This is a genomic window from Gemmatimonadaceae bacterium, assembly GCA_036496605.1.
Taxonomy (GTDB): domain Bacteria; phylum Gemmatimonadota; class Gemmatimonadetes; order Gemmatimonadales; family Gemmatimonadaceae; genus AG2.
Genome location: DASXKV010000035.1, coordinates 57,672 through 112,258 on the forward strand (window position 1 = coordinate 57,672; position 54,587 = coordinate 112,258).

62 protein-coding genes and 2 tRNA genes (2 of these 64 cut by a window edge) are annotated in these 54,587 nt (G+C 63.8%); 49 read left to right on the plus strand and 15 right to left on the minus strand.

Annotation, left to right across the window (positions count from 1 at the left end; all coding sequences use genetic code 11):
* From VGH98_13895 to VGH98_13980, 18 genes are all read left to right on the plus strand, one after another.
* Positions 1 to 1,082 carry the 3' portion of an acetyl-CoA C-acetyltransferase gene (locus VGH98_13895; protein ID HEY2377064.1) on the plus strand. It extends 118 nt beyond the left edge of the window, so the window shows 1,082 of its 1,200 coding nt (coding positions 119–1,200); its start codon lies off the left edge, out of view; its stop codon occupies positions 1,080 to 1,082.
* 42 nt (positions 1,083 to 1,124) lie between these two features.
* Complete coding sequence (locus VGH98_13900; GenBank protein HEY2377065.1) at positions 1,125 to 1,688, plus strand: biotin transporter BioY; 564 nt, start codon at positions 1,125 to 1,127, stop codon at positions 1,686 to 1,688.
* Positions 1,685 to 2,560 (plus strand): type II CAAX endopeptidase family protein, encoded by an 876-nt coding sequence (locus tag VGH98_13905; GenBank protein ID HEY2377066.1) that lies wholly within the window; start codon positions 1,685 to 1,687, stop codon positions 2,558 to 2,560. The genes VGH98_13900 and VGH98_13905 overlap by 4 nt, the downstream gene beginning before the upstream one ends.
* Positions 2,557 to 3,408, plus strand: a complete 852-nt coding sequence (locus VGH98_13910) for a 3-hydroxybutyryl-CoA dehydrogenase (GenBank protein HEY2377067.1) — start codon at positions 2,557 to 2,559, stop codon at positions 3,406 to 3,408. The genes VGH98_13905 and VGH98_13910 overlap by 4 nt, the downstream gene beginning before the upstream one ends.
* Positions 3,409 to 3,522: 114 nt before the next feature.
* A complete protein-coding gene (locus VGH98_13915; protein HEY2377068.1) occupies positions 3,523 to 4,689 on the plus strand; it encodes an acyl-CoA dehydrogenase family protein in 1,167 nt (388 codons plus the stop codon).
* Positions 4,690 to 4,788: 99 nt separating this feature from the next.
* Positions 4,789 to 5,859, plus strand: a complete 1,071-nt coding sequence (locus VGH98_13920) for a Glu/Leu/Phe/Val dehydrogenase (GenBank protein HEY2377069.1) — start codon at positions 4,789 to 4,791, stop codon at positions 5,857 to 5,859.
* A gap of 71 nt (positions 5,860 to 5,930) precedes the next feature.
* The gene (rpiB, locus tag VGH98_13925) at positions 5,931 to 6,422 is read left to right on the plus strand and encodes a ribose 5-phosphate isomerase B (protein ID HEY2377070.1); all 492 of its coding nucleotides are present in this window, start codon (positions 5,931 to 5,933) and stop codon (positions 6,420 to 6,422) included.
* Positions 6,422 to 7,711, plus strand: a complete 1,290-nt coding sequence (gene glyA, locus VGH98_13930; GenBank protein HEY2377071.1) for a serine hydroxymethyltransferase — start codon at positions 6,422 to 6,424, stop codon at positions 7,709 to 7,711. The genes rpiB and glyA overlap by 1 nt, the downstream gene beginning before the upstream one ends.
* On the plus strand, positions 7,708 to 8,700 hold the full coding sequence (locus VGH98_13935) for a pyridoxal-phosphate dependent enzyme (GenBank protein ID HEY2377072.1): 993 nt from the start codon (positions 7,708 to 7,710) through the stop codon (positions 8,698 to 8,700). Before glyA ends, VGH98_13935 begins: the two co-directional genes overlap by 4 nt.
* A gap of 112 nt (positions 8,701 to 8,812) precedes the next feature.
* Entirely contained in the window at positions 8,813 to 9,169 is a 357-nt protein-coding gene (locus tag VGH98_13940) for a Minf_1886 family protein (GenBank protein ID HEY2377073.1), read from the plus strand.
* Positions 9,170 to 9,271: 102 nt separating this feature from the next.
* Complete coding sequence (locus tag VGH98_13945) at positions 9,272 to 9,469, plus strand: hypothetical protein (protein ID HEY2377074.1); 198 nt, start codon at positions 9,272 to 9,274, stop codon at positions 9,467 to 9,469.
* Between the two features lie 19 nt (positions 9,470 to 9,488).
* Entirely contained in the window at positions 9,489 to 11,096 is a 1,608-nt protein-coding gene (locus VGH98_13950) for an NAD(P)H-hydrate dehydratase (GenBank protein HEY2377075.1), read from the plus strand.
* Positions 11,093 to 12,049, plus strand: coding sequence for a thiamine-phosphate kinase (gene thiL, locus VGH98_13955; protein ID HEY2377076.1), 957 nt, complete (start codon positions 11,093 to 11,095; stop codon positions 12,047 to 12,049). Before VGH98_13950 ends, thiL begins: the two co-directional genes overlap by 4 nt.
* A gap of 35 nt (positions 12,050 to 12,084) precedes the next feature.
* Complete coding sequence (locus tag VGH98_13960) at positions 12,085 to 12,810, plus strand: lysophospholipid acyltransferase family protein (protein ID HEY2377077.1); 726 nt, start codon at positions 12,085 to 12,087, stop codon at positions 12,808 to 12,810.
* Between the two features lie 86 nt (positions 12,811 to 12,896).
* Positions 12,897 to 14,177, plus strand: a complete 1,281-nt coding sequence (eno, locus tag VGH98_13965; GenBank protein HEY2377078.1) for a phosphopyruvate hydratase — start codon at positions 12,897 to 12,899, stop codon at positions 14,175 to 14,177.
* Positions 14,178 to 14,212: 35 nt separating this feature from the next.
* Positions 14,213 to 14,542 (plus strand): septum formation initiator family protein, encoded by a 330-nt coding sequence (locus tag VGH98_13970; GenBank protein HEY2377079.1) that lies wholly within the window; start codon positions 14,213 to 14,215, stop codon positions 14,540 to 14,542.
* Between the two features lie 105 nt (positions 14,543 to 14,647).
* Positions 14,648 to 14,721, plus strand: a tRNA-Met gene (locus tag VGH98_13975).
* Between the two features lie 69 nt (positions 14,722 to 14,790).
* A tRNA-Met gene (locus VGH98_13980) sits at positions 14,791 to 14,867 on the plus strand.
* Between the two features lie 175 nt (positions 14,868 to 15,042).
* Here the strand turns inward: VGH98_13980 and VGH98_13985 are convergent.
* Entirely contained in the window at positions 15,043 to 15,198 is a 156-nt protein-coding gene (locus tag VGH98_13985) for a hypothetical protein (protein HEY2377080.1), read from the minus strand.
* Between the two features lie 427 nt (positions 15,199 to 15,625).
* On the opposite strand from VGH98_13985, the gene VGH98_13990 reads away from it, so the two are divergent.
* From VGH98_13990 to VGH98_14030, 9 genes are all read left to right on the plus strand, one after another.
* Positions 15,626 to 15,883, plus strand: coding sequence for a hypothetical protein (locus VGH98_13990; GenBank protein HEY2377081.1), 258 nt, complete (start codon positions 15,626 to 15,628; stop codon positions 15,881 to 15,883).
* Positions 15,884 to 15,981: 98 nt separating this feature from the next.
* Positions 15,982 to 18,405: a TIM-barrel domain-containing protein gene (locus tag VGH98_13995; protein ID HEY2377082.1), complete on the plus strand. Its 2,424-nt coding sequence runs from the start codon at positions 15,982 to 15,984 to the stop codon at positions 18,403 to 18,405.
* Positions 18,406 to 18,488: 83 nt separating this feature from the next.
* Complete coding sequence (locus tag VGH98_14000) at positions 18,489 to 19,133, plus strand: DUF305 domain-containing protein (GenBank protein ID HEY2377083.1); 645 nt, start codon at positions 18,489 to 18,491, stop codon at positions 19,131 to 19,133.
* 22 nt (positions 19,134 to 19,155) lie between these two features.
* Entirely contained in the window at positions 19,156 to 21,057 is a 1,902-nt protein-coding gene (locus tag VGH98_14005) for a hypothetical protein (GenBank protein ID HEY2377084.1), read from the plus strand.
* A gap of 131 nt (positions 21,058 to 21,188) precedes the next feature.
* Complete coding sequence (locus VGH98_14010) at positions 21,189 to 21,827, plus strand: FMN-binding negative transcriptional regulator (GenBank protein ID HEY2377085.1); 639 nt, start codon at positions 21,189 to 21,191, stop codon at positions 21,825 to 21,827.
* Positions 21,828 to 21,913: 86 nt separating this feature from the next.
* Positions 21,914 to 22,231 carry a hypothetical protein gene (locus VGH98_14015; protein HEY2377086.1) on the plus strand — a complete coding sequence of 106 codons (318 nt, stop codon included), beginning with the start codon at positions 21,914 to 21,916 and terminating at the stop codon, positions 22,229 to 22,231.
* Between the two features lie 59 nt (positions 22,232 to 22,290).
* On the plus strand, positions 22,291 to 22,533 hold the full coding sequence (locus tag VGH98_14020) for a hypothetical protein (protein ID HEY2377087.1): 243 nt from the start codon (positions 22,291 to 22,293) through the stop codon (positions 22,531 to 22,533).
* Positions 22,534 to 22,758: 225 nt separating this feature from the next.
* The gene (locus tag VGH98_14025) at positions 22,759 to 24,201 is read left to right on the plus strand and encodes a PQQ-binding-like beta-propeller repeat protein (protein HEY2377088.1); all 1,443 of its coding nucleotides are present in this window, start codon (positions 22,759 to 22,761) and stop codon (positions 24,199 to 24,201) included.
* A 121-nt stretch (positions 24,202 to 24,322) separates the two neighbouring features.
* Positions 24,323 to 24,535: a hypothetical protein gene (locus VGH98_14030; protein ID HEY2377089.1), complete on the plus strand. Its 213-nt coding sequence runs from the start codon at positions 24,323 to 24,325 to the stop codon at positions 24,533 to 24,535.
* Between the two features lie 58 nt (positions 24,536 to 24,593).
* On the opposite strand, the gene VGH98_14035 is transcribed toward VGH98_14030, so the two are convergent.
* The 5 genes from VGH98_14035 to VGH98_14055 are packed head-to-tail and all read right to left on the minus strand — an operon-like array spanning position 24,594 to position 29,246.
* Positions 24,594 to 24,896 (minus strand): hypothetical protein, encoded by a 303-nt coding sequence (locus tag VGH98_14035; GenBank protein ID HEY2377090.1) that lies wholly within the window; start codon positions 24,894 to 24,896, stop codon positions 24,594 to 24,596.
* 21 nt (positions 24,897 to 24,917) lie between these two features.
* Complete coding sequence (locus tag VGH98_14040) at positions 24,918 to 25,583, minus strand: hypothetical protein (protein HEY2377091.1); 666 nt, start codon at positions 25,581 to 25,583, stop codon at positions 24,918 to 24,920.
* Positions 25,576 to 26,613: a hypothetical protein gene (locus VGH98_14045; protein HEY2377092.1), complete on the minus strand. Its 1,038-nt coding sequence runs from the start codon at positions 26,611 to 26,613 to the stop codon at positions 25,576 to 25,578. The genes VGH98_14040 and VGH98_14045 overlap by 8 nt, the downstream gene beginning before the upstream one ends.
* Complete coding sequence (ligD, locus tag VGH98_14050; GenBank protein HEY2377093.1) at positions 26,610 to 28,385, minus strand: non-homologous end-joining DNA ligase; 1,776 nt, start codon at positions 28,383 to 28,385, stop codon at positions 26,610 to 26,612. Before ligD ends, VGH98_14045 begins: the two co-directional genes overlap by 4 nt.
* A 9-nt stretch (positions 28,386 to 28,394) precedes the next feature.
* Positions 28,395 to 29,246: a Ku protein gene (locus VGH98_14055; protein ID HEY2377094.1), complete on the minus strand. Its 852-nt coding sequence runs from the start codon at positions 29,244 to 29,246 to the stop codon at positions 28,395 to 28,397.
* Between the two features lie 492 nt (positions 29,247 to 29,738).
* On the opposite strand from VGH98_14055, the gene VGH98_14060 reads away from it, so the two are divergent.
* Positions 29,739 to 30,113 carry a hypothetical protein gene (locus VGH98_14060; protein ID HEY2377095.1) on the plus strand — a complete coding sequence of 125 codons (375 nt, stop codon included), beginning with the start codon at positions 29,739 to 29,741 and terminating at the stop codon, positions 30,111 to 30,113.
* Here VGH98_14060 and VGH98_14065 read toward each other — a convergent pair.
* Positions 30,110 to 31,015, minus strand: a complete 906-nt coding sequence (locus VGH98_14065) for a hypothetical protein (GenBank protein ID HEY2377096.1) — start codon at positions 31,013 to 31,015, stop codon at positions 30,110 to 30,112. The genes VGH98_14060 and VGH98_14065 overlap by 4 nt on opposite strands.
* Before the next feature lie 439 nt (positions 31,016 to 31,454).
* Between VGH98_14065 and VGH98_14070 the strand changes: the two genes are divergently transcribed.
* The 8 genes from VGH98_14070 (at position 31,455) to VGH98_14105 (ending at position 38,037) form a co-directional block, all read left to right on the plus strand.
* Positions 31,455 to 31,718, plus strand: a complete 264-nt coding sequence (locus VGH98_14070; protein HEY2377097.1) for a hypothetical protein — start codon at positions 31,455 to 31,457, stop codon at positions 31,716 to 31,718.
* A gap of 44 nt (positions 31,719 to 31,762) precedes the next feature.
* Complete coding sequence (locus VGH98_14075; protein ID HEY2377098.1) at positions 31,763 to 32,749, plus strand: beta-propeller fold lactonase family protein; 987 nt, start codon at positions 31,763 to 31,765, stop codon at positions 32,747 to 32,749.
* A gap of 27 nt (positions 32,750 to 32,776) precedes the next feature.
* Entirely contained in the window at positions 32,777 to 33,862 is a 1,086-nt protein-coding gene (gene cax / locus VGH98_14080) for a calcium/proton exchanger (protein ID HEY2377099.1), read from the plus strand.
* A gap of 46 nt (positions 33,863 to 33,908) precedes the next feature.
* Positions 33,909 to 34,268: a cupin domain-containing protein gene (locus VGH98_14085; GenBank protein ID HEY2377100.1), complete on the plus strand. Its 360-nt coding sequence runs from the start codon at positions 33,909 to 33,911 to the stop codon at positions 34,266 to 34,268.
* Complete coding sequence (locus VGH98_14090) at positions 34,234 to 34,839, plus strand: GNAT family N-acetyltransferase (GenBank protein HEY2377101.1); 606 nt, start codon at positions 34,234 to 34,236, stop codon at positions 34,837 to 34,839. Before VGH98_14085 ends, VGH98_14090 begins: the two co-directional genes overlap by 35 nt.
* Complete coding sequence (locus tag VGH98_14095) at positions 34,829 to 35,464, plus strand: DNA-3-methyladenine glycosylase I (protein ID HEY2377102.1); 636 nt, start codon at positions 34,829 to 34,831, stop codon at positions 35,462 to 35,464. Before VGH98_14090 ends, VGH98_14095 begins: the two co-directional genes overlap by 11 nt.
* A 125-nt stretch (positions 35,465 to 35,589) precedes the next feature.
* Entirely contained in the window at positions 35,590 to 36,804 is a 1,215-nt protein-coding gene (locus VGH98_14100; protein HEY2377103.1) for an aminotransferase class I/II-fold pyridoxal phosphate-dependent enzyme, read from the plus strand.
* A gap of 21 nt (positions 36,805 to 36,825) precedes the next feature.
* Entirely contained in the window at positions 36,826 to 38,037 is a 1,212-nt protein-coding gene (locus tag VGH98_14105; protein HEY2377104.1) for a serine protease, read from the plus strand.
* Between the two features lie 20 nt (positions 38,038 to 38,057).
* Here the strand turns inward: VGH98_14105 and VGH98_14110 are convergent, their stop codons facing one another.
* On the minus strand, positions 38,058 to 39,245 hold the full coding sequence (locus VGH98_14110) for a hypothetical protein (protein ID HEY2377105.1): 1,188 nt from the start codon (positions 39,243 to 39,245) through the stop codon (positions 38,058 to 38,060).
* Positions 39,246 to 39,389: 144 nt separating this feature from the next.
* Here VGH98_14110 and VGH98_14115 point away from each other — a divergent pair, with 144 nt between their 5' ends.
* The gene (locus tag VGH98_14115) at positions 39,390 to 40,358 is read left to right on the plus strand and encodes a c-type cytochrome (protein ID HEY2377106.1); all 969 of its coding nucleotides are present in this window, start codon (positions 39,390 to 39,392) and stop codon (positions 40,356 to 40,358) included.
* An 11-nt stretch (positions 40,359 to 40,369) separates the two neighbouring features.
* Here the strand turns inward: VGH98_14115 and VGH98_14120 are convergent, their stop codons facing one another.
* Entirely contained in the window at positions 40,370 to 40,585 is a 216-nt protein-coding gene (locus VGH98_14120) for a hypothetical protein (GenBank protein HEY2377107.1), read from the minus strand.
* 99 nt (positions 40,586 to 40,684) lie between these two features.
* Positions 40,685 to 40,945, minus strand: a complete 261-nt coding sequence (locus VGH98_14125) for a GlsB/YeaQ/YmgE family stress response membrane protein (GenBank protein ID HEY2377108.1) — start codon at positions 40,943 to 40,945, stop codon at positions 40,685 to 40,687.
* An 86-nt stretch (positions 40,946 to 41,031) separates the two neighbouring features.
* On the opposite strand from VGH98_14125, the gene VGH98_14130 reads away from it, so the two are divergent.
* Positions 41,032 to 41,394 (plus strand): MGMT family protein, encoded by a 363-nt coding sequence (locus VGH98_14130; GenBank protein HEY2377109.1) that lies wholly within the window; start codon positions 41,032 to 41,034, stop codon positions 41,392 to 41,394.
* Positions 41,394 to 42,308 carry a DUF1259 domain-containing protein gene (locus tag VGH98_14135; GenBank protein HEY2377110.1) on the plus strand — a complete coding sequence of 305 codons (915 nt, stop codon included), beginning with the start codon at positions 41,394 to 41,396 and terminating at the stop codon, positions 42,306 to 42,308. Before VGH98_14130 ends, VGH98_14135 begins: the two co-directional genes overlap by 1 nt.
* A gap of 20 nt (positions 42,309 to 42,328) precedes the next feature.
* On the opposite strand, the gene VGH98_14140 is transcribed toward VGH98_14135, so the two are convergent.
* The gene (locus VGH98_14140) at positions 42,329 to 43,009 is read right to left on the minus strand and encodes an alpha/beta family hydrolase (GenBank protein HEY2377111.1); all 681 of its coding nucleotides are present in this window, start codon (positions 43,007 to 43,009) and stop codon (positions 42,329 to 42,331) included.
* A gap of 15 nt (positions 43,010 to 43,024) precedes the next feature.
* Positions 43,025 to 43,687, minus strand: a complete 663-nt coding sequence (locus VGH98_14145) for a phosphoribosyltransferase (protein ID HEY2377112.1) — start codon at positions 43,685 to 43,687, stop codon at positions 43,025 to 43,027.
* 219 nt (positions 43,688 to 43,906) lie between these two features.
* Here VGH98_14145 and VGH98_14150 point away from each other — a divergent pair, with 219 nt between their 5' ends.
* Both VGH98_14150 and VGH98_14155 read left to right on the plus strand, forming a co-directional pair.
* A complete protein-coding gene (locus tag VGH98_14150; protein HEY2377113.1) occupies positions 43,907 to 44,752 on the plus strand; it encodes an ABC transporter permease in 846 nt (281 codons plus the stop codon).
* The gene (locus VGH98_14155) at positions 44,749 to 45,753 is read left to right on the plus strand and encodes an MlaD family protein (GenBank protein HEY2377114.1); all 1,005 of its coding nucleotides are present in this window, start codon (positions 44,749 to 44,751) and stop codon (positions 45,751 to 45,753) included. The genes VGH98_14150 and VGH98_14155 overlap by 4 nt, the downstream gene beginning before the upstream one ends.
* 25 nt (positions 45,754 to 45,778) lie before the next feature.
* Here VGH98_14155 and VGH98_14160 read toward each other — a convergent pair whose 3' ends face one another.
* The gene (locus tag VGH98_14160) at positions 45,779 to 45,907 is read right to left on the minus strand and encodes a hypothetical protein (GenBank protein HEY2377115.1); all 129 of its coding nucleotides are present in this window, start codon (positions 45,905 to 45,907) and stop codon (positions 45,779 to 45,781) included.
* 355 nt (positions 45,908 to 46,262) lie between these two features.
* Between VGH98_14160 and VGH98_14165 the strand changes: the two genes are divergently transcribed.
* The 5 genes from VGH98_14165 to fahA all read left to right on the plus strand — a co-directional run bounded on the left by VGH98_14165 (position 46,263) and on the right by fahA (position 50,003).
* Positions 46,263 to 46,895 carry an outer membrane beta-barrel protein gene (locus VGH98_14165; protein HEY2377116.1) on the plus strand — a complete coding sequence of 211 codons (633 nt, stop codon included), beginning with the start codon at positions 46,263 to 46,265 and terminating at the stop codon, positions 46,893 to 46,895.
* A gap of 22 nt (positions 46,896 to 46,917) precedes the next feature.
* Positions 46,918 to 47,133, plus strand: a complete 216-nt coding sequence (locus VGH98_14170; GenBank protein HEY2377117.1) for a hypothetical protein — start codon at positions 46,918 to 46,920, stop codon at positions 47,131 to 47,133.
* Between the two features lie 104 nt (positions 47,134 to 47,237).
* A complete protein-coding gene (locus tag VGH98_14175; protein ID HEY2377118.1) occupies positions 47,238 to 47,732 on the plus strand; it encodes an SET domain-containing protein-lysine N-methyltransferase in 495 nt (164 codons plus the stop codon).
* A 30-nt stretch (positions 47,733 to 47,762) separates the two neighbouring features.
* On the plus strand, positions 47,763 to 48,665 hold the full coding sequence (locus tag VGH98_14180; GenBank protein HEY2377119.1) for a hypothetical protein: 903 nt from the start codon (positions 47,763 to 47,765) through the stop codon (positions 48,663 to 48,665).
* 12 nt (positions 48,666 to 48,677) lie between these two features.
* Positions 48,678 to 50,003, plus strand: coding sequence for a fumarylacetoacetase (fahA, locus tag VGH98_14185; GenBank protein ID HEY2377120.1), 1,326 nt, complete (start codon positions 48,678 to 48,680; stop codon positions 50,001 to 50,003).
* A 4-nt stretch (positions 50,004 to 50,007) separates the two neighbouring features.
* On the opposite strand, the gene VGH98_14190 is transcribed toward fahA, so the two are convergent.
* A complete protein-coding gene (locus tag VGH98_14190; protein ID HEY2377121.1) occupies positions 50,008 to 50,340 on the minus strand; it encodes a PadR family transcriptional regulator in 333 nt (110 codons plus the stop codon).
* Positions 50,341 to 50,465: 125 nt separating this feature from the next.
* Here VGH98_14190 and VGH98_14195 point away from each other — a divergent pair, with 125 nt between their 5' ends.
* Positions 50,466 to 51,863, plus strand: a complete 1,398-nt coding sequence (locus tag VGH98_14195; protein ID HEY2377122.1) for a DUF4403 family protein — start codon at positions 50,466 to 50,468, stop codon at positions 51,861 to 51,863.
* Between the two features lie 28 nt (positions 51,864 to 51,891).
* On the opposite strand, the gene VGH98_14200 is transcribed toward VGH98_14195, so the two are convergent.
* The gene (locus tag VGH98_14200) at positions 51,892 to 52,632 is read right to left on the minus strand and encodes a LysM peptidoglycan-binding domain-containing protein (protein ID HEY2377123.1); all 741 of its coding nucleotides are present in this window, start codon (positions 52,630 to 52,632) and stop codon (positions 51,892 to 51,894) included.
* A gap of 537 nt (positions 52,633 to 53,169) precedes the next feature.
* Between VGH98_14200 and VGH98_14205 the strand changes: the two genes are divergently transcribed.
* Together VGH98_14205 and VGH98_14210 are read left to right on the plus strand one after the other, a co-directional pair.
* On the plus strand, positions 53,170 to 53,880 hold the full coding sequence (locus VGH98_14205) for a lytic transglycosylase domain-containing protein (protein HEY2377124.1): 711 nt from the start codon (positions 53,170 to 53,172) through the stop codon (positions 53,878 to 53,880).
* Positions 53,881 to 53,934: 54 nt separating this feature from the next.
* Positions 53,935 to 54,587, plus strand: partial view of an ATP-binding cassette domain-containing protein gene (locus VGH98_14210; GenBank protein HEY2377125.1) — the 5' portion only. Its footprint extends 172 nt past the window's final position; only the first 653 of its 825 coding nucleotides appear in the window; its start codon is at positions 53,935 to 53,937; its stop codon lies beyond the right edge, outside the window.

Below are 54,587 nucleotides of genomic sequence, written 5' to 3' on the forward strand. Positions count from 1 at the left end.
GTTCCCGCGTTCCCGCGGACGACATCGACGAAGTCATCATGGGCAACGTCATCCAGGGCGGCGTCGGCCAGGCACCCGCGCGCCAGGCGGCCCTCAAAGCAGGTCTCCCTTCGAGCGTTTCGGCGCTCACCGTCAACAAAGTCTGCGGCTCTGGACTCAAGGCGGTGATGCTCGCCGCGCAATCGATTCGCGCCGGTGACGCCGAAGTCGTCGTCGCCGGCGGTCAGGAGTCGATGTCCAACGCGCCGTACTATGTCTATGGTTTGCGCAATGGCGTGAAGCTCGGCGATCAGCAGATGGTCGACGGCATGATCAAGGACGGCCTCTGGTGCGCCTTCTGCGACGTGCACATGGGCGGACACGCCGAGTATACGGCTCGTAAAGCACACGTCACGCGCGACATGCAGGACGACTTTGCCGTCGAGTCACATCGACGCGCTGCCGCCGCGATCGAGCGCGGCAAGTTCAAGGCGGAGATCACGCCAGTTTCGGTGCCGGGTCGCAAGGGTCCAACCGTCGTCGACACCGACGAAGGCCCGCGCAAGGACACAACGCGCGAGTCGCTTGCCAAGCTGCGTCCTGCATTTCCGCAGCAGGGCACGGCGGCCGAGCAACTCACGGTCACCGCCGGCAACGCATCGAGCCTGAACGATGGCGGCGCAGCGACCGTCGTCGCGAGTGAGGAATACGCCCGGGCTCATGGCCTTTCGATTCTTGCGCGGATCACGGGCTACGCAACTGGTGCGACGAATCCGGAAGATCTATTCTTCGCCCCGATTTACGCCGTGCGGAACCTGATGGCGAAGACAGGTACTCGTATCGGCGACTACGATCTCATCGAGGCGAATGAGGCCTTTGCCTCTCAGGCGATCGCCGACGGCCAGGAGCTTGGCTGGGACTGGAGTCGCGTCAACGTCAACGGCGGCGCGATTGCGCTCGGCCATCCGATCGGGGCGAGCGGGGCGCGGGTGTTGACGACGCTCCTCTATGCCATGCAGGATCGTGGAGCGCGCACCGGCCTCGCGACACTCTGCCTCGGCGGCGGCGACGCTGTTGCTCTGAGCGTCGAACGTGTCGATTGATGAAGCTCTAAAGCCCCCTGGCCCCTACCCCAGCGTCCGTCGATGAGTACTCTCTTAACTCCCGTCCGTTCTGCGCGCGATACCCGCGTCGCCCTCGTCGGCATCACCGGCTTCGCGATCGCGCTCGCCGCCGCGTCGCAGGTCGCGATTCCGCTGCCGTTGACGCCCGTGCCAATCACGTTGCAGCCGCTCGTGGTCGCACTCGCTGGCCTGATGCTCGGGCCAACCGCGGGCGCCGCGAGCATGGTCCTCTATCTCGCCGCGGGCGCCGCCGGATTGCCCGTGTTCGCACCGATCGGCGCGCCGGGTATCGCACGCTTTTTCGGACCCACCGGCGGTTATCTCATCGCTTATCCCGCGGCCGCCTTCGTTGCTGGAGTGCTCGCCCGCCGTGAGCCGAGTCTGGTCGGCCGCTGGCTCGCGGCCACCGCTGGCGTCGTCGTGATCCTCTTCGGCGGCGTCGCACAGCTCGCGATCGTCAGTCAGAGCGTCGGCCGAGCGATAGCTATTGGGCTCACGCCCTTTGCGCTGCTCGATATCGTCAAGGCGTTCGTCGCCGCGCTCATTGCCGGACGTCGCCTCCCGAGCATTCGTCAGGCAGATTGAACGCTCGTGCATGGCTGTTCACGGCCGAGGGCCGGCTCCGCGCCCCTTGGCGGCTTCTCTTTTTCCTCGCGGCCACGTACTGCTGCGGACTCATCGCATCGATCGTAATCGCGCCGGCAATAGCATTTCTGTATTCAGTCACGCGGCTGCGCCTCTCGTCGGAAGGGTGGATCATCGTCGCCGCGCTCGTTGGCGGACACGCCACAACCCTGCGCTTCGTCGATAATCGGCCATGGTCCGATGTATGGATGGACCGGCGCGCCGCCCACCCCGCGCTTCTTGCGCGGGGCTTCTTGTTTGGGGCCTTCGCCATCGCGCTCCCGACGCTCTTCCTCATCGCCATTGGGTGGATGACTCTGCGTTCGAGCGCCAGCGGCTCCCTCGGGGGAGCGGCGCTTCGTGTTTCGATGGTCCTGCTTCCCGCTGCCTTTTACGAGGAGCTCGCGACGCGCGGCTACATCTTCACCGTGTTGCGAGAAACATTCGGTTGGCGTACGACGCTCATCGCGACCAGCGTGATCTTTGGGCTACTGCATCTTCAGAACTCGGGGGCGAACGTCGAGTCGATCACCCTCGTCATCCTCGCTGGCGTCTTTCTCGGTGGGCTGCTCGTCGCGACGAGAAGCTTGTACGCAGCGTGGATGGCCCACTTCGCGTGGAACTGGACGATGGCGGTGGTCTTTCACACCGCCGTGAGCGGGCTGGCCCTCGAATCGCCGGACTATCGTTATGTAGATGCCGGTCCCGACTGGGCAACTGGCGGAGTGTGGGGGCCCGAAGGCGGCGCAGCGGGTGGACTCGGGATGTTGGGCGGACTCGCCTACCTTTATGCGCGACGCAATTCACGCCGACGAGAACTTCCCGACGAATGACCACGACCGAACAAATCGCCGTACTCGGCGCGGGCCAGATGGGCAACGGTATCGCCCACGTCTTCGCGCAGAGCGGCTTTGCGGTGACCATGATCGACGTCTCGAACGACGCGCTTGCCAGGGGCCGGGCGACGATCGCTTCGAACCTCGAGCGACAGATCAAGAAGGGCTCACTCGTTGCCGATCAGAGGGACTCGATTCTTAGCCGCGTGACCACCGCATCATCGACCGAGGCGGTGGCTGATGCTTCTCTGGTGATCGAAGCCGTCACCGAGAATCGTGAGCTCAAATTCAAGATCTTCGGTGATCTCGATCGACGCGCGCGCTCCGACGCGATTCTCGCGTCGAACACGAGCTCCATCTCGATTACCGAGATCGGTGCGCGCACTCGCCGCCCCGAACTCGTCATCGGCATGCATTTCATGAATCCGGTGCCCGTGATGCAGCTCGTGGAAGTGATCCGCGGTCTTGCGACTTCGCAGGAGACGACGACGCGGGTGCTCGCACTGAGCAAGGCCGTCGGAAAGACGCCCGTCGAGGTGCAGGATTATCCAGGCTTCGTGGCGAATCGCGTGCTGATGCCGATGATCAATGAGGCCGTGTATTGTCTGATGGAGGGTGTCGGCAGCGCTGAGGCGATCGACACCGTAATGAGGTTGGGTATGAATCATCCGATGGGCCCGCTCGCGCTGGCGGACCTCATCGGACTCGATACCTGCGTCGCCATCCTCGAGGTGCTGCACGAGGGTCTCGGCGATCCCAAGTATCGCCCGTGTCCGCTACTCAGGAAATACGTTGCGGCAGGGTGGCTGGGACGAAAGACGAAGCGAGGATTTTACGCGTACTGAGGTTGTTGGTGGTTGGTGATCGGTGGTTGGCGGGTAGGGACTGCCGGAACGAAGCGCTGGCAAATCCGAACGCACCAATCACCAACCACCAATCACCAATCACAAATCACGACCATGGCTTGGGCTCTAACTCCGCTAACTGAAGAACAACGCGAGATACAGCGCGTCGCGCGCGATTTTGCGCAGCGAGAGATCGCGCCCAACGTCGATCGGTGGGATCGCGACCAGCAGTTCGACCCGGCGATGGTGGGGAAGCTGGGCGAGCTTGGCTTCCTGGGGATGCTTCTCCCGGAGGAGCACGACGGCCTCGGCCTCGATATGCTCACGTATCTCGTCGCGCTCGAGGAGATCGCGACCGTGGACGCGTCGATCGCGGTGATGATGAGCGTTCACAACTCGCTTCCGACGCAGATGATTCTTCGCTGGGGAAGCGAGGAGCAGAAGAAACGGTATCTGGGTCCGATGGCGCGGGGCGAGCAGCTCGGCGCCTTTGCACTTTCGGAACCGGACGCGGGCTCGGACGCTGCGTCGCTCCGCGCTCAGGCCGTGCGCGATGGTGAGTGCTGGGTGTTGAATGGCACGAAGGCGTGGGTGACGAGCGGTACGCAGGCAGGTGTCATCCTCGCGATGGTTCGCACCGACACGCCGAAGGACCGTCGCGGTGCACGCGGCATCAGCGCGTTCATCATCACGCCGGATTTGGCGGGGTTCAGCGTCGGCAAGAAAGAAGACAAGATGGGACTTCGCTCGTCGCCCACGGTGCAGATCAGCTTCGACAATTTGCGCGTGCCGGCGGCGAATCTCCTGGGAGAGGAAGGCAGCGGTTTCATTTATGCGATGCAGTCGCTGGACAATGGCCGGCTCGGGATCGCGGCGCAGGCAATCGGGATTTCCGAAGCAGCGTTGCGCCTCTCGTCTCGCTATGCGGCAGAGCGGCGCCAGTTCGGTAAGCCGATCAAGGAATTTCAGGCAATCCAGTTCAAGCTCGCCGACATCGCGACGCGCGTGAGCGCTGGCCGAGCGCTCCTCCACGCCGCGGCGACGGCGAAGGATCGTGGAGAACACGTGAGGCAGTTCAGCGCGATGGCGAAATTGTTCGCGAGCGAGACGGCGATGGCGGCGACGTCGGAGGCGATCCAGATCTTCGGCGGCTACGGCTATGTGAAGGACTATCCTGTGGAACGCCTCTTTCGCGACGCGAAGGTTACCGAGATCTACGAAGGCACGTCCGAAATTCAGAGAATTGTCATTGCGCGCGAGTTGTACTCGCGTAGCACATAATCACTGGTGCTAGGCCCCCAAGCCCTAGCCCCTAGCCCCCTGTTTCCGATGGAAACATCAACACTTGAAGGTCCAGTTCAGTCGGCGCCGATGCCGGGCATGCAACTCTTCGAAACCATCGCCAGCATGGGGCACGAGCAGCTCGTGCTCTGCCAGGATGCAGCGTCCGGCTATCGCGGTATCATCGCCGTCCACAGCACGGTGCTCGGTCCCGCGTTAGGCGGCACGCGCTTCTGGAGCTACGCCACCGATGACGAGGCCATCGTCGACGCGCTGCGGCTCGCGCGTGGGATGACGTACAAGAACGCGGTCGCCGGGCTCAATCTCGGCGGCGGCAAGTCGGTCATCATCGGCGACAACAAGACGACGAATCGCGAGCTGCTCTTTCGCGCGCACGGGCGCTTCGTCGAGAGCTTGGGCGGCAGATACATCACCGCGGAGGATGTCGGTACGAGTACCGCCGACATGGACTTCGTCCACATGGAGACCGATTACGTCACCGGTCTCGCGGGCAGGTCGGGAGATCCATCGCCCGTCACGGCGCACGGGGTGTTCCGCGCGATCCAGGCAGCGGCGAAGGAGCGCTGGAATAGCGACGACGTCTCGGGACGCACGATCGCGCTCCAGGGCTGCGGCCACGTCGGTTACTATCTTGCTAAAGAGCTGCACGAGGCCGGTGCGCGGCTCGTCGTCACCGACATCGATGCCGAGCGCGTGAAGCGTGTGACGAACGAGTTCGGGGCGCGCGCCGTCGCGTCCGAAGATATCTACGCCGTCCAGGCGGACGTCTTCGCGCCGTGCGCGTTAGGCGCGATCATCAACGACAAGACGATTGCGCAGCTCAAGGTCGAGATCGTCGCCGGCGCGGCGAACAATCAGCTGCTCGACGAGCGCCACGGCGAAGAGCTCGAGGATCACGAGATTCTCTATACGCCCGACTACGTCGCCAACGCCGGCGGTGTGATCAACGTCTACAGCGAGCTGGCCGGCTGGACGTCGGCGCGCTCTTTCCGAAAAGCCGACGAGATCTACGACACGGTGCTGCGCGTCTTCGCGATCGCCAAGGACGAGCGCATCCCCACCTACCTCGCCGCCGACCGCCTCGCCGAGCAGCGCATTCACGCCGTGAACGCGATGGTGCGTACCTGGCCGCAGTGGCCGAACAAATAGGTGGTTGGCCGCGGGTGGTTGGTCGTTGGTGAACACCAACAACCAACTACCAACCACCAGAAAATCCATTGATGCCTCCAATTCTGATCGCCTCCGACCACGCCGGGTTCGAGCTCAAGGAAAAGCTCGAGCGATGGCTTCGCGAGACGGGCTACACGGTGAAGGATCTCGGTACCAATGGCGAGGAGTCCACCGACTATCCTGACTACGCCCATCCTCTCGCCCAACAAGTCTCCGATGGCGTTGCCGACCGGGGCGTTTTACTCTGTGGGACGGGGCTCGGTATGAGCTACGTCGCGAATCGGTATCCGCATGTTCGCGCCGCCGTCGCCTGGTCGCCGGAGGTTGCCGAGCTGGCGCGGCGGCACAACGACGCAAATGTTCTCGCGCTACCTGCCCGCTTCCTCTCCGAGGCTGAGGCGCGCCAAATTCTCCAGACGTGGCTGGACACGCCGTTCGAGGGTGGCCGGCACGAACGCCGCATCGAGAAGATCGAACGCGACGCCGCGAGCACGGCGGCTGCGCATAACGAGGGACGGTCTCAACCTACGGAGACGCGTTGATGACGAATTGGTCGAGTTGGGATCGGTGCCCGCCCGGTGACGCGCTGCGCGCCGCCGATCCGGATATTGCTGATCTCATCGAGAGGGAGATTCAGCGGCAGAACGAAGGGCTCGAGCTGATCGCGAGCGAGAACTTCGTTTCGCCGGCCGTACTCGAAGCAATGGGCTCACCGCTCACGAACAAGTACGCGGAAGGATTGCCGGGAAAACGGTACTACGGCGGCTGCGAGGTGGTCGACGAAGTCGAGCAGCTCGCGATCGACCGTGCGAAAGAGCTGTTCGGCGCCGATCATGCGAACGTGCAGCCGCACTCGGGCGCGCAGGCGAATTACGCGGCAATGATGGCTTTCATAAAACCCGGCGACACCTTCTTGGGCATGGATCTCTCTAATGGAGGTCATCTGACCCATGGCTCGCCGGTGAACTTCTCGGGAATGTTGTTTCGCGCCGTCTCCTACGGTGTTACCGACGACGGCTTTCTCGATTATGACGACGTGCGCCGCAAGGCGCGAGAGCATCACCCGCGTTTGGTGCTGGCTGGTTACAGCGCGTATTCTCGGATACTCGATTTCGCGGCCTTCGCGGAGATCGCGAAAGAGATCGGCGCCATCTTCATGGTCGACATGGCGCACTTCGCAGGACTCGTCGCCGCGGGCGTGCATCCGTCGCCTGTGCCGCACGCCGACATCGTGACGACGACGACGCACAAGACGCTCCGTGGCCCGCGCGGTGGACTCATTCTTTGCCGAGCGGCGCATGCGAAGGCGATCGACAAGTCGTTATTCCCCGGCTCGCAGGGCGGGCCGCTCGAGCACGTCATCGCCGCCAAGGCCGTCTGCTTTCGCGAAGCGCTCGACCCCGCGTTCAAACGATATGCCAGTCAGATCGTCACGAACGCGAAGGCGCTCGCCGCCGCGCTCGCCGAGCGAGGCTTCCACATCGTCTCCGGCGGGACGGATAATCACCTCATGCTCGTCGATCTGCGCAACAGAGGCCTAACGGGAAAGATCGCGCAGAACGCGCTCGACAATTCTGGAATAACCGTCAACAAAAATACCGTTCCGAAAGAAACCCAGTCGCCATTCGTGACGAGCGGCATCCGAATCGGAACCCCCGCGGTTACAACACGCGGAATGAGAGAAGGCGAGATGCGACGCATCGCGGATCTGATAGATCGGGTGCTCCGAGCGCCGGAAGATCAAAACGTGCTAAACGCGGTCCGAGGCGAGGTCCGCGAGCTCGCGAACGCATTCCCACTCTATCCGGTGTCGGCGACCGCCGGCCGGTGAGCACGCCCGACGCGCTCGCTCGCCTCGCCGCGCTGCCGGCGGAGCCGCTCTTCGCTCCGCCGTCGCCCCTCGACGAGGCGAAGCGTCTCCGAGCGGCGCTTGGTCCGAACGCGCCGCGCATTTTCGTCAAACGGGACGACGCCATTCCATTCGGCTTCGGCGGCAACAAGATTCGCAAGCTCTCCCTCGTCGCCGTCGAGGCGCGAGCGCGTGGTGCCGACACGCTGATCACCGTCGGTGGCGTGCAGTCGAATCACATGCGGGCAACGGCCTCGACGGCCGCTCGGCTCGGTATGCAATGCGTTCTCATCGCGAACGGTTCACCGCCGCCGGTGCCACGCGCCAATGCATTGCTCGACGCGCTCCTCGGCGCCGAGATCCAATACGTGGCGTCGCGTGAGCAACGTGCGACGACGATGCAAACGCTCGCCTCGCGTATGCGCGTCGACGGTCGCAAGCCATTCGAGATACCGCTCGGTGCATCGACACCAGTCGGCGCGGCCGCGTTCGTACGCGCTATTGGTGAACTGAAGTCGCAGCTTCCTGCGGGTGTGGTGCCCGACGCGATCATTCATGCAACGTCGTCAGGCGGTACGCAGGCCGGATTGACGGCTGGATGCGCGCTCCACGGCGTGTCGACTCGAGTCGTCGGCGTTAGCGCCGATGATCCGGCGTCGGCGATCGAGGCGACGGTGCGCGGCGTCATCGATGGTCTCGGAACGCTCGCCGGGGTGGACGGCCCCGCGTTGGCGCGCAGCGTGCACGTGACCGTCGACGACACGTTCGTCGGCGACGGCTACGGGATCGCGACACCTGCGTCACGGGAGGCGCAGAGCCTTGCTGCGCACACCGAGGCGCTCTTCGTCGATCACACTTATACCGCCAAGGCGCTGGCAGCTCTCATCGCGTACGTTCGCGCTGGCAGGTTCCGCGCCGAGCACACGATCGTCTTCTGGCATACAGGCGGTCAAGTCGGACTTTTCGCTTGACACGCTGAAGCAAACGAGGGAGTTGTGAACCTGGCGGACAGCCCACATCTTTTCAGTCGAACGAAGGGAGCGAGCGAGCACAGTGGCCGAGTTGGCGTTTCGAGATGGGATCATGGACCGCATCCGCATGCGGGAATCGCGCTTCGACGAGCGCGCGTATCTCTTCGTCCTCACGGCCCTCGAGTATTGTCAGCAACGCCTGCCGGAGCGACGCCACATCAATGGACGCGAGCTCGCGATCGCCTGTCGTGAGCTCGCAGTTGACCATTACGGCGTCCTCGCGCGGCTCGTGCTCGAACATTGGGGAGTTCGCACGACGGCGGACATCGGTAATGTCGTGTTCACGCTCGTCGACCTCGAGCTGCTCATGAGTCAACCGTCCGACACGCGCGAAGAATTCATCGGCGTCTACGACTTCGAGGAGTCGTTCGAGCGCGAATATCCATGGTGTGGGGTGCAGCCCGTCTAGGGCTGGCTACGACCGGCGACGAGCGCGCGTGCAGCGCGCGCGGCTCTATGAGCTTCTGCGAGCGCAGCGAGCAAGGGCGTCGCCACGGGATGGGGAGGGAGAATGGAGAAGGCGACGGAGTTGCCGAGCTGCCGCAAGTGCAAAGAAGGACTCTTACTCCCACTCAGCGACTACGGTCGCGATGGCGCGCCGATCACGTACAAGGCGTGGGCATGCAGCAATCCCGAATGCGGTTTCAACGTGCGCATCGATAACGGTGAGCTGAGCTACGGACGCACGATCGGGACGTCACACAAATAACGACGACGTAGCTGGCGACATGCGCGACGATTGGCCGCGCGTTCTCGTCGTCGATAGTGAACAATCGGCCGCACGCGATGCGGCGGCCATCGCTGGCGGTGTTCCGTCTCGCGCGCTGATGCAGCGCGCCGGTGCCGCCATGGCGGGCGAACTAATGCTGCGTGCGCCACGACGCCTCGCCGGTGGCGTGCGTGTCTTCGCCGGACCCGGCAACAATGGTGGCGACGCATGGGTCGTCGCCCGCGCGCTCGCGGCGACGGGCATTGCGGTGCGCGTCGTGGAGGCCGCGCCGCCGAAGACGCCGGACGCGATTGCCGAGCGCGCGCTCGCAGTGCCATTCGTGACGCTTGATGGTCCCGGCTCCTTTGGGACGAGCGAGCGCAGCGAAGGGGTTACAATAGACGGTTTACTCGGCACGGGCTCGTCAGGCACCCCGCGCGGAGCAATTGCCGACTGCGTGAGCGCGATCAACGAAGCGCGCACGCGTGGCGCGCTCGTCGTTGCGATCGATCTGCCGACGGGACTCGATGCGACAACCGGCGAAGCGACGCACGCCGTCCAGGCGGACCTCACGTTCACCTTTGGCGCGGTGAAGCGCGGACACCTCGTGACTCGTCAGGCGTGCGGCACCATCGTCGTGCTCGACATCGGACTCGGCGCGCATGCATCGCGCAAGGATGGTGCGCCGCCGATCGTCGACGAGGCGTGGGTTTTTCGAAACGTGCCGCCGATCGCCGCCGATGCGCATAAGGGGACACGAAAGAAGTTGGCCATCGTCGGTGGCGCGCCTGGTATGGCCGGCGCTTCCATTCTCGCCGCGCGCGCGGCGATGCGCAGCGGGATCGGCATGGTGCGGCTGGTCGTCGCTCCAGAGAGTCTGGCCGTCGTCCAAGCGGCCGAGCCGTTCGCGCTCGCGGGAAGCTGGCCCGGCGATGCGAAATCGCTCGAGCGGGAAGTCCTTTCGTGGGCGGACGGCGTCGTCATCGGACCCGGCCTGGGCCGGAGCACCGAGTCGCGTGCTCTTGTCGAGCGCGTACTCGCGAGCTGGCAGGGGCCGGTACTGCTCGATGCCGATGCACTCAACGTCTTCGATGGCGACGCCGATGCGCTCGCGCGTGCCGTTGGCCAGCGGCAGGTGCTGCTCACGCCACACCCGGCAGAATTCTCGCGGCTCGCTTCGATGAAGATCGAGCAAGTTCTCTCCGAACGCTTCGGGGTCGGTGCCGTGTTTGCGAAGCGCCTCGGTGCAACCGTCTTGTTCAAAGGCACTCCGACGACCATCTCGGGGCCTAACGGCGATCGGCTCGTCAGTGCGGCGGGAAATCCCGTTCTCGCCGCTGCGGGGAGCGGCGACATTCTCTCCGGCATCGCCGGCACGTTGCTCACGCAGATCGGTGACGCGCTGACGGCAGGCGCCGTCGGCGCCTGGATTCACGGCCGCGCTGCTGAAATTGCCGTTCTGCCCGACAAGGGTCGCGCCCCGCGCTCCGCACCCCGCACGCCGCGCGTCCGCGGCTTCACACTCGAGGACGTGCTCCTCGCCTTGCCGTCATGCTGGCCGCGCGCGGCTCCGTTGCCCCGATATCCGGTATTGCTCGAGCTCCCCGCTGTCGGAGAGGGCGCGTGAGCCCGGAGGCGAGCCAGCCAAGCCTCGCGCTCGGCGGTGGTGCTGAGTTCGATGCCATTCGCGCGATGCTCGGGCGGTGGGGCAAGCGAGCGACCGGGATCGGCGACGACGCCGCGGTCCTACATGTCCCACGAGGAGATTCGCTTGTCGTCAGCGTCGACACCACGCTCGAGGGCCGGCATTTCCGCACCGGCTGGCTCTCCGCGCGCGAGATCGGCTACCGCGCCGTCACCGCGGCGCTCAGCGATCTCGCCGCGATGGCCGCTCGCCCGTTAGGCGTCCTCGTTGCGTTCAATCTCTCGCCATCGTATCGGGACAGCCTGGCTGACCTCGCCGACGGTATCGGCGATGCCCTCGAGGCAGCCGGGACATACATACTCGGCGGAAACGTATCGGCTGCCGATACGCTCGGCCTAACGACGACCGTGCTCGGTTCCGTCTTTACTCCACTTGGGCGTGATGGGCTGCGCCCGGGCGACCGCATTTATGTCACCGGTTGTTTCGGAGGGCCGGCGGCGGCTGTTGCGGCGTGGCAGAAGGGTACGGTGCCGAAGCCGGAGCTCCGCGCACGCTTTGCGCGACCGGTCGCCCGTTTGCGAGAGGCGCGCTGGCTTGCGGACCGTGGCGCGGTTGCCGCAATTGATATCTCCGACGGTCTCGCTGCCGACCTCGAGCACCTCGTCGCCGCGAGCGACGTCGGCGCCGACATCGACCTCGCCCGACTCCCACTCGTCGACGGCTTGCGAGATGTCATTCAGGCGGCGGCCAGCGGCGAAGAATACGAATTGCTCGTTGGGGCGCGCGCGGAGTTGGACACCGCCGAATTCGAGCGGATGTTCAACCTGCCGCTCACTGCCATTGGCCGTGCGACGTCCCGCGACGAGGGCATCCTATTTCGGCGTGGCGAAGAGCGCGTTGCGAAGCCTTCAGGCTACGATCACCTTTCTCTTTGATGCGCATCGCCCTGGTCGGTATTATCGGACTTATCATGACGGCCATTCTCGCGCCCGTCGTGATCGTCGCGCGCCTTCTCGGAGCGAAGGAGGGACCGCGTAGCATCTACGCTTGGGCGACACGAGCCTGGGCGAGATCGTTGCTCACGGCGGCCGGCGTTCGGACGCGCATCCACAACCCCGAGTTGCTCTCGAGCGGCCGCGGCGTGGTGTACATCTCCAACCACGTGAGCTGGTTCGATGTGTTCGCGCTCGCTGCGGAACTGCCGCGGTACAGCTTCATCGCCAAGTCCGAGTTGAGGAGAATTCCGTTGTTCGGCTATGGCGCTGAGGCCGCCGGAATCGTCTTCCTCGATCGCGACAATCGTAAGGCGGCGTTCGAGTCGTACAAGCTCGCCGCGAAAGAGGTCGAGCGTGGTCGATCGATCGTCGTGTATCCCGAGGGCACACGCGGCCGGGACTATCATCTGCGCCCCTTCAAGAAGGGTCCGTTCGTCCTCGCCATCGCATCGCAATGCCCGATCGTTCCGACCGTCGTCCATGGCTCGCGCGAAATCATGCCCAAGGGCTCATTCCGCATTCGTCCGGGAATCATCGACGTGCACTTCCTCGATCCGATCGAAACCAAGGGACTCGACTACGATGACCGCGCCGAGTTGATGACGCGGGTCTGGACGCGCATGGCCGATACGATGCGCGACAAGTACGGCGTCGGAACCGATGAGTATCCAATTGCAGAAGTGGGTGAAAGAACGGCCTGATGCGCTGTGGAGTGACGAGTGACGCGTAGCGGAGTCCTAGCACCTAGCACCGACCACCTAGCACCTAGCCCCTAGCCCCTCCCAACGTGTCCCAGATCGTCGATATTCACGCCCGCGAGATCCTCGACAGCCGCGGCAATCCAACCGTGGAAGCCGACGTCATTCTCGATGACGGAGTCATGGGACGCGCCGCCGTCCCGAGTGGCGCGAGCACCGGCGAGCACGAAGCCATCGAATTGCGCGACGGCGAGACCGACCGTTACGGCGGCAAAGGCGTTAGGCACGCCGTGCGCAACATCGAAGAGGCAATCGCGCCCGCGCTGCGTGGTTGCGAAGCGACCGATCAGCTTGGCGTCGATACGACGATGCTCGAGCTCGACGGCACGGCTAACAAGTCCAAGCTCGGCGCCAATTCGCTGCTCGCCGTCTCCATGGCGACGTCACGCGCCGCGGCGCTTTCCGTTGGCTTGCCCCTCTACCGCTATCTCGGCGGGCCGCTCGCGCGCGTGATGCCCGTGCCGATGATGAACATTCTCAACGGCGGTGCGCACGCGAGCAACACGGTGGACTTTCAGGAGTTCATGATCGTGCCGGTCGGCGCCGAGACGTTCAGCGATGCATTGCGTATGGGCGCTGAAGTGTTTCACGCGCTCAAGAAGGTGCTCGGCAAGCGGAAGCTGAGCACGGGCGTCGGCGACGAAGGCGGCTTCGCTCCGGACCTCCGTGATGATGAGGAAGCGCTCAATGTCATCATCGAGGCGATTCAGAGCGCCGGTTATGCGCCAGGCAAGGAGATCGCGCTGGCGCTCGACGTCGCGGCGAGCGAGCTCTATCAGGACGGCGCCTACGTCTTCAAGAAGAGCGGGGCAGGGAAGAAGGACGCCGAGGGGATGATCGAGCTCTATCGCTCGTGGCTCAACGAGTACCCGATCGTGTCGATCGAGGATGGTCTCGCCGAGGACGACTGGGACGGCTGGGCAAAGCTCACGAGCGCGATCGGCGAGCGATGCCAACTCGTCGGTGACGACATCTTCGTCACGAACACCGAGCGACTCGCGCGTGGTATCGAGAACGGCGTCGCCAATGCGATTCTCATCAAGGTGAATCAGATCGGGACACTCAGCGAAACCCTCGAGGCGATCGAGATGGCGCGTGCCGCGGGGTATCTGTCAGTCATCTCGCACCGCTCTGGCGAGACGGAAGACACGTTCATCGCGGACCTCGCGGTCGGGACCGGCGTCGGGCAGATCAAGACGGGCTCGGCGAGCCGCACCGACCGCGTCGCGAAGTACAACCAGCTGCTGCGCATCGAGGAGCAGCTTGGCGCCGCCGCCGAGTTCCCCGGCGGCGCGCTCTACGGTTTATAGAATGCTCATCGGTGGTTGGTGATTGGTCGCTGGTGATGGCGAAACATTCCTCGCTGCCTCGATTGCTCTGGGCGGCCGTCATCGCCGGCGCGCTGGTGTTCGCCGTGCAGGGCGGTGAGTACAGCACACTCGACCTCGTGCGGCAGCGTCGCGATCGCGAGCAGATGGTCGCCGCGATCGATTCCCTCACGCGCGTCGTCGATTCGCTGCAACACTACCGCGACCGGTTGCAGCACGATCCGAAGTTGCAGGAGCGGCTTGCGCGCGAAGACTTCGGCATGGTGCGCGGCACGAAGGAGCTGCTGTATCGTTTTGCGGGGCCGCGCGACAGCGCGCGTGATTCGGCAGCGAAACGGCGGCGGTAGACGTGCTTGTCGTTCGTAGCGACGAAGGCTCTGCTTTCCTGTCTTAGTGAAGGCGGGGACGTGACTTGACTTCGTTTAGGTGCCCGGTAACTTCCAACGCACTGACGCGGGGTGGAGCAGCCTGGTAGCTCGTCGGGCTCATAACCCGAAGGTCGCGGGTTCAAATCCCGCCCCCGCTATTGAGACGGCCGGTCCGCGAGGGCCGGCCGTTGCGTTTCAGCGGTTTGCTCGCTGATTTTGCAACGAGGGGCAGGGTAGCTCAGGTGGTTAGAGCACGGCACTCATAATGCCGGGGTCGTGGGTTCGAGTCCCACCCCTGCTACCAGCTAAGCGATAAGGGCGATGCGAGTCACGACGCATCGCTCTTGTCGTTTCTAGGCTCCGGCTGTTTAGTGGGACAGACTTGGGACAGGCGCGCCGAGCGACAGGGCGCGCAGTGCCAGATTCTTGGGCCACCCTATATGACAAGCGGAGCGGGCGTCGAGTAGCGCCGCACGGCGCTACTGCGAGCGGTCTGTGTTCTCCGGCGTCGGCGCCTCATCGACTCGTCGCTCATTACGGCGCTGCTGCCGCTCGGAGCGCTTGAGGTCCTTCTTGGTCTTGCGGTCCTGTTCTTTACGACGCTTCTCGAAATCGTAGTTGCGCTTGGGCGGCACGGCTGCCTGGTGGTTGAGGTCAAGGCGCGCGGAGGAGACCGCGGCCCATTAAAGCTATCAGCCACGACTCCTTGCTATGAGGCGCCGCTAGCACCGGTACGATGCTTGTCGGGGCTTGTGCCCAGATGGACATGGACTCTTTGCATGTCGCGAACCATGGCGTCGTTATGTTGCTCCGGCTCGCGATCCAGCGTTAGCTGACGGCTCGATCAGCATCGGTCATGACGTTATCGAGCCGCCGCTTCGCGACGCTGGTGTCCCGGGGGTAGCGCGCTTGGAAGTTGCTCCCTCACTCAGTGATTTGGATCACGATCGGTCTGTTTCTTGCCAAGCGTTGCGCCATCGAGAGTCGGGATCTGCCGACAATGCTGGTGCGAGCTATGGTGTGTGCAGCTCACTGATTATCAAACGCTCATTCCCTCGACCGATGATTCCTCAAGTCAAATGGTGGCGCGCCAAGACTTCGCCGGTTCTCGGTTCCGGCCGCGCCGACTGGTTCCAGCAGCAGAACACCTATCCCGGATTCGTGGTCAATCAGGCTCCTTGCAAGGGCAACGTGCGACTCTTCCGGGATCTCGACGCCTTCAGGTCGCATGATGGTTCCTTCTCCGTCGACCTTCCTCTCGACTCGCTCGATGAGGTACAGGAGCACGGGGAACCGCCTGCCACCGTGCAGCTCGCGTGACGCACAGGCGCGACGCCGGTTTCACCATGCGCTGCCGCGGGGCTCGCCATCGGGCATGAAACGGCTGCAAGTTCTCGACGCCACAATTCCCCCCGTCGATGAACTTGCAGCCCGGTTCTCCAAACGTCACTCCAAATACGCGAGCCCGACGTTCCGTCGCGGGACTCGCCCTCGCGCTCACGGCGAGCGTCTCGCCGTTCGTCGGCGCTCGAGCCCAGAGCCTGGGTGACGTCGTCGACGTCGGCGCCGAGTTTCTGAAACCGGAACAGGTGCTCTTCGTCGCGAGCCGCGTCATTCGGTTCGATCCGCGCACCGGGCGCGGAGCCTTGCAGTGGGACCGCTACGTGCGCCAGCCGAGCTTCAACTTTCAGAAAATCGATCGCGGCTTTGCGCGCGCACCGTCGAATGAATTCCCACAGACGGAGTACGACCGCGATCCGGTACTGTCTTTCGCCATCGATTTCGTGAGTCCGCGTACGGTGCGTCTTCGCTTCGCGACGCGTGACGTCCCGCTCGCGGAGCTCGAGAGCACGCCATCGCTCATGCTCGCCGGCCCGGTCCCGATCGACAGCTCGTGGCGCGTCGAGACGAGCGACAGCGTCGTGACCTATCGAAGCGCGTTCGGCAGACTGCGGATGATAAAAGACCCGTGGTCGATCGAGTTGTACGATGCCGCAGGGCATCTCCTCACACGCACGCAGCGCCTCAACGAACCGCCCTCGTTGACGACGTACGTTCCATTCTCCTTCCTCCGTCGCTCGCGCGACGTCGGGCGCAGCGCTGCCGCAACCTTCGAGCTCTCGCCTAACGAAAAGATCTACGGCTTCGGTGAATCGTTCACGCGCCTCGATAAGCGTGGCCAGCGGATCGTTGCATTCCTGCGCGACGCAATGGGCGCTCAGAGTCCGCTGCAGTATAAGGCGATTCCGTTCTTTCTCAGCAGCAACGGCTACGGAATGTTCGTGCACACGTCGGCGCCGGTCACCTTCGACGTCGGCGCCGAGTTCGATGCACACCACGCGATCTATACCGGCGACGAGCTACTCGACCTCTTCGTCTTTCTCGGCGCACCGAAGGACGTCGTGAGCGAGTACACCGCGTTGACGGGACGAAGTCCGGTGCCGCCCCTCTGGTCCTTTGGGTTCTGGATGAGCCGCATCACGTACAACTCCGAAGCACAGGTGCGTGACGTCGCCGCCAAGCTGCGACAGTATCGCATTCCGGCGGATGTGCTCCACCTCGACACGGGCTGGTTCGAGACCGATTGGCGCGGCGACTTCCAGTTCTCGCGATCGCGGTTCACGGATCCGGCGAAAATGATCGGCGATCTCGCTGCCCAGGGCTTCCATGTGAGTCTCTGGCAGTACACGTACTTCACGCCCAAGAATCCGCTGTGGCGCGTGCTCGTCGACAGCGGATATTTCGTGCCTAACGAAGGCGGACGGCTCCCGGCTGAGGACGCAGTGCTCGACATGAGCAATCCGGCAGCGGTTCGCTGGTACCAGCGAAAGCTGAGGGCTCTGCTCGAGATGGGGGTGAGCGTCATCAAAGCCGACTTCGGCGAAGGGGCCCCCCTCACCGGGATCTATCACTCCGGACGCACCGGTTGGTACGAGCATAACCTGTATCCGTTGCGCTATCAGGATGCCGTGACCGAGGTGACGCGAGAAGTCCGTGGACCTAACGAGGGAATCATCTGGGCCCGAAGCGCGTGGGCGGGGAGCCAGCGATACCCTGTGCACTGGGGCGGCGATGCCGAGAACACCAATCAGGCGATGGCTGCCGAGCTCCGCGCCGGTCTGTCGTTGGGCCTGTCCGGCTTCAGCTTCTGGAGTCATGACGTTGGCGGTTTCCTGAATCGTGCACCGCGCGATCTCTACCGGCGGTGGCTGGCCTTTGGCGTATTGACCTCGCACACACGGACCCACGGCGCCCCACCGCGCGAGCCATGGACGTACGACTCCGCATTCGTCGATGACTTTCGTCGTGCCGTCGAGTTGAAGTATGCGTTGATGCCTTACGTCTGGGCGCAGGCCAGAGAATCGGCGGCACACGGCTGGCCGATGCTGCGCGCCCTCTTCTTCGAGTATCCGGACGATCCGACGTCGTGGCTCGTCGACGACGAATACCTCTTCGGGTCCGACCTCCTCGTGGCGCCGCTCTTCACGGATTCCAATCGGCGTCGAGTGTACCTCCCGCCCGGCTCGTGGATCGATTATCAAACTGGCAAAGCCTACGCTGGTACGCGTTGGCAGGAGATCGAGTCGGGTGCCATTCCGATCGTACTCCTCGTGCGAGATCATACGGTCCTCCCGCACGTGGCCGTCGCGCAAAGCACATCGGCCATCGACTGGCGACACATCGAGCTCCGCGTTTTCAGTACCGACGGTCAATCGGCGTCGGGACGCTTTGCGCTGCCAAACGGTGACGTGCAAACGCTGCGTGTCGACGGTGGCCGTCTGTCACCGGACCCATTTGCTGGCCGAGTCGTATGGCGGATCACCCATGCCTCGGCACGCTAGCTCCGATTCGCTCGGCTAACGAAAAGCCGGTCCAAAGCGTAGCCTACACGGTTAGTCCTCTTTCCAATCCAGCAGGGCACATCATGATCCACCCTCGACACCGCTACCGAGCCGGCGCGCTGTTCATTGCCGCCGCTCTCTTCGCGGTCGCGTCAACGGCGCACGCGCAGAAACCCACGCCCACCTCCACGCACATGGACCACCGCCAGATGGCGGGAATGTCCATGGACTTACCGCCCGTTTCGATCCCGACGGGCGCCATCTTCACCGAGGCAGACGTCCGCTTCATGCAGGGCATGATCGCGCATCACGCGCAAGCCATTTACATGTCCCGTTTGGCAGCTGCGCACGATGCCACTCCGCATCTCCTCAAGTTCGCGCAGAAGATCGATCAGTCGCAGCAGGCCGAGATCCGGCTGATGCAGCAATGGCTGCGCGCCAACGGTCAGTTCGCGCCAGATACATCGTCCTGGCGGCAGATGAGCATGCCGGGCATGCTCACCGCCCAACAGCTAACGCAGCTCGATGCAGCGAAAGGCGCGGACTTCGATCGCCTCTTCCTCATGTTCATGATTCAGCACCACGAGGGCGCGCTCAAGATGGTGAGCGACCTCTTCGATACACCACGCGCGGGTCAGGACATCGACGTGTCGGTGTTCGCGAATGACGTCCAACTGGTGCAGACCGCCGAGATCGGCATCATGCGCCGCATGTTGAACAATCTCTAAACCATCACTGGAGCCCTATTCGATGCGTTCTACACGTAGCATTCACACTGTCAATCTCGCAATCGCGTTCCTCGTCGGCGTCGGGTCTCTCGCGCAAGCGCAGACCTACCCAACCGGCAACGATCCGCGCAACGGGCTCAAGCCCGGGTGGTACGACGCCGGCCAGGCGGCCGAGGGGATGCGCCTAGTCTCCTTCTCGAGGAAGCCCGCCCAGTTCGACACGGCGCGCGGACTCACCTTCATCAACTCGGATCTCGCCTTCCGCGATCACTACGTCTATCAGGGCAACTTCGCGGGCTTCACCGTGTGGGACGTGAAGAATCCCGCGATGCCGCAGATCGTCGCCGTGGTGTCCTGCATAACCTCGCAGGGCGATCCGTCGATCATCGGCAATTTGCTGTTCGTATCTGCTGAAGGCGGGGGCAACCGCACTGATTGCGCAAAGGGCGGCGTGAAGGATCCTGCCGATCACATGGCGGGCGTTCGCATCTACGACGTGTCGAATCCCGCAGAGCCGAAGCTCGTCAAGAACGTGCAGACCTGCAAAGGCTCGCACACGCACACGGTGATCCCGGACCCAAACGACAAGAACGTCGTTTACATCTACATCTCGGGCAGCCAAGGTGCGCGTCCCGCCGAGGAGCTCGCGGGGTGCAACAACGGTGCGGATCCGGCTGACCCGAACAACTCGCTGTACCGGCTCGACGTGATCAAGGTACCGCTCAAGCATCCCGACCAGGCCGAAGTGGTCACTGGCGCGCGCCTGTTCACCGGTCTCGATCCCGCGGCGAGGAGTGCTTATATACTCGAGCAGCGGGCGGAGCGCGCTTCGCGCGGCGGACGCGGCAGTCGCGGCAACGGCGCCCCAAGCGCTGTCCCGGCTGGCGCACCCGCGAATGCGGCCGCCGCTCCACCCGCAGGTGCGATGCCGGCCATCGACCCACTGCGCACCGGTCCGCGCAACTGTCACGACGTGACGGCGTATCCGTCGCTCCATCTCCTCGCCGGCGCGTGCGCGAGCTATGGACTGCTCGTCGACATCTCGAATCCCGTGAAGCCGGTGCGTCTCGACGCGAAGGCGGACACGAACTTCTCGCTCTGGCACACCGCGGTGTTCAGCAATGACGGCTCGAAGGTCGTTTTCACGGACGAGTGGGGCGGCGGCACGTCGCCCATGTGTCAGGCGACGAGCATGATGGAGATGGGTGGCGACGCCATTCTCACCATCAAAGACAAGAAGATGACGCAGCACTCGTATTTCAAAATCCCATCGGCACAGACGGCGCAAGAAAACTGCGTATCGCATAACGGTGGGCTCATTCCGGTGCCGGGCCGCGACCTGTTCGTGCAGGGGTGGTATCAGGGTGGCGTGGACGTGAGTGATTTCACCAACCCCGATCATCCATTCGAGGTCGCCTTCTTCGATCGTGGTCCGATCGATCAGCCGCCGACGCCCGGCGACACCACGACTGCGGTCAGCCGATTCCGCGGCACGATCGGCGGATCGTGGGGCGCGTACTACTGGAACGGGTACATCTACTCGTCCGAGCTCGCGCGAGGATTCGATGTTCTCGAGTTGGTACCGAGCGACAAGCTGTCCGCGAATGAGATCGCGGCGGCGAAGCTCGTCCGTATGGAGGAATACAATCCTCAGAGCCAACCGCATTACACCTTCCCGGCGGCGTTCCCGGTCGTGAGGTCATACCTGGATCAGCTCGTGCGCGATAAAGGGATTTCGAGCGATCGGACCGCGGCGATCGGCAAGGCGCTCGATGCGGCCGAGCGCGAGAGCGGTGCCGCGCGCTCGAGATCGTTGACGAAGCTCGCGGCGCAGGTGGACGCCGACGCGAAAGGTGCTGCGGACGCACCGCGAGTGAAGACGATGGCGGCCGAAATCCGTCGGCTCGCGGCGGCTTCAAAATAAGCGCCTGACGAGGAGATCAGCAGTTACTGAATGGCCTGCCGACTTCGGCAGGCCATTCACATGCGCACGCGTCGCGCGGTATCGACGTTGATGTTCGCCGCTCTACACGCTCGTCACCGGAGTTGCTACCGATGTATATCCCACCAGCGAATGCGGAGACGAACGAGGACACACTCTTCTCGTTTCTCGCTGCGAATCCATTCGGCACACTCGTCACGCAGTCGACTGGTGGAGAATTCGTCGCGACGCACTTGCCTCTGATCGCCCACCGCGAGGGCGGGAGCCACGGAGTGCTCGAGGGGCATATCGCGAAGGCGAACTCGCAGCACGAGCTCGGTGCGTGTCGCGCGCTCGTGATCTTTACCGGTCCCGATGCGTACATCAGTCCATCCTGGTACGCGTCGAAGGACGAGCATGGCAAGGTGGTACCCACCTGGAATTACGTTGCCGTTCACGTCTACGGGACCGTGCGCTTCACGTCAGACGAAGCCTTTCTCTCGCAACATCTGCAGCAGCTCGTCGCGACGCACGAGGGCACGAGACCAGCGCCGTGGGCCATCGGCGATGCGCCGCGCGATTACATCGAGCGCCAGATGCGGGCGATCGTCGGCATTCAGCTGTCGATCGAGCGCATCGAGGGCAAGTGGAAGATGAGTCAAAATCGGCCCGAGAAGGACATCGACGGCGTTATTGAGAATCTGCTCAAGTCTCCGGCGGCGAAGGATCGTGCCGTCGCCGACATCGTGGCGACGCGGAAACGCTCAAGGTGAGCTCGGTTCCGGGGTCAGGAAGGTCTGGGGCAATGTGTGTAAAGCGGGGAACGCAACGGTACGCGCCATGCGAACGCATCGTCCGCATGGCGCACCGTGAATTTCGAGATGAAAGCGGCCGGCTCTGGGAAGTCTGGGACGTGGTGCCGGAGCGGCGCGATCGGCGCAGCGGACTGGATCGCCGCAAACGCGCGCGCGAAACATTCGATCGCCGGAAGATGCGCGTCCTCAGCGCCGTGATCACGGGCGATCTCGCGAAGGGCTGGTTAGTGTTCTCGACCACCAGAGAACGACGGCGGTATACGCCCGTTCCCGCTGAATGGACGGAAGCGCCCGAGGCGCAATTACTCGTCTGGTGCGAGTCGGCCAAGCCACTCCCGGTGCCACGGCGACTGATCGAGTAGCAAACCGATATTAGCGAAACATATGGAACCGGCCTGAAAAATGCCGCGCCGTCGGTGCTATGGTCCACGATCACAATGCAGCCGGCGAGTGGCTCCGCGCCGCTCGTCGCCTGGCCCGTCAGATCGTTGACGACGGGGTGCCTTGGCTCGTGTATGAGTTGCCACCGGCGCCATTCGATCGCCGCAGCTCGCCCTCTCTCGTCTTCGAGACCGAGAACGCCGTCCGTCGCGTCCGGGTGTACCCTGAGGATTGGCGCGAGCTGCCCGACCACGACCTCTTCGCGCTCAGTTGGACGTACTAAGAATTGGTACGAATTCAAGCATCCTGACGGCCACGGGCACCTAATGTCCGAGGCTCGAGATCGGCGCTTGGCTCGCCGTTAGGCGTGTCCGAGCGTTGGCGAGGTGCGTTACCGCTCGGCCGGTCGCGTCCCTGGGGCACACCGGTTAACATCCTCTTCGACGTTGTCTTCGCCGACTCCCTGGATCCTGGGCCTCTACCCACCTCTCGCCTCGGAGAACGATCCATGTCCCGTTTTGCTCGGCTATTCGGCCTGGCATTGCTTGCGTGCGCTGCGCCCGACAAACGGACAGCCGATACGAGCGGAACGCCACCCAATCCACCGCCCGTCACCACCAACGGCCACGACTGGCCGACGTTCAATGTCGACGCTGCACGCAGCGGCAACTTTGATTCGACGACGGGAATCACGGCGGCGAACGTCTCCACGTTGAAGCGGCAACAGGTCGCGATCGACGGCACGGTCGACGCCTCCGCCATCTACCTGCACAACGTCCAGGTGAATGGCGCGGCGCACGACGTCTTCTTCCTAACGACGACGTACGGCAAAACCCTGGCGATCGACGCCAATGACGGAACGATTCTCTGGCGATTCACACCCTCGAGCTACAGTCAGCTCGCGGGTTCGGCGCGCATCACGAACGTCACGCCCGTCGCGGATCCGAATCGCAGCGCGATCTACACTGCGTCGCCCGATGGCAATGTCGAGAAGCTGGCCGTCGCCGATGGGCACGCGCTCTGGAGCACCTCGATCACGTCGTTCGCCCAGCGCGAGAAGATTGCGTCCCCCCTCAATTACTCGAACGGCCACATCATCGCCGTGACCGCCGGGTACATCGGCGATGCACCGCCGTATCAGGGTCACGTCAGCGTGCTCGACGCCTCGAGTGGGCAGCTGTCGCACACCTGGAACTCGTTATGCAGCGACCGCGCGGGGCTGATCGATCCCTCATCGTGTGCGCAGAGCGGATCCGCGATCTGGGGGCGCGCCGGCGCCGTCGTCGACGCGAACGGCAACATCTACATCGCGACGGGGAATGGCCGCTGGGATGGCGCAACCAACTGGGGCGACGCGGTCGTCGAGCTCGACCCGCTCGCCACGCGCATGCTCGCGAACTACACGCCCACGAATACCGCGAATCTCGAGGCGGGAGATACCGATGTTGGCTCGACGTCGCCGGTGTTGCTCGACGCGACGCACGTCGCGCAAGGCGGCAAGGATGGCACCATTCGCGTCCTCGATCTCCAGACGCTGTCCGGGACGACCGCTCACAAGGGTGGGGAATCGCAGACGGTCGGCACGCCATCGGGCCGCCAACTCTTCACGGCACCGGCGGTCCTGCACCAAGGCGGAACGACCTGGCTGTTCGCCGCGGATGGTGGGGCGACCGCGGCGTGGACGTACGGCGCCGGCAGCCTAACGGCGGCGTGGAATAATGCGCACGCGGGCACGAGTCCCATCGTCGCCAGTGGTCTGCTTTTCGTCTACGATCCGGGCGGCACGGTGCGCGTGTACGATCCAACCAGCGGACGAGAGATCGCCGATCTCGCGTGCGGAAGTGGGCATTGGAACAGCCCGATCGTCGCCGACGGACGAATTGCGCTGCCGGAAGGGAGCGCAAACTCACACGCCACCTCGGGCATATTCAACATCTGGCGATTGCCGTAGGTCCAGGTCGTCAGCTCACCCTCTATCGTCGCGCTTCCGAGCTATCTAGCTTGCCGCGATGGCGCGGACGCTCATGATTGGCACGCGCTCATTTTCGGCCTTTGCAAGGAGACGACGCAGCATGACGACGCGGCTCGAAAAAACCATAAAGCGTGAGCTTGAACTGGACGGACGCCTCTACACCGTGTCGGTAGGACCAGACGGCGTGAAGGTGACGGAGAAGGGACATCGCAAAGGACAGGAGTTGTCCTGGCGCGCCATCGTCAGCGGCGATGCATCGCTCCACCAGGATCTCAACGTTTCCGTCGACGCGACTGGCACAGAAGAGGACTAACTGCGGCGCGATCGAGTGCTCGCCAGCACCATTCGGGCGCGCGCGTCGCGCGATTACACTAGTCGTCCGCGCCGAGCGCCGCCCTTGCGCGGCGTTCCGTTCGCAGGTCCAGCTCGAGTTGCTGATCGTCCTCGTCAGGCAAATCCATCTCCAGCTGGACCATCCGCTGGCGGTGCTGCAGCATCCTGATGGGTGCGCGCAAGCTGGCACGCGGTGAGTTGACGATCGCGAGCGCCTCCGCGCGCACGTCGCCTGGGAGCTGCGTTGCCAGCCCGTGCTCGAGCAGCTCGCGGACCCGCGCCTGATCGCGCCGCATCGCGGCGCGATACACTTGATCGAGATACTCGAGAAGGATACTCATCACCGAGGTTTGCCTCACGAGTTACTCGCGCCGCGCCGCTTCCTTTCGCGGTCGCGTCACGCGCGAAACAGCGCGCGCGTTCTCGAGCTCGTCCACATACCACTTCAGCGGGATCTCGAGGTCTGACATTTCGTCCGCTGCCTCGGCGACGGCGAACTGCCGCTCGAGCCAGAGGACGAGACGGACGATGTAATCGCGCTCCAGCGCGCGCATCATCGAGAGGAGCGCGCAATAGCCGGCGGGTGCCGACTCGCCCAGCCGTCGCTCGTAGCGATTGATGACCGCGGCCAGGTCAGCCGTGTCGAGCCAGGTGGCTTGCGACCATCGCGGGTCGGTCACGCGAGCGAATGGCTCCGTCGTCGTCCAGAGTTGCGACCGTCCACGCTTGATCCAATCCTCGGCCTCGGCGACACTCACGATGTTGGGCGCATCTCCACCGCGTGGGCCGGCGACACGCCAGGTGTACTCGTCTCGAACGGCAAGGGAGACGTCGCTCGGCACGCCGAGCGCACTCAGCGCCTCGTCGTCTTCATCGACACTCGCTCCGACGAGCAGTGGCGGAAGATGCTCATCGCGCGGCAATGCCGGATGCGCGTAGAGCCACCATGTGCCACCGCGCACGCGGCACTCCACGAACGCGTGCACGACGCACCGCCACGCCGGCTCGATCGGTAGCTCGTTAGGCATCGCCGAGAAGTCGTCGTGGATCGTTCGCGCGGCGCATCCCCTCGCGCCAGAGGTCGCCGGTCTCGCGAAGGCGCGCGCTCATCGATTCGATCGTGAAGTCGCGCGGGTCGAGCGACGGCGTGAGCTCGCTCCAGCGCAGCGGTGTCGAGACGGTCGCATCCGGCGTCGCTCGCGCCGAGTAGACGCTCGCGACCGTCTTGCCGCGAATGTTCTGGAGGAAATCGACGTATACCGCGCTCGTTGGGCGCGACTGAACCCAGCGCGTGACCGTCGTCTCGCGAGGATGTCGCTCGGCGACGCGCGTTGCAACGATCTCGGCGACGAGACGCGCCGTTTCGTTAGGCGTGCCAGCCACGAGGGGAAGTACGATGTGGATACCGGACGAACCCGAGGTCTTGGGTACCCCGTGCAAGCCGAGCCGCTCCAGCTCTTCGCCAACCCAGAGCGCGACGTCGACCACGCGCCGGAAGGACGCGCGCGGTCCCGGATCCAGATCCACGATGGCGTAATCGGCAGATCCAACCGACTGCACCTTCGAGTGCCACGGATCGATCGAGATCGCCCCGAGTTGAACGATGTAGAGCAGTGTCGTGAGATTCCCGCCGATCAGTCGCTGCTGCGTTTTGAGCCCTTCGTCCTCGACCGATTCGACCCGCACGCCGGGCGGCGGAGCTTCCGGAGCACGCTGTTGGTAAAACGACTGATCGCCGATACCATGCGGAAAGCGCTTCATGACGAGCGCTCGGTCGGTAATCGCTGGCAACAGGAAGGGCGAGACGCTGGCATAGTACGCCATGAGATCGCCCTTGGTGTAGCCGCGCTTCGGGAAGAAAGGCTTGTCGAGATTGGAAACCTCGAGGCGTTCATCGCCGCCGAGGTTGAGCGTCCCGGGTTCGCCGGCCTCCTCGAGCTCCGCGATGGCACCAATGAGATCGCGAATACGAGAGCCGGAGAGTGGGCGCGCGCTCGCGCGGGGTCGTGGCCGGCGTGGCCGTGAACGCCGGTTGACCGATGAAAAAACGCTCATCATGCCGACGCTCGCGCGCGCGTCCTCGTGCGCGTCGGGCGACGTTCACCGGCGCGTTTCGCGGCGGTCACGCCGGCCGACACGGGCTCGCGTCGGACCGACTGGGGATCCTTGTCCTCGCGAGTGCCGAGAAAGATCGGTTGGCGCAGCTTCCCGTCCGACGTCCACTCGTTGAACTTCACCTCGACGACGACGCGCGGCCGAACCCAGTGGGCTCGCTCGTTCGTCCGTGGTTCCTTCACGAATGGACTCGTCTTGCGCTCGAGCGCGTGGAGCTGTCGATACATCGCACCGAGCGAGGCACGCGAGAATCCGCCGCCAGTGTGTCCCGCATACACGAGATGGCCCGAGTCGTCGTAATAGCCAAGCAGAATGGCGCCGAGGTGCTGACGCGAATTCCGCGGCTCGGTGTATCCACCAACGACGAATTCCTGGCGCTGTTCCACTTTGAGCTTGAGCCAGGCGCGCGATCGCCTGCCCGGCTCATAGATCGCGTCTTTGCGCTTCGCGATCACACCTTCCCATCCGCGCGCGCGCGCCTGGGCGAGCAGTTTTGTGGGATCTCCGGACAGGGAATCGCTGATGCGCAGCACGTGCGGCACCGGGGGGATCAACAACTGGAGCAGATGCGCTCGCCGCACGTGCTGCGCCTCATTCATCAGCGTTTCGTCACCATCCAGAAGAACATCGAAAACGACATACGCGACGGGAGTGTCGCCGCGCCGCGCCGCAATGTGCGCGCGGTCGGTCGCGTGCATTCGCCCCTGCAACTGCTGAAATCGGGCGGGTGCGTCACCATCGAGAGCGACGAGCTCACCGTCGAGTACGAAAGGTTTCTTGCGCGCGCGAGACAGACCCGCGAGCGCATCGACAATCTCGGGAAACTGAGTCGTCTTGGAATTACCGTTACGGCTGAGGAGGGACACCGAGCCATCCGCCACGAAAGCAAGGATGCGAATGCCGTCGTACTTCGGCTCGAATGTCCACTCCTCGCCGTTAGGTATTTCCTCGCCGACACTGGCCAGCATCGGCGCCAGTGCGCGGCCGATCGTCGTTGGGCGCGTTGCGTGCGCGCGCGCCGTTCCGGAAGCAATCGTTCGTCTGGTTCGCCGTACCTGTCGTTCGGACCGATTGCTGTGCCATACGCGCTTCGCCTCCGCGGCGATACGTTCCATCGGCCGACCGGTGGCGACGGAGGTCGTCACGTTTGCCGCGATGTCGGAGCCGCGCTCGGCATGTTCGTCGTCGCGCTTGATCAACAGCCACTTCGGCTTGCTCTCCGTCGCATCGTTCGCGCGAGTGCGCACCAGCGAGAAGACGCCGTGCAATCGTTCACCGAACAACCGCACCGTTAGGCGACCGCGATGAAATGCCTGGCGCAACGCACGCTCGGCGTCGGCGCCTTCGGCCAGATCCGCGGGCTCGAACGTGCCGCGATCCCAGAGCATCACCGTACCGCCGCCGTACTCGCCATCCGGGATGACACCTTCGAAGGTGTTGTACTCGATTGGATGATCCTCGACCTCGACGGCGAGACGGCGCGCGGCCGGGTCGAGACTCGGTCCCTTGGGCACCGCCCAGCTTCTCATGACGCCGCCGAGCTCGAGGCGGAGGTCGTAGTGCAGATGACTCGCGGCGTGCTTCTGGATCACGAAGGCGAGCGCACGGCCCAGCCGAGGGACAATGACTCCACCGCGCGGTTCGGCGGTGACGCGAAAGTCGCGTTTCTCTCGATATGCGTTGAGCTTCCGTCCAATCGCGGCCGGTGTCGTCATCGATGAGCGTTAGGCGGTCTTGCGACGCGTGCGGGCGCGTGAATGACGTCGCCCTTCGGGCGTCTTTTCGCCGCCGCGCGCGCGGGCTTTTCCCTGCGACAGACTCTCCTGCAAACGGGCCATCAGGTCCACGACAGGCGTCGCCTCCAGCTCCTCCGGCTCCGCCACCTCCACCTTCTTGCCCTTGAGCTTCGCCTTGATGATGCGCATCAAGTTGTTGCGATAATCATCCTCGTACTTCGAGGCGTCGAACGATTCCGTGAGATTGCCGATGAGTTGCTCGGCCATCTGCAATTCCTGTGGTCGAACGGCCTCCGACGACGGAAACGAATAGGTGTTCGTATTTACTAATTCATCGCCGAAGCGCATGATCTCGAGCACCATCGCATCGCCGATGACTTTGAGGCCGGCGAGATGGTGCGAGTTCGACCGCATCGTGATCTTGCCGACGCCGACGGTGCCGGTGTTCCGAATCGCCTCACGCAGGAGCGCGTAGGGCTTCTCGCCACCTTTCGCCGGCAACACGTAATAGGGCGTCTCGAAATACCGCGGATCGATTTCGTCGGTGGCGACGAAGTCGAGAATCTCGAACACCTTCGAGGATTCGAGTGCGGCGGCCTTGAAATCGTCGTCGGTCATTTCGACGAAGCGACCTTTCGCATATTCGTAACCTTTGACGATATCGTCCCAGGGGACCGTCTTGCCATCCTTCTGGCAAACGCGCTCGTAACGTATGGGCGAATGATCGCTGCTATGCAATAAGCGAAAACTCACACGCTCGCCCGCGCGAATAGCGGAGTAGAGCTGGACGGGAATATTCACAAGTCCGAAACTCAGCGCGCCCTTCCAGATCGGTCGCATGATCGTGTTGTACCCGTCGCGTGTTTGAGGGGAGCCGTTAGAAGGGCAACTCCGATGCTATCAACACGCAATGCACATTCGCTGTGGAAAGGCGCAAAGTTCTCCACGTGTGCACCAGTGGAGGAGCGAGTTCTCAACAGACAATCCACAGGAGTTGCGCGTTCTTGAATCACCGATTCGCCGTCTCGTCACTCGGCGCTTCGCTTTTTCACATCCGTTGCGCGTCGAGGCCGTGGGGAAAAAAGGTTCTCAAGACTCTTCCACATGCGATATCAACACGAAGCGACGACTGGTTCAGCGTGAATTCATCACGAGTTACGACGTTCTCGACAGTTTTCCACAATTGCTATCCACATAAAACACAATCACTTAGCATCGTTTTTCCTATTGCGCGCCGAAATCGGTTCTTCTAGGTTCACCTCCCCAACGTCATATCGACGTCCCCACCGCACGATTCGTTCGTACTTACCGCCCTCTTCCCACCACCTTCCCATGCACCTCGTTTCCTGCGCTCGGCCGAACGAGCCTCTCGAGGACGCTCCCTGCTCGTCGCTCACGATCGATGCGGCCAAGGGCGCGTGGACCGGCTACTGGTCGACGATGGATGAAGGCTACTACGCCCGCTGCCAACACCCGGATGGCAGCGAGGAGTGGTTCCGGATGTACGAGGAAGGCATCGGCATCCGCGCCACGCCGCTCGGATCCGTTGCCGCCATTCCCGCCGCGCCGATGCGCTCGTCGCATCAGGGCGTTGGAATGGACGACACGACGCGCGCCCGTGCGAGGCGCCGCGTTATGCTCCTATTGGCGCGCTCGACGAGCGCGCGAGGCATCCTTGTTGGAAGTGCGCGGCCGAAATCGCGCTAATGCACGCGGCCGTCTCGCTCGCCCTCGGGCAGCAGCTCGAGTTGCGGCGTGCGTTGTTGGATGACGCACGCGGCCGATTCGTACAGCCACTCCAGCGCGGGCAGGATCTGCATGTCGCCCGAGGTCGCCGAGCGGGCGAGCGACAACGCGACGTAGACGCGCTGGGTCACGTCGTTAGGCGCGCCGTGCAAGCGGTACAGCAGGAGCTCCGTTGCCGCTTCGGTGAGATGGAAGAGCGCGAACAGATAGAACCGCATCCGCATCTCTTCGGATTCGTCGAAGCTGGCGAGCAGCTCGCGCTCGCGCATTGCTCGCTCTTCGCGGATCGTCGCGACGAGCTCCATCGCGCGCTCAAGCCCCGACGGGCCGGATCCGCTCAGCACTTCGGTCCAGAGCTCCACGTTGCGCCGCAAGAGCAAGAGGTCCCAGCGGAGCTCACCGTCGTCGCCGGGAAACAGTCGCCGGCGATGCGCCGCGAGCCAGGGGCGAACGGCTTCAGATTGGCCGGCCACATGCGCAAGCGCGACGACGAACAGCACTCGATAGAGAGCGCCGATCTCGTCATCGAAATCGATCGGTGCCGCCGCGAGCAGCCCGAATGCCCGACTGGCGCCAGCACGAAGATAGGCGCGCCGATCGGCGAGCTCGTTCGGCTTGGCGACAGCGAATGGACTGCCGAGACCATCGAGGTCGAGCCGCTCGCGTGCGGCGATGTCGAACGCGCTCGCCAGCGCCAGCAGATCTTCGGTCGCCGGTTGCGGCCGTTGCGGCGCGGCCCCGCTGCGCAATGCGCGCAGCGAATCGTCGGCGTACCCAATGAGGGACGTGCGCTGTTCGCCACCGAACGTGGAGACAGCCCAGTGCTCCTCGAGCACGACCAACGGGTCGTTCACGGACGCCATGAATGTCATACTGGGCGAAGAGTGCTTTTCTTCCGGCCAGAGGTGCACTTCCACAGTACGTCGCGTGCAGCCGATGCACGAGGTGCTCCGGCCACGCGGGCTCATTTCAATCCTTCTACGCAGAGACTAGGACGCGTGAGTCACGGCTCGGTCACAATGCCCGGGTTACGGCACTCGGCCGGGCTTGAGGAATATCGCAATGGGATTTGAACCGAATGCTCGACGACGGCTTCGGTTGGTAGCTGCCACGGCCACGGATCCCCTGCTTGCCCATGAACTGGTTGGCGCTCTCGAGGAAGACACGATGTCGCAGGTACCGAGCGTGGACCTGGCACGCGCGATCGCGCGCTGCCCTCATTGCCGTTCCGCACAAGGCAGCACGAGCTGTCGGGAGGGGCTCTGTGAGGTCCACCGCGCACGCTGGAATCTCGAGGCATGCATGCACACCGATTCCGATCAGGAAGTGATGATCGAGACCCATCTCGAGTCGCTTCTGCGGCAAGCCCTCGGGAGTGAGGACGGTGGGACCGAGTTTCTTGCCGCGTATCAGCGCCAGGCAACGGCGCTCGAAGCGGTGTGGGAAGCGCATCGTCGCGGCGCGGTTCAGCTCCCGCAGTCGGTGGCTGACAAAGTCGAGCTCGCGCGAACGACGCCGCCTCGCTTCCTTCGCGGCGGCACCTTCGATACCATCCGAGCGCGCTAGTTCCCCCAGGTCGGTCAGCTCAAACACCCGCTACGGGGTTCGCCATGACCGCGCGCCTCGCGTCGCGTGTCCGACAATCGCTCGTGCTTGTCGCCCTCGTTGCACCACTCGCAACCGGTGCTGCACAGGTCACTGGCGCCGATCACTGGCTGGTCGCCAGCGACGAGCCTGGCAACCGACTCGTTTTGGTGTCGCTCGCCACGGGCCAGGTCGAGGGGACTATTCCGGTCGGCGCGCGACCCCGAGGAATGGCGAAGAGTCCCGACGGCCGGCGGGTATTCGTCGCCCTGGGAAATGATGACGCCGTTGCGGTCGTCGACATCGCGTCACGCCACGTCGTGCGCACACTCGCCGTCGGCAAGGATCCAGAGCAGGTCGCGGTGGATCCTGACGCGACGACAGTCTTCGTGTCGAACGAGGAGATCGCCAAGGCGAGCGCCGTCGATGTCGCGAGCCGCCGCACGCGATTTACCGCGGACGTGGGGAAGGAGCCCGAAGGTGTGGCGGTAGCGCCTAACGGGCGAAAGGTATACGTTACCGGCGAATCGGATTCCAGTGTTACCGTGCTCGATGCGTCCACCGGGCGTCGCCTAACGTCATTCATGGTCGGGTCACGCCCGCGCTTCGTCGTGTTCACTCGCGATGGATCACGCGCGTTCGTGAGCGCCGAGAACGGCGGGACCGTGACCTACGTCGACGCGAAGACGGACACCGTCGAGCGCGCCGTCACGATCGGCGACCGAACGACCAAGCCGACTGGTCTCGCCCTCTCTCCGGATGAGAAAACACTCTATGTCGCCAACGGCCGGTCGAACGAGGTGGTCATGATCGACGTCCCGTCGCATTCGGTCGTCGCATCGGTCGCCGTGGGAGAACGGCCCTGGGGGATCGCGCTCAGCCGCGACGGGCGGACGCTTTACACCGCCAACGGGCGATCGGGCTCCGTCTCGGTCATCGATGTCGCCTCGCGCCGCGTCACGTCGACACTCACCGTCGGCGGCAGGCCATACACGGTGCTGCTCGTCCCGTAGGCGCACTTCACAACTCGAAACGACACGATGCTCTGGCGAGCGTTGCTGGTGCTCGTTCCCGTGTCCCTGGCGCTGGCCGCGTTCAGCGCTGTTCCGCGCACGGTCGTTTTCGTCTCGGCGCTGCTCGCCATCGTTCCATTGGCCGAGTGGGTCAGGCGAGCGACGGAGCAGGTGGCGGCGCGTGCCGGCAGCGCGATCGGTGGCTTGCTGAACGTGTCCTTCGGCAATGCGCCCGAGCTCATCCTCGCGCTCTTCGTACTTCACGCCGGGCACGTCGACGTCGTCAAGGCGCAGATCACCGGATCCCTGATCGGGAACAGCCTCCTGGGATTGGGCCTCGCCATCGTCGCCGGTAGCTTCGGACACGACACCCAGCGCTTCAATCGCGAGCGGGCGGGTCTGCTTTCGAGTTTACTCATCCTCGTCACGATCGCCGTCCTGCTGCCGGCGCTCTTCGACTACACGGAGCGCGGCGTGCTGCGCAATCCGGATTCGGCGCTGCTCGACGAGCGACTCAGTCTGGGCGTCGCCGTCGTGCTCATCCTCGTGTACATCGCGAATCTCGTGTACACGTTGGTGACGCATCGGGACGTGTTCGCGCAATCGCCGACGCCAGACGAGCCGTCCAATCCTGGACTGACGACGCCGTGGTCACTGAGCCGGTCGCTGCTCACCCTTGGCGGCGCGACGGCGCTCACCGCAGTCGAGGCGGAGCTCGTCTCCAACACCGTCGAGGCGACGGCGACGCGTCTGGGCCTAACGCCCTTCTTTCTCGGTGTCGTCCTCCTCGCCATCGTCGGCAATGCGGCCGAGTACATATCCGCCGTGTATTTTGCCCGGCGCGGCCGCATGGGATTGGTCGTCGGTATCACCGTTGGCTCGACGATTCAGGTCGGTCTGCTCGTTGCGCCGCTCCTCGTGATCTTCTCGTACTTCGTTGGCCACCGGATGAATCTTGTCTTCAGCAATCCGATCGAGCTGATCGCGATTGCCGGCGCCGCGTTCATCGTCAATTCGATCGCGCAAGACGGCGAGACCACGTGGTTCGAAGGCGTGTTGCTGCTCGCCGTGTATCTACTGTTTGCGCTGGCCTTCCTTCTCGTGACGGACTAGCATTCGCGGTTCAGTATGACGTCGCGCTCTGGCGTGAGAGGTCACGATGCGAAAGATCAATCTCTCGGAGAAATTCGCGGCATTCGAAGATCACTGGAGCCCGAAGGTCATCGGTGATCTCAACGGCCAGCAGGTGAAGCTCGCGAAGTTCCAGGGGCCATTCATGTGGCACCATCACGAGAATGAAGACGAGCTCTTTCTCGTGCACCGCGGCCGCTTTCGCATGGAGCTGCGCGACGAAGTGATCGAGCTGGGTCCGGGCGATCTCCTTATCGCGCCGCGCGGCGTCGAGCACCGGCCGATGGCCGACGAGGAGGTCGAGGTGTTGCTCTTCGAGCCAGCGTCGACGTTGAACACCGGCAATGTGCAGAATGAGCGTACACTCAACGATCTCGCGCGGCTCTGATCGATCGAACATGGAGGCGCCCGTCGTGCTCGGCGACGATCTCATGTCGCTGCGGCTGGCGACGGCTGCTGACGCGCGCATGCTTGCACGTGCCGCGGCGGCGTTCTTCGTCGATACGTTCGGCACGACGAACAGCCGCGAAGACATGGAGAGTTACGTCGCGACGACGTTCTCCGAGGCGCGACAGCGTGCCGAGCTGAGCGACGCTGATAACCGCGTGTGGTTGGCGACGATTGGCGACGACGTCGCCGGCTACGCCCACGTCAGGCGCAGCGCAGCGCCCACGGGTATCTCCAGCGCGCGGACTCGCGCGGTCGAGATCGCGCGCATCTACGCCGGACGTCGATGGCACGGGCACGGGCTCGGTGCAGCGCTCATGCAGGCGTGCATCGCGACGGCGAAAGAATGGGGAGGCGACGTCCTCTGGCTCGGCGTCTGGGAGCGCAACCCTCGGGCGATTGCGTTCTACGAGAAGAACGGCTTTCAAGTCGTCGGCGAGCAGCCGTTTCTGCTTGGCGCAGATCTTCAACGCGACCTCGTGATGGCGCGTCGCCTAACGAATGACCACTGAGCCGGCGCAGCGGTGCGGCTGGCCGCGCTCGGAGCTCGACATTCTCTATCACGATCGCGAGTGGGGCGTGCCAGAGCACGACGATCGCGCGCTCTTCGAGCTCCTCACGCTCGAAGGCGCGCAGGCCGGTCTCAGTTGGTCCACGATCCTCAGGAAACGCGATGCCTATCGAGAAGCGTTCGCGAATTTCGACGCGACGCGCGTTGCGCGCTTTAGACCGGTTCGCGTGGAGAAGCTCCTGTCGAACCCCGGCATTGTTCGCAACCGACTCAAGATCGAGAGCACGATCACGAACGCCCGCGCCTTCCTCCGTGTCGTGAAGGAGGAGGGGTCCTTTGACCGCCATCTCTGGCGTTTCGTCGGTGGAAAGCCGCTCATCAACGACCGGCGTCGTCATGGCGAGATTCCCGCTCGAACGCCGGAGTCGGACGCGCTGAGCGCCGATCTGAAAAAGCGTGGGTTTCGTTTTGTCGGTTCGACAATCTGCTACGCTTTCATGCAAGCGGCCGGACTGGTGAACGACCACACCGTCGACTGCTTCCGATATCGCGAGCTCTCGGGCGAAATGGCCGCGTCGAACAGCACAGCCAGTCGCGACCGCCTCGGTGGCGAGCGCGGGCGTTAAGCCCCCCACTGGCAGCCGCGAGGCAAAACCGAGAAGTTGAGATGCCGGCGGGACTTGATGGCGCAGCGTCATCTGCGTGAGCGCGAGGTTCGAGCGCCCAGCGCGGCCGGCCCTCGATACTCGACATGCGCACTGCGAATCCAACGCCCATGACGCCGACGACGGCGGGTCCGACGCATCGCCTCACGGCGCTGCCGACCTACGTTTTTGCCTGGCTCGATGAGCTCAAGGCGGCAGCTCGCGCCCGCGGCACCGATCTCATCGACCTGGGCATCGGCAATCCGGATCAACCCACGCCGCCGTCTATAATCGACGCGATCACCAAGGCCTACGCCGATCCCCGGACGCACGGCTATCCTCCCTTCCGCGGCACTACCCGTTTCCGGGCGTCCGCATCTGGCTTCATGGAGCGGCGATTTGGTGTCGCCGTCGATCCGGAGCGGGAGGTCGTGTGCGTGAGTGGCGGGAAGGAGGGCATCGCGCACCTGGTCATGGCGTATACCGATGAAGAGAGTGTGGCGCTCGTCCCGGATATTCACTATCCCGTCCACAGCCGCGTCGCGGGTCTCGTCGGCGGGCGCATCCATCTGCTTCCACTCCGGCGCGAGACCGGCTTCCTGCCGGATCTGGATGCCATCCCTGATTCCGTGGCGCGGAAAGCGCGCCTGCTCGTCGTCAACTACCCGCATAACCCGACCGGCGCCATTGCGTCGTTAGGGTTCTACGAGCGGGCGATCGAATTTTGTGCGCGTCACGGTATCGTGCTCGTGTCGGATCTCGCCTACAGCGAGATCACCTTCGATGGCTACGTCGCTCCGAGCGTGCTCGAGGTGCCGGAGGCGATGAACGTCGCGGTGGAGTTTCACTCGCTCTCGAAAACGTTCAACATGGCCGGCTCGCGTATTGGATTTGCCGTTGGCAATTCGGATGCAATCGACGCCCTGTACGCCGTCCGCACGAATATGGGCTACGGGACGCCCGCCGCGATTCAGGAGGGCGCCGCATTCGCACTCGATCACGCCGAGGAGCTCGCGCGGCCCGTTGCGCGGCGTTATCAAGAGCGGCGTGATCTGGTCATCGAGGGTTTCCGCTCGCTCGGATGGGACGCGGAGCCGTCGCCGGCAACGATGTTCGTGTGGCTCGAGATCCCGGCCGGATTCAATTCGCAGGAGTGGTCGGAACACCTCATCCAGCGAGCGGGCGTCGTGGTTTCGCCGGGCAACGCGTTCGGCCCTGGCGGAGAGGGGTCTTTCCGCGTGTCGCTCGTTGCACCGCCTAACGTGACGTGCGAGGCAATCGCGCGCTTGCGAGCTGCCGGCGTGCGCTTCGCGCGTTCCTGATCTCAACCGCGGGTTTCGACGATGAAGCTCACCGAGGCGCAGATGCGCCGCGCGGAAGCAGCGCTGACCTTCGATCCACGCGAAGAGCGGCGCGCGCTGCTCGATCGCACCGCCGTGGCGACCGCGGACGCCGTGACTCTGCGGCGGCGGATTGCCCAGGCGTTAGGCGAAGGGCCCGACGCGTCGCAACTCGCCGTTGATCGGTTGCTCACCGGTATCGACCAGCTGAATGTCAACTTTCTCGAGCGCGGGATGATTGCCGCCGATGCGGCGGCCCGGGTGGAAGTACGGAATGGCGAGAGCGAGGTCATCGGCGGCGCCACGGGTTTCATGATCTCGCCTCGGCTCTTCCTGACCAACAACCATGTTCTCCCGACGGCGGACGATGCGGCGCAGAGTTGGGTGCATTTTCGCCACGAATTCGACGCCTTCGGCAATGCGGTCGAGTCGTGTGTGTTCGCGTTCGATCCATCGGCGTTCTTCTTCACCGATGCGGACATCGACGTGACCGTCGTCGCGGTGGCGGCCGAGACGCCCGATCGCCGGCAGCGGGTCGTCCGTTTCGGCTGGCTTCGCCTATCGGCCAGCGCCGATACCGTGCTCCCGGGCGAGTGGCTGTCAGTGGCGCATCATCCTGGTGGTAACCCAAAACAAGTCGTGCTCCGACAGAACTTGCTCATCAGAAGCAGTGAGGCCGACCTCTGGTACGCAACGGAGACCGGTTCGGCGTCCTCCGGGGCGCCCGTGTTCAACGACTCGTGGCAAGTGGTAGGAGTTCACCGGAGCGGGGTACCGTCCCGGGATCGTGCGGGCCGCATTCTCACCGTCGACGGTGCAGCGTGGGCCGATGGCGATGACGAAGCGAGGGTAGTATGGCGTGCCGGCATCGGCACGCGCACGTCGGCGGTTCTGCGATGTCTCGCCGAAACGCGTGCTGAGCATCCGCTCATCGCCGAATTGCTCGGACAGGCGGATGCCGACGCGAGAGACGCGATTGTTTTGCCATTGGGCTCGGGCGGAGAAACCGCGTCGTCGCCGCATGGGGCGGAGCCGGCCGTCGAAGGCAGCTCGGACTTGGCGCCTATCGATCGCACTCCGCAGTCGAATGGCAAGAATTCGGAGGACGCCGGCGGATCGGCTCAGGCCGTGACCGTTACCGTCCCCCTCCGCATCACGGTCCGCGCGGGGAATGGAACGGGACGCGGACCAGCCGTCGGCGTGAACCTGAGTTGAACGATGCCGCTCGCCTAACGCTACTGGTATTGGATGTAGAGCGGCTTCGGGACGAGCTGCAGTAACTCGCGCGGCGTGATCAGCGGTTCTGACTTGACGTCGTTGTGAAAGAAGATCTTGAAGCCAGTGAATTGCACCGGAGCATTGACTTCGTAATCGCGATATGAATCGAACTTGAGCCATGGCGGCCCGAACCCATCCATATCCATCACGATCTGGACGTGCGGGTCGAGTTGAATCTCGCGTGGGTTGGGCACCATGCGTTCGGTGAACCGATGGACGACGAGGACCTTCGGCGGCAGGTTCTTCGACGCGACCAGCTGCGACAGCGTGCGCACGGCGTAGTTCACGTCCGACGCCATCATCGTCCCGATCTTCGTGCTCGGCTTGAGGCCCTCCTTGTCGTAATGCATCGAGAACTCCGGATCGAGTCCGAGATGCACGTCCGGTCGTTCCAGGAAGTGCAGCAGGCGCGGGAGCTCGGCTTGAACCGTGCTGTGTCCGACTTGTATGTCGAGGAACAGCAGCGCGTGCTCTCGCTGCGCCCATTGATACACGCGTTCGATCAGGGTGTCGGGCATGCGAGCGCGATACATGCCATCGCGGCCCGGAGAGCCTTGCGCGACGACAGCGATCAAGTGCAACGCGGGTTGTACCGGCGTGGTTGGATCAGCTTCTTGCCATCGTCGCACTTCCTGATCGAGACGAGCGAGCATCTCGTCGACGGGGTACTCACCGAGCACACCCATTCGCTTAACGAGTGGATTGCCGTAAAACGCGACGATGCGATGGTCCGGCAACAGCGCGCCCGGGAGCGGTGGAGGGCCTTTCACTGGCCATTCGCCTCGCTCCGTGCGGCGCATCCCGGCACGAATAGCGGCCACGTACGAGACGCTGTCTTGCTTCGAGCGATGCACCGGTGGGGCAGGGAGCTTCAAGGCTGCGCGCGGTGCGGGGTTGCTCGCAGTGGCCGCGGCGGCGGCGGGAAGCCGTCTGCTGGTATCGGCTCGTTTGCCGGTGTCGGGTGGAACGCTGTCGGTCACCGTGCGAACGCGTACCGTGTCGTGCGGGTTCGCGGCCGATTGCGGCGTCGAGGCGGTGGAGACAGGCGGACCGCCTTTTCCCACGGACTCTGGTCCGCAGGCTACGACCAAAAGAAACGCCAGCGCGAGCACGCGCGCGGCTGGAAGGCGATGTGAGCGAGACATGAGCGACGAGATCTATGCGGGCACGGAGAGCGGGACGCGCGCCAGACGCGCGCATGGGCCGCCGGTTGCTGGAAAGCTAATCGCGCGCCACGAATGGCGACCGCAGGTGGTTGGCGGTAACTTCGCTCACTCGCCAACAGCCAGATGACACGCCTCGCCAGGAACTTTGCCCTGTTTGCCGCGCCCGTGGTGTTTGCTGGCACAGCGTGCAAACAGAGCGGCGCGCGCGAGTCCGCCGGGGTCGCGCTGAGCGGGTCGACGGCGCGAGCGACGTGGGATTCGGCGGCCTGGCGTCCGCCGCGGATCGCTGATCTGCCGAACGACTCACTCAGCAACGCGGTGCGCCGTGGGCTGGCGATCGTGACCGCGACCCCGGATAGCTTGCCGCGCTTCGTCGGGAGCAATTTGACTTGTACGAGCTGTCATCTCGACGAGGGCCGCCGGGCAACCGCAGCGCCACTGACGGGAGTCTTGGCGCGCTACCCCAAGTACATCGACCGGTCCGGGGCGGTCGTGTCGATGGAGGACCGGGTCAACTACTGCATGACGCGGAGCCTCGCCGGCACCAAGCTGCCTAACGATAGCCGCGAGATGCAGGATATCATCGCGTATCTCGCGTTCATGGCGCGCGGAGTGCCGATCGGCGCGCACCTGCCCGCCGAAGGCATGCCGGCGATGCCGAAGAATGCCGGCGACACAGCGCGCGGTGCGAGCGTCTACCAAACCGCGTGCGCTCGTTGCCACGGTGCCGACGGCGCGGGCATGGCCAAGGTGCCGGCGCTGTGGGGGCCGCATTCCTTCAGCATCGGCGCCTCGATGGCTCGGCAGGAACGCGCCGCGTCATTCATTCGGCACAACATGCCCTTCGACAAGCCAGGGACGCTGACTGATCGAGAAGCGTACGACGTGGCCGCGTACATCACATCGAAGCCACGCCCCGACCTTCCCGCAAAGGCGCGCGATTGGCCGTATGGGGGAACGCCCGCCGACGTTCCCTATGACACGAAGGGACATAAGGCGTTTCATCCACCGCCGCTCTTGCCAAGGAACAACGCCGCCGATGCCGTCGTCTCGGCCCCGCGCCCGGTGAGCGGGGCGCGAGACCGGGATTGAGCAATGACGAATCAGTCTCTTTCTGGCCCGGGCTCGAACTCGAGGCCGCCGCTTCCCGCCGAGCCGAACTTTGGCGACGTGATCTTCCCGCTCGTTGTTCGTGCAGGGTTGCCTGTGCCCTCGGTGGATGATGGCCCCGGGGACGGCGCGTGGGCGTCGCCTTCCGCCTCGTCTGGTGTCTCCGGGGGAGGCTCCTCGACCGGTGGCAGCTTGCGCTCGCGATCCATGACGCTCTCCTTCGGTATTAGTGTTCTTTAAATTCAACGGCGCGCGAACGTCTCGCGCGCCGTCTTCGTCGACCATCGCCGGTCTGCTGCGACTCTTCGTCAAGCTCTGGACCGCGCGCCTCGTACAAGCCGAAGGATGAAGAGCAGTACGACGGCGCCGATGAACGCGACGAAAATCACGCCGCCGAGGCCGCCGAACGGTGATGTGACGTTGAGCGTTCGAAACAACCAGCCGCCGACGAACGCACCGACGATGCCGATGATGATATCTCCGATGAGGCCGTAGCCGCTGCCGCCCATGACGAGCGATGCAAGCACTCCGGCAACCAATCCAACGATGATCCAGGTGAGAATTGGCATGATCTATCTCTCGTTGACGGGTTCACGATGAAGCGCGCGCGCATTTCCGTGGCAACTCACGTGCCCCACGCGGGCTCGGCCGTCTGATGGCGGCACGCGAAGGCTCGAGTCATGCGCTAATTCTCGCCGTCGTACGGCGCATCCCGCGCGGACGCGTCGCGACCTACGGACAAGTGGCCGCGCTCGCCGGCCTTCGACACCAACCCCGACTGGTCGGGTATGCGTTGCACGCACTGCCGAGCACGACAACGGCACCCTGGCATCGCGTGATCAATGCCCGCGGTATGGTGAGCGTTCGCGCCGGCGGCGGCGCCTCGCTCACGCAGCGCTTGCGACTCGAGCAGGAGGGCATTCTTTTCGACGCGCGCGGCCGGGTATCGCTCGAGCGATTCCGATGGCGTCCATCCGCGCGCACGGGAGCGAAGCGATCCAGCAAGAGGAAACGCTAATGTACGAGTATGTTCAACTCGCGCGATCGGCAGCTCGGCTTGGTGCCGTCGCCATGATCACCCTCGCACCTGTCCGCCCTGCAGTCGCCCAGCCCGCGACTCGCGATTGGACAGCGGTCGAACAGGCACTCGGGCGACGCGGCGCTAGCCAGCCCGGTGGCGTGATGCGCTTCGGATTCCCGCGCAGCGATCTCCACGTGTCCATCGGGGATCTGCAGTTGCTGCCTGCCTTCGCGCTCGGCGGTTGGGTCGCGTTCCTGCCCGACGGATCAGCAACAATGATCATGGGCGACCTCGTTCTCACCGAAGGCGAGGTGAACACGGTGGTCGACAAGCTGCGCACGGGTGGGATCGACGTGACGGCGGTGCACAATCACCTCGTCAATGAATCGCCGCACGTTCTCTACGCGCACATTCACGGACACGGCGACGCCGCTCGCCTCGCCGAGACGGTGCATGCCGCGCTGGCAACGACAGGGACGCCCCTTGGACAGCCGCCAGCGGTGATGGCGGTGCGGATCGATCTCGACACCGCCGCAATCGCGAAGATTCTCGGTGCGAGCGGCCGTGTGAATGGCGGCGCGTATCAGGTGAGCGTGCCTCGCCAGCGACCGATTACCGAGGGAGGGAAGACACTGCCGCCATCGATGGGCGTCGCAACCGCGATCAATTTTCAACCAACTGGTGGCAACAAAGCCGCAGTGACCGGCGACTTCGTCATGATCGCGTCCGAGGTACCGCGCGTGCAGCAGGCGCTGCGGCAGAATCACATCGAGATTACGGCGTTGCACAGCCACATGCTCGCCGAGGAGCCGCGGTTGTTCTTCATGCACTTCTGGGCAATCGATGACGCATCAGCGCTGGCGCGCGGGCTGCGGGCAGCTCTCGATCAGATGGCAGTGAAGCACTCTTGATGCCGAACGCCTAACGGCGTTCAGGTCCCGCGCGCGGCGTAGGTCTCGATCCACGCCGCCGCGTGGCGCGCGACCTCGTCGAGCGCGCCGGGCTCCTCGAACAGGTGGGTCGCGCCCGGAACGACCTCCAATCGAGCCGTCGCGCGCAGCTGCGCCAGTGCCTCGCGATTCAACTCGATCACCGGCTCGTCGTTTCCGCCGACGATGAGCAGCGTCGGCGCCTGTACGCGATTCAGTGCCTCGCCGGCGAGATCGGGCCGGCCGCCCCTCGAGACGACGGCGGCGACGCGCACTGGAATCTCCGCGGCGGCCGCGAGGGCCGCGCCGCCACCCGTGCTCGCGCCAAAGATCGCGAGCGGCAGCTTTCCGGTCGCCGGCTCCTGCGCGAGCCATTCCGCGGCGCCGATGAGTCGCTCGGCGAGCAGTCCAATGTCAAATCGATATTCACCGGTGTGAATATCGAGTGCTTCCTCGTTAGGTGTCAGCAGATCGATCAGCAGCGTCGCAAAGCCGCGCTCGCGCAACAGGGCGGCAACGTGCCTGTTACGTGAGCTGAATCGACTGCTGCCGCTCCCGTGCGCGAACAACACGACGGCACGCGCATGCGGAGGAATACTCAGATCGCCATCGAGTGTCACGCGTCCCGCTGGCACCTGGATGGCACGCTCGTCCGCTGTCAGGGTCGCCGCTGTTTGGGTCATCGTCGTCCTCGCGTCTTATCGCGGCGGGGCCGTCCGTTCGGCCGCGCGCTCCAGGAGATCGTGAACTTCCTCATCTTCGGTCTGTTCGAAGTCCTCATACCAGAGACCAACGGCGTAGAAGGGCTCCGGCGTATCGAGACACACGACGTCGTCGGCGAGCTTGGCAATGGCTCCGCACGTCTCCGGTGCGCCCACGGGCGCCGCGACGACGATCTCGCGCGGGCCTTCGGCGCGTAACGCAGCAATTGCCGCGCGCATCGTCGAACCGGTCGCCAGGCCATCGTCGACAAGTATCGCCACACGACCTGTAACCGACGGAAACGGACGATCGTCGCGGTAGAGCCGCTCTCGGCGCTCGAGCTCGCGGCGCTCGCGCTCGGTGATTCGATCCAGCGCGTCCGCGTCCACGCCGTACGCACGGAGCACGGATTCGTCGACGACGCGTACCCCGCCGCTCGCGATCGCGCCGATTCCGAATTCCTCGTGGCCCGGCAGACCCAATTTTCTCACGACGAAGACGTCGAGGGGCGCATCGAGTGCCATCGCGATCTCGAAGGCGACAGGTACGCCCCCGCGCGGCAGGCCGAGCACGAGTACGTCACCTCGTCCCGCGTATTGCGTGAGTTCGGCAGCCAGCAGTCGCCCCGCCTCGGAGCGGTTCAGAAAGCGCTCAGCCATGACATCAGCATTTGGGTTCGACCTGACTTTGGCAGAGCACAGCCTACGCCATTCAGTGCGCCAAGTCGATAAGCCATAGTCCGGCCCTCGGTCAGCAAGTCTCGGACGAGCTTCAGGACGATACCCGACACCCCCTCTAGCCGTCTCTACCTAGGTTGACCCCGTGGGCCGGCATTCGGCCGGCCATCGGGTGCCTTGCCGCACCCGCAGCGAATGCCGATGACCAACGTCAGCACCCTCCTCCCTGATGCAGCGCTCGGACGAGCCCGTCGGATTCCGACGGCCCGGGCGCTCGCGACATTGGGGAGGGTGACGCGTCAGGGCGTCGAGGCCGTTGGTGGCAGTGCGCGCTTCGCGGCACGGACGATGGGAGCGATTCGCGACGTTCGCACGTGGGGTCCCGCCGCGACGCTGCACATGCGCCGGCTCGGCGTCGACTCCCTGCCGATCGGTGTTTTCATCGCCGTGTTCACCGGAATCGTACTCGCTTTGCTCGCGAGCTACTCCTTCAGCGGCGCCGTACCGATGTACTTCGTCGGGACGCTCGTTGAGAAAACAATAACCATGGAGCTTGCGCCCGTGCTCACGGGACTCGCGCTCGCAGGGCGCGTGGGCGCGAACATCGCCGCTGAATTGGGGACGATGCGCGTCACCGAACAGATCGACGCACTGGAGACACTGGGCTACGATCCGCATTCGTATCTTGTCGTCCCGCGCGTCCTCGCAGGAACTATCATGTTCCCCGTCGTCGTAGGTGCAGCGATGCTTGCGGGCGTTGCATCGGGCTGGCTCGCGTCGGTCGCGTTGCTCGATCTGTCGTCCGCCGATTTCGTTCAGGGACTTCGTCTCTTCTTCTCTGGCTTTGACGTTCGATATGGCCTGGTGAAGGCCGCGAGCTTCGGATTCATCGTGACACTCATCGGCTCGATCCGCGGATTGCGGGCCGCTGGCGGAGCAGAGGGCGTGGGCCGAGCTGCAACCACTGCGGTGGTGTATTCCGCCGTATTGATTCTCGTGCTCGACGCGTTCTGGGCCGTGACGTGGCTGCTCGGGAGCCGGCCATGAGACGCACGAACGATTTTCTCGTCGGCACCATCGTGTTGCTGGTGATCCTCACGCTCACCGGCGCCACCTTCTGGGCGAAGCAGAGCGACATTGGTGAGCGGCGCGCGAAGGTCGTTGCGCGCTTTCGCGACGTCGGCAACGCGCGGGTCGGTAACGCGGTGGTCATCCGTGGCGTGCGAGCGGGAACGATCGAGGCGATTGAACTGTCGCGCGGCGGATGGGTGCACGTGCGAATGAGTCTCGATCGCTCGATGACATTGCCGTCGACGCCGGTGGTATTGCTCAACGAGTCCAGTTTGTTCGGTGAGTGGCAGGCGACAATCACGCCTCGATCGGCGCTGCCTCACGACGAGACCGTAGAGGCGCAGGTTGCGGAGTCCTCAGGGGGCGGTGATGTCCTACCGGGGGCGCTCTTGCCCGATATCGCGAAGCTCACCGCCGTCGCGGGTCAGATTGCCGGAGACGTTGCAAATGTCGCCGGTCGCGTCGAAGTCGCATTCGACGAACGCGCCGCGCGGGAGCTTCGTTCGTCGATTCGGAACTTCGCGGATTTGTCGACGACGCTCTCGAAGACGGTGCGTACGCATGCCGGCGACCTCGACACCCTCTCGCGCGGACTCCAGTCCGCGGTGGCGTCGCTCAATCGCACGGCAACGAGTGCGGAGCTGATGGCATCGCGCATCGACAGCTCGTCATCGAGCGGACAGGTCAAGCAGATCGTAGATGACATGTCACACGCGGCCTCGGAGCTCCGGCGCGCCACGGCACAGGTTCGCGCCATGTCCGAGCAACTCTCGAGGACGCAGAACCGCCTCGATTCCTTCCTGACGAATGGCGACTCGGTGCTGGTGAAGCTCAACACGGGACAGGGATCGTTAGGTCTCCTTCTCAATGATCCGTCTCTCTACCGCAATAGTGACTCGTTGTTGACGCAACTGCGCGGGCTCGTCACGGAGGTCCGCACGAACCCGAAGAAATTCGTGAGCGTGCGGCTCTTCTGACACCGGCAGTTTCCAAACCGGTGGCCTATTTGAAGATTCCGAAGTGGCCCAGCAACCACCAGAGGATCACGAAGATCAGGACCGTGCTGAAGCAGCCGCCGCCGAGTTTTTTGGCGCCATACCCGGCTGCTACACCGCGCAGAAGTTTGCTCATCTCGTCAACGTCTCGGCTCGTTTCGACGGGACGCCAAGTGCAGGCTTCGTACCGACGCCAGCTCAGAGCGCCGCAGGCGGAGCCGCTGCCTAACGAGGGCCGAGTCTGGCAGAGACTGGACGACACGCTGTCCGGCCGCAAGCGCGGACGCTGCATCGTCCAGCAACGATGACAGCGAGAACCGTCCGGTTATTGCGGTCGCCGCGCTAACCGATTGCGCGCGCACGCCTTAGCGGCGTGTAACGGGACCGACTCGTGGTGGTCTCGGCTCTGCCTTTGAGTGATTGCGAATGAAGGCGTCATCGCGATCGACACCATGACGCACACGTCCTCGATCCCTCAGGCTACTCGTCATATGCGCACCTACATCGTCATCGCTGGTCTCGTTGCAGCAATCGGATCGACGGCTTCGGCTCAAGCGCCAACGCCGACCGCGAGCGGCACCGCCTTCGAGCTCACGCCATACGCCGGATACATGATCTTCGGCGACTATCTCAAGGGCCCGTTCGGCACGAGCATCTCGAACGCACCAGGTGCTCTCTACGGCGTTCAGCTCGGCATGAAGATCTATCCGAACGTGTCGTTGCTCGGAAATGTCGGCTACATCAGCTCCGATATCACCGCCGGAATTCCATTCCTCGGCGGCTACTCGATCGCGCACAGCTCGACGCTGATGTACGACGGTGGCCTGCAGCTGGACCTCCCGCTGACGACGGCGAGTGGCTTCAGTCTGAAGCCATTTGCTCAGATCGGCGCCGGCGCCATGCACTACAACATCAGCGAGTCTGTCATTCAGACGAACACCACGAATTTTGCAGCGAACGTGGGCCTGGGTGCGGACATCGGGCTCGGCCAATCGATGGGTCTTCGCTTGATGGCCAAGGACTACATTGGCAAATTCAACTTCCAGGGCGCTACGGATCTCGACGTGCAGGGGCAGACCGCGCAAAACTTTGCGCTGAGCGCCGGATTGCGGTTCAACTTCTAGCGACGCGCCCGGAGCGCGCCCAATGCGTCGATTCTCGGCGAGCGACGGCGCGCTCTGGGATGCAGTGATTGGCCACGAATCGTGGGGTACGTTCGTGGTGCTCTTCACGCCTGTCGTCAGCGGCGATGCGCGCAAAACGACGATGGCGGAAGAGACGTCGCTCTCCGCGGAGACCGAGCTCGACGCAAAGAGCGACGATGAGCTCAGGGCGCTCCTCGCGGAGTCGAGCCCCTGGTGAACGCGACCAGCCTCGATAGCTTGCTGTCGGCAAGTACACGTTGATCAATGCCGACGAAGACAAAATCGAAGAGAATTGTGCGGAGCGGCGCCCGCGTTTCAACCATGGCGTACCGGCCCTCCCCGCCGCCGCAAAACGACAACGAGTGGTTCGAGCTGCGCGAGTCGTCGATTCAGGGGTTGGGTGCTTTCGCACGGAAGGATATTCCACGAAGCACGCGACTCATCGAATATACGGGCGAAAAGATCAGCTACGCCGAATCCGATCGCCGGTATCCGGATGAAAAGGATGAGCGGCACCACACGTTCCTGTTCACCCTGAACGGCAAGTGGATCATCGATGCCGCGTTCGACGGCAACGATGCGCGGTTCATCAATCATTCGTGCAATCCAAACTGCGACGCGTACATCGAGCGCGGACACATCTGGATCGAGTCAATCAAGCGGATACCGGCGGGTGCCGAGCTGACGTACGACTATCAGTACGAGTACCTGGACGAGTATACTGCCGAGGACATCGCGTTCTACGCTTGCCGGTGCGGCGCGCCGAATTGTCGCGGCACCATCGTCGAACCGAAAAAAACGCGACGTAAGCGTTAGGCAGATCACCTCCGGGAGATCGTCCAGCCGATGACGCCGTCTGCCTCGCTGCACGCATTGCTCACCGGTGCGATCGATTACGCCGGACTTTTTCCGCCGGCGACGCTCGACATGCGAGAAGCCGTAACTCGGTACGCAGATTACCGCGGAACGACGGAGGCGTGGGCGCTCGGCCGCTTCGTGCTGCCGCTATCGCGGGTCGATGAGCTCGCGGCCGCGCAGAGCGCGATTCGCGCGAAGGGGCAAACCTGGCGACTCAGCGTATTGCTCGGCGAGGATTCAGCAGCCGACGCAGCTCGCATCCGGTCATTCAATGCCGCGCACGCCGGGTCGGCGTTGATCGATTCCGCCGAAGCAAAGCTCGGGGGACCAGCGTCGGCTTCGCGCCAGGCGATTGCCGCGCTGATGGAACATATGCCATCGTCGCTGCGACTCTTCATCGAGGTGCCATCGAGTGGCGATCTCGCCACCTTCATTGCTCCCATTGCCGCCGCGGACGCTTGCGCGAAGATTCGCACCGGCGGAGTAACCTCGGAAGCATTTCCCGATGCCGCGCACATCGCGGACTTCCTCTTATCCTGCGCCGAGCATGATGTTCGGTTCAAGGCGACTGCCGGTCTTCACCATCCGTTGCGGGGCCGATATCCAGTCACGTACGAGCCGTCGGCGCCCACGGCAATGATGTTTGGCTTTCTGAATATGTTCGTCGCGGCGGCGCTGGCCCGGCGACGATCACCACTGGAGGAGATCGTTGCCGCACTCCAGGCGGAGCGGGGAAGTGAGTTCCACTTTGGTGATGACGATGTGCGGTGGAAGGACACGCGCGTCACGCGCCAGGAGCTGCTCGAGTCGCATGCGACCTTTGCGCTGTCATTCGGATCATGCTCGTTCGAAGAGCCGGTCTATGATCTTCGACGACTGGCGCTGCTCTGACGCGACGTCGCGATGGCGCTGAACGACACGCATCGGATCGAGCTCGCGTCCTGGGTAGAGTCGGCACAGACTCCGGGCAGCGACTTCCCGATTCAGAATCTTCCCTTCGGCGTCTTCAAACGCACTGGACGGCACGAACCTGCGCGCGTGGGTGTCGCGATCGGCGATCAGATAGTCGACGTCGCAACCTGTCTCGATGAAGGTTTGTTGATCGATGCTGCCACGTCGGGTGCGGAGCGCTGCCGCGACAGTCACCTGAACGACCTCATGACGTTGGGTCCCGAAGCGATCTCCGGACTCCGGCGAGGCTTGAGCGAGCTTCTTCGCGTCAATTCGGCGGCGTATCGCCGCGATCCTGGCATCGCGCGTCGGGTGCTCGTGCCGATGTATGAGGCCGAGATGCGACTTCCGGTGCTGATCGGCGACTACACCGACTTTTATGCCTCCATCGATCACGCGCGAAATGTCGGGACCATGCTCAGGCCGAACGATCCACTACTGCCGAACTACAAGTACGTCCCGATCGGCTATCACGGGCGAGCGTCGTCGATAGTGGTGAGCGATACTCACGTGCGTCGTCCGACAGGGCAGATCCGCGACGATCCGGAACAGCCACCATCCGTCGCACCAACCAGGCGGCTCGATTACGAGGCGGAGCTGGGCATCTTCATGGGGATTGGCAATGCGCTCGGATCGGCGATCCCGATCCTCGACGCGGACCGCCACATCTTTGGCTTTTGTCTTCTGAACGACTGGTCGGCGCGGGACATCCAGAGCTGGGAATACCAGCCGCTCGGGCCCTTCCTCGCGAAGAGTTTCGCGACGACCATTTCGCCGTGGGTCGTGACGCTAGAGGCACTCGAGCCATTTCGCGCTCCAGCCTACGTTCGCCCCGACGGCGATCCGCCGCCGCTGCCCTATCTGCTTTGGGACGCCGACCAACGCCGCGGCGGCTTGGACATCATAGTCGAGGTTTATCTCGCGACGGCGACGATGCGGCAACGTCGCCAGGATCCGGTGCGGATCAGTCGCGGCCGATTCACCTCGATGTACTGGACGGTCGCCCAGCTCGTGGCGCACCACACCTCCAATGGCTGCAACTTGCGGCCGGGCGACCTGCTTGGCACCGGCACGATATCCGGCCCCGATCCGGAGAGCCGCGGTTCGCTCATCGAGCGCACCTGGCGGGGGCGCGATCCAATCAAGCTCCCCAACGGCGAGTCTCGAACGTTTCTTGCCGACGGGGATGAGGTGATCATGCGGGCGCACTGTGAGCGCCCAGGCTTCGCTCGGATCGGCTTGGGCGACTGTAGCGGTATGGTGGTCCCCGCAGTTTGAGTTTTCAGCCGGGCATGAGCACCCGCGATACCGCGGACGCGAAGTGCGACCACTCCGCCGTTTCCAGCCGCAGCTGCTTCCGGCCGGCATTCGTGAGCCGGTAGAACTTGGCCTTTCTACCCACCTCCGAGGTGCCCCATTCGGCCTCGATCCAGCCGCGCCTTTCCATCCGGTATAGGGCGGGGTAGAGGGACCCCTCTTCGATCTGGATCGCGTCGCCGGTCGCCTCCTCCAACCATCGGGCAATCGCGTAGCCATGACGAGGCCCGCCGTTCAGCGTCTTCAGCACGAGCGCGTCCAGCGTGCCGTGGAGGCGATCCTTCGAGAGTGTCGTCATGCGATTACCTAGAGAGTCTTGGTAACGCTATCGCGTGATACTTAGACAGTCAAGGTATCAGGCCCTCTCGCTCACCCTTGGTGGCGACGCTTGCCGAGGGAGCAATGCCTTGCGAGCTTGACCGCATGATTCGACTCTTCGGAGAGAGCGTGCGGCTCGTCGTAATCGCCGCGTCGATCATCGGAGTGAGCGTCGCGTGTCGCGGCCACTTCGAGGTCCCAACACCCGTGCTCTCGGCGCCGCTTGCTGGAGAACCCCCGAGTGAGCCGGCAACGATCACGCTGCCGATCGCAATCGCGCTTTCGAAGATTCGCACGCAGCTCGACTCAGTCTTTCCGCCCTCGGACAGTCTCGATCGAGCAAAGTGTACGGCACTCGGAGGACTGGTCTGTCACCGGTATCTGTATCGGCGCGACAGCCTCGATTTGCGCGCGAGTGGCGATCACGTGACGCTGCAGACTCGGCTTCGATATGGGGCATCCGTCGGCTTGCCCGGCGTGGGCGGAATTGCAAGCTGCGGATTTGCTCCCGAGTCAATGAAGCGCGCCGACGTCCGTCTATCGACGACGCTCTATTGGCGCTCCGATTGGCGACTAGGGTCGCACGGTACGACGGTCAATACAACTTTAAGTGATCGGTGTGAAGTCACGTTATTACATGTTGATGCGACATCGATAGTAAAGCGAATTATAGAAGGACAAAGCGAGGATCTTCGTCGTCAGATCGATTCGATGCTGCCGATGGCCGCCGACGTGCACGGCGCGGCAGACTCTCTGTGGCAGCTCGCCCAGCAACCACTCGCTCTGGACTCTGCGTCCACGGTCTGGCTCACGCTCTCACCCGAATCCGTGAGTCTCGCGCCCATCATTGGCTCGGCGAGCGCGATATCGACTGCGCTCGTCCTGACCGCGCGTCCGCGAGTAACCGTTGGTCCGAAGCCGGCGGTGACCGTAGAGCCGCTTCCATCGCTCACACTTGCTCGACGCTCATCCGGCATCCATGTGCCTGTCGAGGTCGAACTGCCGTTCTCGGATCTCAGCCAGAAGGTCTCGACTCTTCTTGCCGGCGATACGGCCGGCAAGGGACTGCACGTGAGAGAAATAAAGATCTGGGGAGTAGGAGACACTGCCGTGGTCAAGGTCGATCTCGAGGGCAAGGTCAACGGCTCACTCTACCTGCTCGGGCGAGTAGGATACGACTCCACCTCTCGTTCCGTGCTTCTGAGTAATCTTCGGTACACTCTCGAGAGCCACGACATGATGACCCGGATCAAGTCGACGTTCGGCGCTGGTCGGATCAAGGCCGCACTCGACGCGGCGACCGGGAAAGGGCATCTCGCCGTCGGAGAGCAATTGGACTCGCTCAAGTCGCGCCTGAACTACGAGCTCAATCGCTCGTTGGCACCCGGCGTCAGGCTCGCGGGAAGCGTGAACGACGTCCGCTTTTCACGCATGTTCACGACGCAGACAGCGTTCGTTCTTCGAGTCGTGCTCGATGGCGAGGCCGTTATCCTGGTGCAGTGAAGCGCTGCCGACGGCGCCTCACCGGCTCTCACTTCTTGGTTGCACCCACCTCTCCGGCAACGACCGTCTGGTTAGGCAATGGCTTCACCAGCAGCGTTTGCCCGATGCGAATCTTGTTTCCGCTGATGCTGTTCCACTCGCGAAGATGATCGGCGGTGGTGTTCCAGCGAGCGGCAATCGAGGCCAAGGCGTCACCACGCTTCACCTTGTAATACTTGGCCTTCGCGGCTTCCTGCTCCGCCAGTTTCCGCCGCGCTTCTACTGCTGCCCGTTGCTTCGCCTGCTTCTCGCCGAGTGCGACGAGCCGCTCGTGGCGCGCAGAGATCGAGTGTAGGAGCAGGCTCGCCTTTCCCCAGCCCTGCGACGGAACCCCATATCGATAGTTGCCCTCTGGCGTGTCGACGACGAGCGCTTTGGCGATGCCGAAGAACGTGCGACCCGGATGCAGCTGAACCGCCGTATCGACTTGAAAATCGTGCTCGGTGAAGGTCGGAGGGCTATCTCCGGCGCTCAGCAGGTCGCGTGGCTCCAGGCCCAGGAACAGCAAGCGCCGATCGGTGAGAACGAGAAGGCCTCGCGTCGCTCGGAAGTAATCGATCCAGGGACGCTGAAACACTGCGACCGTGCGAATGACGCGCTCGCCCTCTGCGAGAGTATTCAGTCGCAGCTCTCGCTCGGCAATGGCGCTCGCGTTCCGAGGCTCGGTGCGATAGGTGTGAATTGCAAATTGGACGAGCAGTCCGACGATGACGATCGCCGCACCAATCATCGCGTATCTCGTGGCGGGTCGTACGCGCCGACGGCGCCGCTTGAGTCGGAGCTTCCTTTTTCGCATCACCGGCGTTGGTGGTGCGCTTTCCGGTGTCTCGAAGGAGCCTTCCATCTTCAACCGATCAATCAACTCAGCCCTCTAGGCGCCTCTGCGCCTTGATCTTCAAGTCTCAGGGGAAAAATGATGCCGGCGAGCAAGCGAGCCAATCGGCCACCGGCCTGTCGATCACTCAATGCGCCCCGTTCGCACCCGGTCGGTTGAAAAAGGCTGCACCCACGGCTAGCATCCGGCCAGGCTCTTCTAGGCGCGGAGCATTATTCGTCCAGCACTCCCGCTCGCGCCAGCCTTGCTTTTTTGGCGGGGTTCGTACGCCGGTCCGGCGGCCGACACACGTGTCGTAGGACTTTTGGCCCTACCCCGTTTCGCGGATCAGAATCTGACCCCGTTGGAGGCACCATCAAGAACCAACCCGCGTCTCACCTGCTATTGCTCGCCGCCGGATCGCTCTGCACGGTGATCTTCACTGTGTCTCGCGTGCGGCCGGTTTTTGTGCAGCGCGAGCCGGTGGTCGCTCAGATTCTCCAGCACGAGTACGTCGATTCCGCTCCGATCCGCGCTCCGTGGTTGAACTCGCCAGCGGAAGTTGCCCTTCAGACTCCACAATTCCTCGCTGACCGCGAGCGCTTTATGCGAGATCTGCTCCGAACCGGCAAGGTGGACGAGCACCGAGCGTGGAGCCTTGCCGACGTTGCGGTCAGCGAAGCATACCGCCGCCGGTTGCCGCCGGCGCTTGTGCTTGGTGTGATGCTCACCGAGAACGACGAGCTCAATTCCAGAGCGCGATCGCCCGTCGGAGCGGTAGGGTTGATGCAAGTTCACGGAAGCTCCTGGCGCAGCGCGCTGGGTCGCATGTTCGGTACGAACTTGCACAATGACACGACCAACTTGCGCTACGGGATCTACATCCTGGGTTACATGGCGCGACGAGCGAGCAATAACCCCGTTGCCGATTCCACCGCACAGAGTGACAGTACGGTGGCGTCGGACAGCAGCTGGCGGATGGCGTTGCTGCACTACAATGGATGTGTGCGTGGCAAGAACACGCCGAACTGCCGAAGCTATCCCGTGGCGGTTCAGAAGAACGTCATCGAGAATGCCAAGACGACGTGCAACGGTCGCGATTTCGACGCCTGCGTCGTGCGTCCGCTCTGGCTGAGCACTCGTTCGGATCCGAGCCAGCAATAGCTAGGCGGTTCGCGGACGCTCGCCTCGACCGGCCGAGGCATACATCTTTGCCGGATGGAGACTCGAGCGCAGGCTGACGCGAGGTCCGAGTCCGTCGCGGCGCCCGCGCTTTCGACCGAGGCGCTGGTTAAGCGCTTCGGATCGACGACTGCGCTGGATAGCGTGACCGTCGAAATCGCGCGGGGGGAGTGCGTGGCTCTCGTTGGTGAGAGCGGCTCCGGCAAGACAACCCTGCTGCGCACCTTCAACCGGCTCGTAACGCCCGACTCAGGCAGAGTGTTGGTTTCGGGTCGAGACAGCGCGACTGTCGATGCCATCGAGCTCCGCCGTCGAATGGGTTATGTGCCGCAGGATGGCGGTCTTCTTCCTCACTGGCGGGTTGGGCGGAACGTCGAGCTCGTGCTCAGACTGCGGCAGGCGGAGCAAGACATCGTGCGTCGAGCGGATGAATCGCTCGAGTTGGTTGGTCTCGATCCGAGTGTCTTTCGGATGCGCTGGCCGCGTGAGCTCTCGGGTGGGCAGCGGCAGCGCGTAGCAATTGCAAGAGCACTCGCCGCCCGGCCGGAAGTGCTGTTACTGGACGAGCCGTTCGGCGCGCTCGACGCGATTTCGCGCGCCGACCTACAGGAGAGCTTCGCGGCTCTGCGCGAAGCCCAATCTGCGCCGATGACCTGCGTGCTCGTCACTCACGATCTGCACGAGGCGTT

Bases quoted from the DNA above. Each gene is read 5' to 3' on its own strand.
- VGH98_13900 (HEY2377065.1), top strand. From the start codon at position 1,125: ATGAGTACTCTCTTAACTCCCGTCCGTTCTGCGCGCGATACCCGCGTC.
- VGH98_13910 (HEY2377067.1), top strand. From the start codon at position 2,557: ATGACCACGACCGAACAAATCGCCGTACTCGGCGCGGGCCAGATGGGC.
- VGH98_13915 (HEY2377068.1), top strand. From the start codon at position 3,523: ATGGCTTGGGCTCTAACTCCGCTAACTGAAGAACAACGCGAGATACAG.
- VGH98_13920 (HEY2377069.1), top strand. From the start codon at position 4,789: ATGCAACTCTTCGAAACCATCGCCAGCATGGGGCACGAGCAGCTCGTG.
- rpiB (HEY2377070.1), top strand. From the start codon at position 5,931: ATGCCTCCAATTCTGATCGCCTCCGACCACGCCGGGTTCGAGCTCAAG.
- glyA (HEY2377071.1), top strand. From the start codon at position 6,422: ATGACGAATTGGTCGAGTTGGGATCGGTGCCCGCCCGGTGACGCGCTG.
- VGH98_13940 (HEY2377073.1), top strand. From the start codon at position 8,813: ATGGACCGCATCCGCATGCGGGAATCGCGCTTCGACGAGCGCGCGTAT.
- VGH98_13945 (HEY2377074.1), top strand. From the start codon at position 9,272: ATGGAGAAGGCGACGGAGTTGCCGAGCTGCCGCAAGTGCAAAGAAGGA.
- VGH98_13950 (HEY2377075.1), top strand. From the start codon at position 9,489: ATGCGCGACGATTGGCCGCGCGTTCTCGTCGTCGATAGTGAACAATCG.
- VGH98_13960 (HEY2377077.1), top strand. From the start codon at position 12,085: ATGACGGCCATTCTCGCGCCCGTCGTGATCGTCGCGCGCCTTCTCGGA.
- VGH98_13970 (HEY2377079.1), top strand. From the start codon at position 14,213: ATGGCGAAACATTCCTCGCTGCCTCGATTGCTCTGGGCGGCCGTCATC.
- VGH98_13990 (HEY2377081.1), top strand. From the start codon at position 15,626: ATGATTCCTCAAGTCAAATGGTGGCGCGCCAAGACTTCGCCGGTTCTC.
- VGH98_13995 (HEY2377082.1), top strand. From the start codon at position 15,982: ATGAACTTGCAGCCCGGTTCTCCAAACGTCACTCCAAATACGCGAGCC.
- VGH98_14000 (HEY2377083.1), top strand. From the start codon at position 18,489: ATGATCCACCCTCGACACCGCTACCGAGCCGGCGCGCTGTTCATTGCC.
- VGH98_14005 (HEY2377084.1), top strand. From the start codon at position 19,156: ATGCGTTCTACACGTAGCATTCACACTGTCAATCTCGCAATCGCGTTC.
- VGH98_14010 (HEY2377085.1), top strand. From the start codon at position 21,189: ATGTATATCCCACCAGCGAATGCGGAGACGAACGAGGACACACTCTTC.
- VGH98_14015 (HEY2377086.1), top strand. From the start codon at position 21,914: ATGGCGCACCGTGAATTTCGAGATGAAAGCGGCCGGCTCTGGGAAGTC.
- VGH98_14020 (HEY2377087.1), top strand. From the start codon at position 22,291: ATGGTCCACGATCACAATGCAGCCGGCGAGTGGCTCCGCGCCGCTCGT.
- VGH98_14025 (HEY2377088.1), top strand. From the start codon at position 22,759: ATGTCCCGTTTTGCTCGGCTATTCGGCCTGGCATTGCTTGCGTGCGCT.
- VGH98_14030 (HEY2377089.1), top strand. From the start codon at position 24,323: ATGACGACGCGGCTCGAAAAAACCATAAAGCGTGAGCTTGAACTGGAC.
- VGH98_14035 (HEY2377090.1), bottom strand. From the start codon at position 24,896: ATGAGTATCCTTCTCGAGTATCTCGATCAAGTGTATCGCGCCGCGATG.
- VGH98_14040 (HEY2377091.1), bottom strand. From the start codon at position 25,583: ATGCCTAACGAGCTACCGATCGAGCCGGCGTGGCGGTGCGTCGTGCAC.
- VGH98_14045 (HEY2377092.1), bottom strand. From the start codon at position 26,613: ATGATGAGCGTTTTTTCATCGGTCAACCGGCGTTCACGGCCACGCCGG.
- ligD (HEY2377093.1), bottom strand. From the start codon at position 28,385: ATGACGACACCGGCCGCGATTGGACGGAAGCTCAACGCATATCGAGAG.
- VGH98_14055 (HEY2377094.1), bottom strand. From the start codon at position 29,246: ATGCGACCGATCTGGAAGGGCGCGCTGAGTTTCGGACTTGTGAATATT.
- VGH98_14060 (HEY2377095.1), top strand. From the start codon at position 29,739: ATGCACCTCGTTTCCTGCGCTCGGCCGAACGAGCCTCTCGAGGACGCT.
- VGH98_14065 (HEY2377096.1), bottom strand. From the start codon at position 31,015: ATGGCGTCCGTGAACGACCCGTTGGTCGTGCTCGAGGAGCACTGGGCT.
- VGH98_14070 (HEY2377097.1), top strand. From the start codon at position 31,455: ATGCACACCGATTCCGATCAGGAAGTGATGATCGAGACCCATCTCGAG.
- VGH98_14075 (HEY2377098.1), top strand. From the start codon at position 31,763: ATGACCGCGCGCCTCGCGTCGCGTGTCCGACAATCGCTCGTGCTTGTC.
- cax (HEY2377099.1), top strand. From the start codon at position 32,777: ATGCTCTGGCGAGCGTTGCTGGTGCTCGTTCCCGTGTCCCTGGCGCTG.
- VGH98_14085 (HEY2377100.1), top strand. From the start codon at position 33,909: ATGCGAAAGATCAATCTCTCGGAGAAATTCGCGGCATTCGAAGATCAC.
- VGH98_14090 (HEY2377101.1), top strand. From the start codon at position 34,234: ATGAGCGTACACTCAACGATCTCGCGCGGCTCTGATCGATCGAACATG.
- VGH98_14095 (HEY2377102.1), top strand. From the start codon at position 34,829: ATGACCACTGAGCCGGCGCAGCGGTGCGGCTGGCCGCGCTCGGAGCTC.
- VGH98_14100 (HEY2377103.1), top strand. From the start codon at position 35,590: ATGCGCACTGCGAATCCAACGCCCATGACGCCGACGACGGCGGGTCCG.
- VGH98_14105 (HEY2377104.1), top strand. From the start codon at position 36,826: ATGAAGCTCACCGAGGCGCAGATGCGCCGCGCGGAAGCAGCGCTGACC.
- VGH98_14110 (HEY2377105.1), bottom strand. From the start codon at position 39,245: ATGTCTCGCTCACATCGCCTTCCAGCCGCGCGCGTGCTCGCGCTGGCG.
- VGH98_14115 (HEY2377106.1), top strand. From the start codon at position 39,390: ATGACACGCCTCGCCAGGAACTTTGCCCTGTTTGCCGCGCCCGTGGTG.
- VGH98_14120 (HEY2377107.1), bottom strand. From the start codon at position 40,585: ATGGATCGCGAGCGCAAGCTGCCACCGGTCGAGGAGCCTCCCCCGGAG.
- VGH98_14125 (HEY2377108.1), bottom strand. From the start codon at position 40,945: ATGCCAATTCTCACCTGGATCATCGTTGGATTGGTTGCCGGAGTGCTT.
- VGH98_14130 (HEY2377109.1), top strand. From the start codon at position 41,032: ATGGCGGCACGCGAAGGCTCGAGTCATGCGCTAATTCTCGCCGTCGTA.
- VGH98_14135 (HEY2377110.1), top strand. From the start codon at position 41,394: ATGTACGAGTATGTTCAACTCGCGCGATCGGCAGCTCGGCTTGGTGCC.
- VGH98_14140 (HEY2377111.1), bottom strand. From the start codon at position 43,009: ATGACCCAAACAGCGGCGACCCTGACAGCGGACGAGCGTGCCATCCAG.
- VGH98_14145 (HEY2377112.1), bottom strand. From the start codon at position 43,687: ATGGCTGAGCGCTTTCTGAACCGCTCCGAGGCGGGGCGACTGCTGGCT.
- VGH98_14150 (HEY2377113.1), top strand. From the start codon at position 43,907: ATGACCAACGTCAGCACCCTCCTCCCTGATGCAGCGCTCGGACGAGCC.
- VGH98_14155 (HEY2377114.1), top strand. From the start codon at position 44,749: ATGAGACGCACGAACGATTTTCTCGTCGGCACCATCGTGTTGCTGGTG.
- VGH98_14160 (HEY2377115.1), bottom strand. From the start codon at position 45,907: ATGAGCAAACTTCTGCGCGGTGTAGCAGCCGGGTATGGCGCCAAAAAA.
- VGH98_14165 (HEY2377116.1), top strand. From the start codon at position 46,263: ATGCGCACCTACATCGTCATCGCTGGTCTCGTTGCAGCAATCGGATCG.
- VGH98_14170 (HEY2377117.1), top strand. From the start codon at position 46,918: ATGCGTCGATTCTCGGCGAGCGACGGCGCGCTCTGGGATGCAGTGATT.
- VGH98_14175 (HEY2377118.1), top strand. From the start codon at position 47,238: ATGGCGTACCGGCCCTCCCCGCCGCCGCAAAACGACAACGAGTGGTTC.
- VGH98_14180 (HEY2377119.1), top strand. From the start codon at position 47,763: ATGACGCCGTCTGCCTCGCTGCACGCATTGCTCACCGGTGCGATCGAT.
- fahA (HEY2377120.1), top strand. From the start codon at position 48,678: ATGGCGCTGAACGACACGCATCGGATCGAGCTCGCGTCCTGGGTAGAG.
- VGH98_14190 (HEY2377121.1), bottom strand. From the start codon at position 50,340: ATGACGACACTCTCGAAGGATCGCCTCCACGGCACGCTGGACGCGCTC.
- VGH98_14195 (HEY2377122.1), top strand. From the start codon at position 50,466: ATGATTCGACTCTTCGGAGAGAGCGTGCGGCTCGTCGTAATCGCCGCG.
- VGH98_14200 (HEY2377123.1), bottom strand. From the start codon at position 52,632: ATGATTGGTGCGGCGATCGTCATCGTCGGACTGCTCGTCCAATTTGCA.